We start from the raw sequence: 46,273 nt of genomic DNA on the forward strand, positions 1-46,273 counted from the left end.
TGCCGTCGGGGTTGACCCAGAACGGGTCGGTCTCCTTGGGCTGTTGCGTGATCCCGGCGCCCGCCCCCTTGCCGTCGTCGTCGCCGGACGAGGAGCAGCCCGCCAGCAGCAGGGCCGCCGCCGCGAGTGCCGCCGCCGGCACGGCCCGCCTCCTGGACATGGTTCCGGCCGGCCTGCTGCCGTACATCCAACCCCCCTGGGTGCACTGTTCCGAGGCTCAATCCTGACATACGCCGTCCGTGCCCCGGCGGTTCCCCGGCGGGCGGACGGGGAGTGTGCTACGGGCCGGTTCCGGTCAGGTACGCCGAGACGACGACGTTGGCCGTGTAGCGGTCGGTGGTGCGGTCGAAGGTGCCGCCGCAGGTGATGAGGCGGAGTTCGGCGCGGCCCGTGTCGCGGGGTCCGTAGGCCTGCTGGGCGTCGAAGCCGTCGCGGGTGAGGACCTGGATGTCGTCGACGGTGAACTCGGCGGTCCGGCCGTCGTCGCGGAGCACGCGGATCGTCTGGCCGGGTTCCAGGCTGCTGAGCCGGTAGAAGACGGCCGGCTGGGTCTCGGTGTCGACGTGGCCGACCATCAGGGCGGTCCCGGCGGCTCCGGGGGCGACACCGGACTCGTACCAGCCGACGGCGCCGGGCCGGTCGAAGGGCGGCGGTTCGATCGCGCCCTTGGTGTCGAGGCCGCGGGCGAGGACGGGGGCCGCGATGCCGAGTCCGGGGATCTCCAGCCGCTGCGGCCGGGCCTCGCCCAGGGGGGTGTGGGCCGCCGGCAGGGGGACGTCGGGGGGACGGCCGGCCGCCGCCATGTCGCCGGTGGCCGGCCGGGAGACGCCCTCGCGCACGTCGGTGGCCTCGCGTCCCCACAGCCACAGCCCGAGGAGCAGCACCATCCAGGCGATGCCGGTCACCAGGCGGCCGCCGGGGGCGGCGGTGCGGGCCTCGGTGTCCCGCGCGTCCGGTTCGGACATGGTCAGTCCGTCCCGCGGCTCCGGCTGCGGACGCTGCGCAGCGCGACGGCGACGGCGGCGATGCCCGCCAGCACCAGGCCGGTCAGGGTGTGTGCCGTGCCGGGGGCGTCGACGCGCGCCGCGGCCCCGGTGTCCGAGGCGGCCAGCCCGGAGGTGCCGCCGCCGCCCGCGTCGACGGGGGCGACGGGTGAGGCGTGGGCGGCCGGGCGGCCCTCGTCGCGGACGGTGATGGTGCCCCTGCGCGCCTGGTCGCCGCACGTGACCTGCACGACGTACGCGCCCGCGCGCACGCTGGTGCGGACCCGGCCTGCGCCGACGAGGACGCCGTCCCGCTCGGTCAGGGCGAGCCGTACGTCCGACTCGAAGGCCCCGGACACGGCGACGGCCGTCTTCTCGGTGCAGCCGGGCACGCGGAGCGTGACGTCGGTGCCGGGGGCCGGTGCGGACGGGGACACGGAGACGCCGCCGCCGTCCGCCGCGTAGGTGTAGGCCGCCGGTGCGCACAGCGCGGTGGCCAGCGCCGCCCCGGCGCAGAGTGTGACTTTCAGTGAGCCCATCGTGTACCTCCAGTTACCTGGAGGCTGCCTCGCGGACCCCCGCACCGCATCCGGTGCGGGGGTGTCGCTGCTCCGATCGGGTCATGCGGGCACCGCCCGGGTTTCAGACCCGTTCGACCAGGTCCGCGATGGAGTCGACCACCTGGGAGGGGCGGTACGGGAAGTCCTCGACCTGCTCGGGCCGGGTGAGGCCGGTGAGGACGAGGAAGGTCTGCATCCCGGCCTCCATGCCCGCCAGCACGTCGGTGTCCATGCGGTCGCCGATCATCGCGCTGGTCTCGGAGTGCGCGCCGATCGCGTTGAGCCCGGTGCGCATCATCAGGGGGTTGGGCTTGCCGGCGAAGTACGGCTGCTTGCCGGTCGCCTTGGTGATCAGCGCGGCCACGGCGCCGGTCGCCGGGAGCGGTCCCTCGGCGGAGGGGCCGGTCTCGTCGGGGTTGGTGCAGATGAAGCGGGCGCCGGCGTTGATGAGCCGCACCGCCTTCGTCATGGCCTCGAAGGAGTAGGTGCGGGTCTCGCCGAGGACCACGTAGTCGGGGTCGTGGTCGGTGAGGATGTAGCCGATGTCGTGCAGGGCCGTGGTCAGGCCGGCCTCGCCGATGACGTAGGCCGAGCCGCCGGGCCGCTGGTCGTCCAGGAACTTGGCGGTGGCCAGGGCCGAGGTCCAGATGGAGTCGATCGGCACGTCGAGGCCCATGCGGCGCAGCCGGGCGTGCAGGTCCCGCGGCGTGTAGATCGAGTTGTTGGTGAGGACCAGGAAGGGCTTGCCGGATTCGCGGAGCCTCTTGACGAAGGCGTCGGCGCCGGGGATCGGCACGCCTTCGTGGATGAGGACCCCGTCCATGTCGGTGAGCCACGACTCGATGGGCTTGCGGTCTGCCATGTGCTCGGTCTCCTGCCTGGGCGGTCCTGCGTCGCCCCAGCCTAAACAGTGCCGGATCCCCGGGGAACGGGCGTCTCGGTCCGCGGTCCCGCCGGCCCGCGCCGCGTCAGCCGCCGGTGGCCTCCTTCCAGGCGTCGATGTAGGAGGTGAGGTTCTCCTCGATGTCGTCCCAGTCGGGCTCGAAGACCTCCACGCCGTCCATCAGCTTGGCGAGGGCGACGGCGTTCGCGTCGGTGGCCTTGACGTCCTGGCGGGCCGCGAAGCCGCCGCCGATCTCGCTGACCTGCTGCTGTGCCGTGCGGCTCAGCAGGTGGTCGAGGAGCTTCCTGCCGTTGTCGGAGTGCGGGGCGCCGGTGACGAGGCCGGCCGCGTAGGGCAGGGCGAAGGTGGTGGGCCGGCCGCCCTCGCGGGCCGGGAACCAGATGCCGAGGTGGGGCATGGTCTTGGACTGGGCGTGGTTCATCTGGACGTCCCCGTTGGCGACGAGCAGTTCGCCCTTGTCGACCTTGGGGGCGAGCTTGCCGGTGGAGGCGGACGGGCCGACGTTGTTCTTCTGGAGCCGGCCGAGGTACTCCATGGCCTGCTTCTGGCCGCCGAAGTCGTGCATCGCCTTGATGAGGACGGCGGTGCCGTCGCCCGCGACGCCGGGGGTGGAGTACTGGAGCTTGTTCTCGTACTTCCCGTCGAGCAGGTCCTCCCAGGTGGCGGGGGCCTGCTTCAGCTCCTTGGTGTTGTGGACGAAGCCGAAGTAGTTGTTGACGACGGCGGTCCAGGTGCCGTTCGCGGCCTTGCCGGCTCCGCCGACGTGGTCGGCGCCCTGCGGGGCGTACTTCTGGAGCAGGCCCTTGGTGTCGGCCTGCTGGATGAAGGGGGGGAGGGTGACGAGGACGTCGGCCTGCGGGTTGCGCTTCTCGCGGGCGGTGCGCTGCACCATCTCGCCCGAGCCGCCCTCGACGTACTCGACCTTGATGCCGGTCTCCTTCTCGAAGTCGGCGAAGACCCGGTCGTACCAGCCGTCGCCGTTCTCGCCCTTGAGGCCGTCGGCGCTGTACACGGTGACGACGTTCTCGTCGGAGGCGGCGGAGGTGCCGGAGCAGGCGGTCAGGGGGACGGAGACGACGGTGAGGGCGGCGAGGGCGGCGAGCGGCTTGCGGGGGGTCCTGGGCATGGCGGGGCGAACTCCTTGCGGGGTCGGGGCGGTTCAGCGGTACGAGGCCCTGGTGCGGATCCGGGAGACGGCGAGCAGCACCAGCAGGGTGGCGGTCATGAGGACCACGGCGACGGCGGAGCCGGTGAACAGGGCGCCGCGGTCGGTGGCCGCGTAGATCAGGACGGGCAGCGGGGTCCAGTCGGGCGGGTAGAGCATCATCGTGGCGCTCAGCTCGCCCATGGACAGGGCGAAGCAGAGCCCGGCGGCGGCGGTCAGGGACGGCAGCAGCAGCGGGAGCCTCACCCGCCACAGGACGTACGCCGGTGAGGCGCCCAGTGACGCGGCGGCCTGGGCGTAGCCGGGGTCGAGGCGGGTGAGGGCGGCGGACACCGACTGGTGGGCGAAGGCGGTGACCAGCACGGTGTGGGCGACGATCACGATCCAGCGGGTGCCGTTGAGCAGCATCGGCGGCTGGGAGAAGGCGACCAGGGTCGCCAGGCCGACGACGACGGAGGGCACGGCGAGGGGCAGCACGAACAGGGCGTCGAGTGCCTTGCGGCGCCGCTTGCCCAGCTCCGCCGCGGCGAGCGCGGCCCAGGTGCCGGCGGTGAGGGCGAGCAGGCTGGCGGCGACGGCGGTGACCAGGCTGGTGGTGAGGGCCTGGAGGGCCTCGCCGCGGGTGGCGGCCGCGTAGTGGGCGGTGGTCGGTCCCGAGGGCAGGACGCCGGACCAGTTCGTGGCGAAGGAGGCGCCCAGGACGACCAGGAGGGGCAGGGCGAACAGGGGCAGGAAGAGCAGGAGGAAGAGGGCCCACACGGCCCACCTCGCCCCGCGGCTATGCACGAGCACGGCGGCTCACCACCCGGTAGAGGCCGTACAGGCCCACGGAGATCAGGACGTTGACGACGGCGACCACGCAGGCGCCCGGGTAGTCGGACTCCAGGATCGCCTTGCCGTAGACGAGGGTCGGCAGGGTCGTGACGCCTTTGGCGCCGGTGAACAGGACGATGCCGAACTCGTTCAGGCACAGGACGAGGACGAGGCTGCCGCCGGCCGCGAGGGCGGGCAGCGCCTCCGGCAGGACGATCCGCCGGACGATGCGCGGCGCGCGGGCGCCCAGCGAACCGGCGGCCTCGATCTGGGCGGTGTCCAGCTGGGAGAAGGCGGCGAGCAGCGGGCGCATCACGAACGGCGTGAAGTACGTGATCTCGGCGAGCAGGACGCCCCACGGCGTGGTCAGGAACCGGAACGGTCCCTCGGCCGCGCCCGTGACGCCGGTCCACGCGCCGTTGGCCATGCCGACGCTGCCGTAGACGAAGAGCAGGGCGAGGGTGACGAGGAAGGACGGGAAGGAGAGGAAGACGTCGACGAACCGTGCCACCGCCCGCGCCCCGGGGAACGGCACGAAGGCGATGACCAGCGCGAGCAGGAACCCGAGCACCAGGCACCCGGCGGTGGCGGCGAGGGCCAGCCACACGGTGGTCCACAGCGCCTCCCGGAAGGCGGTCGAGGCGAGGACGTCGGCGTACGGCCGGAGCGAGGTGCCGCCGGTGTCGGGCCGGAAGGACTGCTGGACGACGAGGGCGAGGGGGTGGAGGAAGAAGAGGGCGAGGAGGGCCACGGGCGGCAGCGCCCACAGGCAGGGGCGCCACGCCCCGCGCGCGCGGCCACCCGGCTGCCGGTCCTCGCTCCTGCGCGGGGCGACGGCCCCCGGCGCCGGTTCACCGGTCATCGGCGCTCACCTCCGCGGGCAGCAGCACCGCGTCGCCGGGCGCGAAGTGCAGGCTCACCGGCTCCCCGTGTCCCGGCGGCGCCTTCAGCTCCCGTACGTCGGCCATCACGCGGTGCCCGGCGACGTCGACGTACAGGCGGTGCGTGGCGCCGCGCCACTGGAGCTCCGCGAGCGTGCCGGTGAGCCGGTTCGGCCCGTCGCCGAGCCCGACGAGGTGCGGGCGCACGCACAGGGTCGCCGAGGCGCCGGGCACGGCGCTGCCGGTGTCCACCTTCAGCTCCGTCTCCCCGAGCAGCGCCCCGTCCCGTCCCACCGTCACCGGCAGGAGGTTCGCGTTGCCGACGAAGGACGCCGTGAACGCGTTGGCGGGCGCCCGGTACAGCTCGCGGGGGGTGCCGCAGGCCCGGAGGCGGGCCTTGTCCATCACGGCGATGCGGTCGGCGAGGGTGAGGGCCTCCACCTGGTCGTGGGTGACGTAGAGGATCGTCACGTCGGGCAACTCGCGGTGCAGCCGGGCCAGTTCGGCGAGCATCCCGGAGCGCAGCCGGGCGTCGAGCGCGGACAGCGGTTCGTCCAGGAGCAGGACGCCGGGCCGGATGGCCAGCGCGCGGGCGATGGCGACGCGCTGCTGCTGGCCGCCGGAGAGTTCGCGGGGGTGGCGGCGGGCGTAGGCGCCCATGCCGGTCATCTCCAGTGCCTCGGCGACCCTGGTGCGGACCTCGGCCCTGGGGACCCTGCGGGCGCGCAGCCCGAAGGCGACGTTCTCCTCGACCCGCATGTGCGGGAAGAGGGCGTACTGCTGGACGACCATGCCGATGCCGCGCCGGTGCGGGGGCAGGCCGGTGACGTCGCGGTCGCCGAGGAACACCCGCCCCGAGGCGGGCCGTACGAACCCGGCGACCGCCCGCAGGGCGGTGGTCTTGCCGGATCCGGACGGGCCGAGCAGCGCCATGACCTCGCCGGGTGCGACGGTGAGGTCCAGGGCGTCGAGGACGACGTTGCCGTCGTAGGCGACGGTGACGTGGTCGAAGCGGATGCCGCCGGTGGTGGGGTGTGCCATCAGCCGGCTCCGCGCAGCAGGGCGGGCAGTGCGGCGACGGAGTCGAGGACGTGGTGCGCGCCCGCCTCGCGGAGCGCGTCGTCGCCGTGGGCGCCGGTGCGCACGCCCGCGACCAGGCCCGCGCCGGCCCGTACGCCGCTGAGCACGTCGTACGAGGTGTCGCCGACGACGGCGACCTGGCGTACACCGTCGGCCGCGCCGGTGCGCAGGAAGGCCGTCAGCACCATGTCGGGGAAGGGGCGTCCGCGTCCGCCGGCGTCGGCGGGGCACAGGGTGAGCGGCACCAGGTCGCGCCAGCCGAGCGCGTCGAGCAGGGCGTCCTGGGTGACGCGGGCGAAGCCGGTGGTGAGGACGACGGTGCGGCCGTCGGCGGTCAGTTCCTCGACGGCCTCGCGGGCGCCGGGGACGGGGGCGACCAGGCCGTCGTCGACGAGGGCGCCGTACGCCTGCTCGAAGGCGGAGTTGGCCCGCCGGGCGCGCTCCTCGTCGCCGAACAGGTGCCGGAAGACGGAGATCTTGGACTCGCCCATGGTGGCGCGGACGTACGCGAGCTTCTCGGTGTGGTCCGGGGTGCCTGGCTCGACGCCGAGTTCGCGGGCGGCGGTGTCGAAGGCGCGCTCGACGAGGCCGCCGTCGGCGACGGTGGTGCCGGCCATGTCGAGGACGACGAGGCGGATGCCGGTCGGGGACGCGGTCGGGTTCGGGTTCTGGTTCGGGTTCTGGTTCGGGTTCGGGTTCGCGGTGGTCATGCGGGTGTCACCAGCCCAGTTCGTTCGCGGTGGTCTCGGCTATCGCGGGTGAGCAGGTCATGCCGCGCCCGCCGGGCCCGGTGACCAGCCACACGCCCTCGCGCACCCGCTGGCGGTGCACGACGCGGCTCGTGTCGGTGCACTGCGCGTACACCCCGGCCCAACGGCGGCGGACGCGGGGCAGCGGGCGGCCGAGGAGGGACTCGACGACGCCGGTGAGGTGCTCGTAGGGGTCCTCGAGGGTGTCGAAGGCGAAGGGGTGCTCGTACTCGTGCGTGTCGCCGATGGTCAGTCCGCCGTCGGCGCGCTGGACCATGAGCAGTTGCATCCGGTGCTCGGCGGCCGTGACGGGCTGCGGCTGCCGGGCGTTCAGCTCGTCCAGGGCGGGCGAGCCGTACGCCGGGTAGTAGCGGAAGCTGTCGGCGTCGGCGACCGAGGTGGTGAGCGGTTCGCCGAGGGGGTCGGTCTGCATCATCTGCAGGCGGACCCGGCGTACGGGCAGGCCGGGTCCGGCCAGTTCGCGGACGAGGCCGCCGAGCCAGGCTCCGGTGCACAGGAGAACGACGTCGCCGCTGTGGGTGTCGCCGTGGTCGTCGCGGACGGCGTGTTCGCCGACGACGTCGCGGACCTCGCGGCCGGGCAGGAAGGTGTACCGGGGGGACCTGAGCAGCTCGGCGCGCAGGGCGAGCTGGGCGGTGCGCGGTTCGACGGCGGCGTCGCGCTCGCAGTACAGGGCGGCGTCGAACGCGCCGCGCAGGGCCGGGTTCAGCGCGCGGGCCTCGCCGGGGGTGAGCAGCCTGTGGCCGCGGGCGACGGCGTCCGGGCGGGCGACGGCCGCCTCGGCGACGGCCCGCTCCAGGTCGCCGCGGAGCGGGGTCAGGGAGCCGTTCGCACGGAAGCCCAGCGCCGGGACCCGGGCGCCGATCTCCTCCCACAGCTCCCGGGCCCGCAGCGCGGTCTCCAGCTCCTCCCCGCCCGCTCGGCCACTGACCCAGATCTGGCCGAAATTGCGCAGCGAGGCACCGCGGGCCTCTCTCTCGCGCTCGATCTGTACGACCTCGTGGCCGCGGTTGACTGCGTGCCAGGCGTGCATGGTGCCCACCACGCCGGCTCCGACGACTATGACTCTCACGGCCGCCACGCTCCTCGGCATCGGGGAACCGGAGACATCCGGCCGACGACGGGAGCGTGAACTAGGCGTCACTTTTGGGCTAGACCCGTTATCTTTCCGTGACTTAGGCCCGGACCCGGGACGGGCGTTTTCCGGCCGCCGCACGGTCCGCCGTCGGCGGCCGACGGTGCGCGGTCCGCGGTGCGCTGTCGGCGGCCGGCGGTGCGCGGTCCGGACGGTGTCAGCCGTGCAGGCGGGTGGTGAAGGAGAAGCGGTCACCCCGGTAGAGCGTGCGCACCCGCTCCAGCGGGCCGCCCCCGGTGTCCCGGGAGACGCGGTGGATGAGCAGCATCGGGAGGGCCGGCGGGGTGCCGATCAGCAGGGCCTCGCGCGGGGTGGCGAGCACGGTCTCGATGCGTTCGTCGGCGTACCCGAAGGCGATGCCCTGTCCGGCGAGGTGGGAGTAGAAGGACGAGTCGGGGTCGAAGGCGGTGTCCAGGTCGGGGACGCGGGCCACGGCGACGTACGTGCTCTCCAGCCCGACCCGCTCGTCGTCCGCGAGCAGCACGCGCTCCAGGTGCCAGACGGGCTCTCCCCGGGTGAGGCCGGTCTCGGCGGCGAGCGGGGCGGGGCAGGGGAAGCGGTCGAGGGTGACGAGCGCACGGCCGGGGGTGCGTCCCTGGCGCCGGACGCCCTCGGTGTAGCTGGCCAGGGACAGGGGCTGCGCCAGCTTGGGACCGGCGACCACGGTGCCACGCCCCTGCCGGCGCAGCTTGCCCTCCAGCACGAGTTCGCGCAGGGCCTGCCGCACGGTCTCGCGGGCGACCTCGTAGCGCTCGGAGAGGTCCCGCTCGGTGGGGATGGCGCTGCCCTCCCCCAGTTCGCCGACGAGGCGGTCGATCCGCGCCTTGACGGCGTAGTACTTCGGCACGCGCCCGTGCTCGGGGATCCCGGAGCGCACCGGGGCGCCGGGGGCCTGGTCGTTGGGATAGTCCACGCAGGGATGGTCGCAGACGCGGGGGCTCCGGTTCCCCGGCCGGGCGTCCGGGCGGTCAGCCGCCGTCCCCGCGCCCGAACAGCGGCGCCAGCAGCAGTTGGGCCGCACCCTCCGCGACCGCCCGCGTCCCGCCGGGCGCGAGCCGCACCGGTACGGCGCCGTCGTGACCGCCCTCGCGCCGGGCGCGGGCGTCCAGGACCGCGCCGACGCCGTGGACGAACGCCTCGGGTGCGGCGGCGACGGTACGGCCGCCCAGCAGCACCAGGTCGATGTCCAGCAGCCCGGCGAGGTTCGCGGCGCCGGTGCCGAGCACCCGCGCCGCCTCGGCGAGGTCCCCGCGGGCGACGGCGGCGAGACACAGGGCCTCCGTGCAGCCCCGGGCGCCGCAGGTGCAGGGCGGCCCGTCGAGCTGGAGGACCTGGTGCCCGAACTCCCCGGCGCCGGTCCGGGCGCCCCGGTGCACGGTCCCGCCGAAGACGAGACCGGCGCCGAGGCCGGTACCGAGGTGCAGGTAGGCGAAGGAGCCGCCCCCGTCCCCGCGCAGGGCGAGGCCGAGCGCCGCCGCGTTGGTGTCCTTGTCGACGACCACCGGCACCCCCAGCCGCCGCTCCAGCGCGTCCCGCAACGGGAACCCGTCCCACTCCGGAAACCCGGTCACCCGGTGCAGCACGCCCCGGGCGTGGTCGAGCGGTCCGGGCAGCGCCACCCCGAGCCCGAGCAGCCCGGAAACACCCCCGAGCCCACCGCCCACGGACCACGGTCCCTCCCCGCCGGGAGCCTCCAGCCGGGCGGAGACACCCTCCCCGGGGGCCTGCTCCCCCGAGGCCGACGGGGCCTGCTCCCCTGGGTGCTGCTCTCCGGGGGGCTGCTCTCCGGGGGGCTGCTCTCCGGGGGGCTGCTCTCCGGCAGCCGGACCACCGGGGGCACGCCGCCCCGGACGCCGCCCACCGCAGGCGTGCTCCCCCGCGGCCGGCCCGCCCAAGGTCCACTCCCCCTCGGCCGGCCCGTCCGAGGGCCACTCCCCCTCGGCCGGCCCCCCGACCGCCCGACCACCCGGGGCGCGCTCCCCCGACGCCGGCGACCTCGGCATCTCCGTGGCAGAGGTCCCCGGACCGTCCGCGGCGGGCGTCGCGCCTCCCTCCGCCGCGGCGGCTCGCGTGCCGTCCCCGCCCTGCGCCGGCCCCTCCGCGGCACGCGCACGCGAGCCCCCCACGGCGGGCGTCGGGCCCGAGGCTGTGGGAGGGCCCGGGCGGTGCTCCGTGCCACGCGGCCCCAGTGCCTGCGCCGTAAGGTCCTCCGCCGCTCGCGCCACCGTCTCCACCACGGTCCCCGCACCCGCGCCCAGGTCCAGCGGAACGCGTCGTTCCGCGATCACCGTGCCGTCGAGGTCGGTCAGGACCGCGCGCAGCTCGTCCCGGTCCAGGTGGACGCCGAGGGCGTGGCCCGCGCCGGGGACCAGGCGCAGTACCGTGCGCGGCTTGCCGCCGGTGGACGCGCGGCGCCCGGCGTCGGCGGCCAGGCCCTCGGCCCGCAGCCGTGCGGTGATCTTGCTGACCGCCTGCGGGGTGAGCCCCGTGCGCTCGGCGAGCTCCAGCCGGCTGATGCCCCCGGCGCCGGCGGTGCGCAGCAGGTCCAGCACCAGGGCGGTGTTGTGGCTGCGCAGGGCGAGCAGATTGGCGCCGCCCGCCGCACCCCGCATGCCACGTGCCCCACCGCCCGCCGGGCCGCCGGCCCTCGCCCCGCCTGCGCCGTTCACCCTGTCCACGCCCCCATTGTCCCCGGCGCTTGCACTTTGGCAACACCGTTGCGAAAGTGGGACGCATGACTGGTACTCCACCCGGCACTCCCCCTCTGCGCGTCGGCCTCGTCGGCTACGGCCTCGCGGGTTCCGTCTTCCACGCCCCGCTGATCGCCGCCACCGAGGGCCTGGCCCTGGACACGGTCGTCACCTCGAACCCGGAGCGGCAGCGGCAGGCCCGCGCCGAGTTCCCGGACGTGCGCACCGTCGCCGCCCCCGACGAGCTCTTCGACCGGGCCGCCGACCTGGACCTGGTCGTCGTCGCCTCCCCCAACAAGACGCACGTGCCCCTCGCGACCCGGGCCCTGGAGGCCGGTCTGCCGGTCGTGGTGGACAAGCCGGTCGCGGGCACCGCCGCCGAGGCGCGCGCCCTGGCGACGCTGGCCGAGGAGCGCGGTCTGCTCCTCTCCGTCTTCCAGAACCGCCGCTGGGACAACGACTTCCTCACCCTGCGGCGCCTGCTCGCCGAGGACGCGCTGGGCGACGTGTGGCGCTTCGAGTCCCGCTTCGAACGCTGGCGGCCGAAGCCGAAGGGCGGCTGGCGCGAGTCCGGCGACCCGGCGGAGATCGGCGGCCTCCTGTACGACCTCGGCAGCCACGTCGTCGACCAGGCCCTCGTCCTCTTCGGCCCGGTCACGCAGGTGTACGCCGAGGCCGTGGTCCGGCGGGCGGGCGCGGAGGCGGACGACGACACGTTCCTCGCGCTCACGCACGCGAACGGCGTCCGCTCCCACCTCTACGTCTCCTCCACCGCCGCCCGGCTCGGCCCCCGCTTCCGGGTGCTCGGCTCGAAGGCCGGCTATGTCAAGCACGGCCTCGACCCCCAGGAGGCGGCGTTGCGCGAGGGCAAGCGGCCGGGCCCCGGCTGGGGCGAGGAGGACGAGTCGCTGTGGGGCCGCGTCGGGGCCGGGGACTCCCCGCCGACCGGCGGCGGACAGGTGACGGCGACCGTCCCGGGCGACTACCCCGCGTACTACGCGGCGGTGGCCGGTGCCCTGCGCGACGGCGGCCCGAACCCGGTGGACGCCCGGGCGGCGGCCGCCGCCCTGGACGTGCTGGAGGCGGCCCGCCGGTCCGCCCGCGACGGCGTGGTGGTGGCCCTGTGAGCACCGCACCGACGCCGTCCGACGCGGCCGTCCCCACCGTGGCGGAGCTGGAGGAGCAGGAACGCCGCCTGGTCTTCCGCCGGTTCACCCACGACGACGCCTGGGCGCTGGGCTCCCTCCTCGTCGAACTGGCCCGGGAGCGCGAGGCCCCGGTCGCCGTCGACATCCACCGCGCCGGACAGCAGCTCTTCCACGCCGCGCTGCCGGGTTCCACCCCGGACAACGACGCCTGGATCGCCCGCAAGCGCCGCGTGGTGGAGCGGTACGGCTCGGCGTCGTACCTCGTCGGCTCGCGGTTCCGGGCCAAGGGCACGACCTTCGAGGAGTCCTCGCGGCTCGATGCCGGCACGTACGCGGCGCACGGCGGCTCCTTCCCGATCACCGTGGCCGGTGTCGGCGTCGTCGGCGCGGTGACGGTCTCCGGACTGCCGCAGGTGGAGGACCACCGGCTGGTGGTGGAGGCACTGGAGCGCTTCCTCGGCGAGTGACCCGATCGGCCCCCGGGCCGTGCGGCCCGGTGTGGTCGGGGAATCGCGGGTGGGTACCCATGGTTGTCAGCAGACACGCAGCATGATCACGGCGCCCACCGGAGGGATCACCCGCGATGAACGAGGCGACAGCTTCCCCGAAGGACCTCAAGGACCCGAAGGACCTGAAGGAATCGGTCGGACGCCACGGCGTCTGGAGCATGCAACTGCGCTCCGAGGACCCGGACGGCGCAGCCGAACGCGCCGAGGCCGCCGCCGAGTTGGAGCAGCTCGGCTACGGCGCCCTGTGGCTCGGCGGCAACAGCGCCGCCCGGAACGCCGCCCCGCTGATCGCCGCGACCTCGCGGATCGTGGTCGGCACCAGCATCCAGAGCATCTGGGACCACAAGCCGTCCGAGGCCGCGGCGGGCTTCGCCGAGCTGGAGGTGTCCCACCCGGGCCGCTTCGTGCTCGGCCTCGGCGTGAGCCACGGCCCGCTCGCGCAGGGGTACCGCCGCCCGTACTCGACGATGGTCGGCTACCTCGACGAGCTGGACCGGGCCGGGATGCGCTCCGGCCACCGGGTGCTGGCCGCACTCGGTCCGAAGATGCTGGAGCTGTCCCGGGACCGGGCGGCGGGCGCCATCCCGTACCTGGTCACTCCCGAGCACACCGCGCAGGCCCGCGAGCGGCTCGGCACGGGCCCGCTGCTGGCCCCGGAGCTGAAGGTCGTCCTCGACTCCGACCCGGCCCGGGCCCGGGCGACGGCCCGCGCCTACCTCGGCATGTACCTGAAGCTGCCGAACTACACGAAGAACTTCCTGAACCTCGGCTTCACCGACGCCGACGTCACCGGCGGCGGCAGCGACCGCCTGATCGACGCGGTCTTCGCCTGGGGCGACGAGTCCGCGATCCGCGCCCGCATCGACGCCTTCCACACCGCGGGCGCCGACCACGTCGCCCTCCAGCTCGTGGAGGACGACATGACCCGCCTCCCGAGGGAGGGCTGGCGCACCCTCGCCGCACTGCTGGCGTGAGAGAAGCGCGCCCCTGACGGGGCGGGGCCGTGACAGGGGCGGCTCCGCCACGCGGGCGCGCCCCGCCACGGCCGACCCGCGCCCGAGAACGCACGCGGGCCCCCGCCCCCGGCGGGGAGCGCCTACGCCCCCTTCAGCTCCTGCCGCTGCCGCCCCAGCCCCTCGACCTCCAGCTCGACGACGTCGCCCGCCCGCAGGTACGGCTTCGGCTCGGGCTGCCCCATGGCCACCCCGGCCGGCGTCCCGGTGTTGATCACGTCACCGGGACGCAGCACCATGAACTGGCTGACGTACCGCACGACCTCCCCCACCGGGAAGATCTGCTCCGCCGTCGTCCCGTCCTGCCTCAGCTCGCCGTTGACCCACAGCCGCAGCGACAGCCGCTGCGGGTCGGGCACCTCGTCGGCGGTCACCAGCCAGGGGCCCAGCGGGTTGAACGTCTCGCAGTTCTTCCCCTTGTCCCAGGTCCCGCCCCGCTCGATCTGGAACTCCCGCTCGGACACGTCGTGCGCGACCGCGTACCCGGCGACGCACGCGAGCCCCTCCTCGGCGGACTCCAGGTAGCGGGCCGTGCGCCCGACGACGACCGCCAGCTCCACCTCCCAGTCGGTCTTGGCGGACCCGCGCGGCACGAGCACCGTGTCGTACGGCCCGACCACCGTGTCCGGCGCCTTGAAGAACACCACCGGCTCGGCGGGCGGTTCGGCTCCGGTCTCGCGGGCGTGGTCGTGGTAGTTCAGCCCGATGCACACGATCTTGCCGATGCGTGCCACCGGCGGTCCGACGCGCAGCCCCGTGGCGTCCAGGGCGGGCAGCGCACCGGCCTCGGCGGCGGACCGTATCCGGCCCAGCGCGCTCTCGTCGGCGAGCAGTTCGCCGTCGATGTCCGTCACGACGCCCGACAGGTCTCGCAGGGTCCCGTCGGCGTCGAGCAGCGCGGGCCGCTCCGACCCCGCCGTACCGACTCGCAACAGCTTCATGATCCCCAACTCCTCGCTCGCGGGCAGCCCGCCCGACGGTGCGCGACCTGGGTGCGGCAGCAACGCGACAGCATCGGAGGACTGGTCGATCCTCCAAGGCCGCGGTCCACTCCGCAATACCCCGTTCACGTACTGGACCGTAGTCGCGCGCCCCGTGCGTCCGGCCGGTCCGTGCTCAGCGCTGGAGCACCGCCCGTTCGACGGCGCTCCACGTCGTGCTGGTGACGACGTACAGCGCGGCGGCCAGCGGCACCACGGCGACGGTGACGAGCGTGAAGAAGGACATGAACGGCATGACCCTGGTGATCGCGCCGACGCCCGGGACCTGTTCCCCGTCACCGGCGGGCGCCACCGGATGGGCGGCCATCGACCGCCTGGTGAGCCGGTAGCTGAAGGTGGCGACCCCCGCCACGACCGCGAACAGCACCGCGTAGACGAGCCCCGCCCCGCCGAGGAGTCCGCCGTCGCCGAGCGCGTCGGCCCAGCGGCCGCCGAGCGGGGCGGCCAGGAGCTGGTGGGAGAGGAGCCCGTTGGCCCGGCCGCCGACCTCCGAGCTGGAGAAGACGTGGTAGAGCAGGAAGAACGCGGGCAACTGCAACAGGCTGGGCAGGCATCCGGACAGCGGGGACACCTTTTCCTCGGCGTGCAGTTCGAGCACGGCCCGCTTCAGCCGCTCGGGGTCCTTGGCGTGCTTGCGGCGCAGTTCGGCGACCCGCGGCTGCAGCTCGGCGCGCGCCTTCTGGCCACGTGCGGCGGCCCGGGACAGCGGGTGGAGGAGGAGTCGTACGAGCGCGGTGAACAGGACGATGGCGGCGGCCGCGGCCGAGGCGCCGAACAGGGGCTGGAGCAGGTCGGCGAGGCGCTCGACCAGGTGGGCGAAAACGGACATGGGTGGTGAGCCCTCCGGGGGTCTCGTCGTGCCGGGTGGAGAGATGGCGGCATGACGACACGACCGGCGTGGGGCCGGGTGTTCGGGAGAAGCCTGGCCCTACGCGGTGGTCGCCGGGAGGGCGTGTCCGGGCGCTCGGGGCCTGCGACGGCCGGGGGCGTCGGGATCGCGCTGGGGCAGGAAGGCCGTGCGCAGGTCACGGTCCCTGATGGCCGTGCGCACCCGGGTGGGCGGCACGGCGGGCACGCAGCGGGCGGCGATGACGGCGCACACGGCGAGCGCGGAACCGACCGCGGTGGTCGCGGCGAGCGCGACGGTGGCGGAGAGGGTGCCGGCGTCGACGAGCGCGACGGGCAGGAGGACCAGCAGCAGGACGAGAAGGGGGCGCGGGAGGCGCAGGGCTGCCGGTCGGTTCCCGGTCGGCGTCGGCCGCATCGACGACTCCCCCCTCGCAGACACGCGCTTGTCCGATGTTCGGATCTCCCAGTTATACAGGACGTCCAGGACATCCCGCGGGGGCCCGCCCGGCGACGACCGCGGGAGCGGCCCGAACGCGGCCCGGCACACCCCGCTCCCGGAGGGGCCGGGGCCGCCCGGGACCGCCCCCGGGCGGCTGACCCTCGTCACCTCGCGGCAGTACGGTGTCCCCCATGCGCCCCGACACGCCCGCCGAAAACGTCGACCACGCCGCCGAGGCGGCCCGCCTGGAACGGACCGCCGGCCTCTACCCCGAGGACGCCGAGGCCCTGCTGCTGCGCGCCGCCGCCCACCTGGAGCTGTCCGGCGACCGCCCGGCCGCGACCAGGCTCTACGACCGCCTGCTGTCGCCCGAGACCCCTTCCGCCCCGCTGGAGAAGCCGTCCCTGGTCCGCGCCCTGAAGGCGTCGAACCTCTGGGAGTACGACCACGAGGCGGAGGCCAGGGCCATCATCGACGGCGTGCGTGCGGCGGCGCCGCGCGACCCGGCCCCCTGGGTGATCGTGGCCGAGGCCCTGGCGGCCCACGACGAGCTGGAGGCGGCGCACGAGACGTTCACGGAGGGCGCCCGCCTGCTCCTCACCGACGTACCGGAGCCCCCGTACGCCACCCATCCCCTCCTCTACGGCCGCCACCGCGTCCGCCGCATGCTGGGCCTGGCCCACGACGAGTGGGACACGCTGGCCGACACCCTGCACTCGATGCCGGTCTCCCTGGACGAGCTGCACGACCCCAAGCGCGTCTGGTCCCTGGGCTCGGACGATCCGGCGGACCTGGAGGCCGAGATCTCCCGGCTGCGCGCCGAACTGGGCGCCTACCGCGAGGCCCTGTCCCGCCCCTTCCCGGTGGCCATGCTCCACTGGCCGGCCGGCGAACTGGCGGAACTGATCGAGGCGTACCCGCCCCTCGCCGCCGAGTACCCGTCGTACGAGGAGCACCTGGCGACGACGGAGGCGGCCCTGCGCGAACTGGCCTCGTCGGGCACCCCGAACCTGGGCGTGGTCCCGGGCACGGTCCCGTCCTACGAGGCCTTCGCGGCCTCGGAGGGCGCGTCCCCGGCCGACCCGGCCCTGCTCCCGCAGTACGCGACGACCTTGGCGGCCCGGGGCCTCGCGGTGGCGTGGCCGCCGCAGCGGGGGGCGGGTTGCTGGTGCGGCTCGAAGCGGCCGTACGGCGAGTGCCACGGACGCTGACACCCGGTCCTCCGAGGACCGATGAGATCGGGTGCCGCCGGTCGTCTACAGGTGCGAGAGCCTCACCGGCGACGGCGGGGCACCACCACTTGAGGAGGCATGACGACATGAGCACGGAGCATTCGCCCACCGCGGCCGACCAGGGGTTCTCCTACACGCTGACCCGCACCCTGGACGCCCCCGCGTCCCGGGTCTGGGCCGCCTGGACCACCCCCGACCAGTACGCCCGATGGGCCTACGCCGTCCCCGGCTCCGTGGAGATGGACGTCCGCCCCGGCGGCACCTGGAAGGCCACGATGCGCACCCCGGACGGCACGGAGTTCCCCCTGACGGGCTCCTACGCCGAGGTCGCCGAGCCGCGCCGCCTGACCATCGGCATGGACGTCCCGGGCCGCCCGGAGCCGGCGACGATGACCCTCGAACTGACGGAACAGGGACCGGGCACCACGGTGATCACCCTCCACCAGACCTGCGACACGGCGGAGGAACGGGACGGCGCGGAGCAGGGCAGCGGGATGCTGCTGGACGGCTTGACGGCGTTCCTGAGGGACGGCGCCGCAGGAGCCTGACGTCTCCCGGCCCCCGCTTCCCCTCCGCCCCCGACGGGGCACCGCCCTCCCCGGGCCGATCAGTTGATGATCTCGCCCCGGCCCTCCAGAGCCATCGTGGCCAGCCGGTCCCGCCACCTCTGGAGGGCCTCGGGCGTCTGCCGCGTCCAGTCGTCGACCTCACCGACGATCCGGAGCGGCTCCCTGCTGCGGTAGGAGCGGGTGGGATTCCCCGGGAACTTCTTGTCGGTCACGTTCGGATCGTTCTCGAACTCCCCGGTCGGCTCCACCTCGTACACCCGCGGAACCCCGTCACCGGCGGCGAGCTCGGCGGCCAGTCCGGCGCCGTCGCGCAGGGCGGTGAAGTAGATGTGGTTCATCACGACCTCGGGCCGGTAGTTCGAAGGAAAGCCGGCGGTGAGCCGATCACCGACCCGCAGATCGGCCTTCGTACCGTGGAAGAACGGTCCTTCGTCCAACACGTGGTCCATGGGGGGACGTTATCAATCGGGGGGTTGGGGGTGGGGGGCGTTCGGGCGCCCCTGTGCCGTGCCCACGACGGAAACCCCCGCCCCCGCCCTCGCCCCCCGTTCCGGCAAGCGGTCTTCTTGGTCGCTGCGCACCGCACGCCGGCACAATGACAGCGTGCCCGATCCCGTCCCGTCCTCCGCCGCCGTGTCCGCCCGCATGAGCCGCCAGGGCTCGCGCGACACGGCCCCGGAGATCGCGGTGCGCCGACTTCTCCACGCGTCGGGCCTGCGTTATCGCGTGAACGTTCCCGTACCCGGCATGGCCCGCCGGACGATCGACATCGTCTTCCCGAGGAGCAAGGTCGCCGTCTTCCTCGACGGCTGCTTCTGGCACGGTTGCCCACAGCACGCCACGCAGCCGAAGTCCAACGCCGAGTGGTGGCGCGCCAAGCTCGACAAGAACATGTCCCGCGACACCGAGACGTCCAGGCACCTGCGGGATCAGGGATGGGCGGTCCTTCGGTTCTGGGAGCACGAACGTCCGGAAGAGGTGGCCGTCCAGGTGCGGGCGGCTGTGGAACGGCGTCTGGCAGAACGAGCAGGAAGGTGAGGGGTGTGGGGGGACTGACGTTCGTGGACGTGTGCTCCGGGGCGGGTGGCCTGGCCCTCGGTCTGGAGCAAGCCGGATTCGAACCGCGCCTGCTCCTGGACGACGACGATGACGCGGTCGCCACCCTGCGGGCCAACAGGCCCCGCTGGAACGTCCTCCGTACCGACCTGCTCGACTTCGATCCGGCCGAACACCCCGAGAGTCATGACGTGGACCTCCTGTCGGCGGGCCTGCCGCGAGTGAAGTCGAGTGCGACCGCCCGGCGTGCCGAATCGGGGGTGGAGGAACGCTTGTTGGAGGCCACGATCCTCCTGGCCCACGCCATCAGACCACGAGCCGTGATCATCGAGAACGTTCCCGAACTCGCCCACTCGGACAGGTACCGACGCTTCCGTGACTTCGCCCGTGCCGAATTGGCCCACCTGGGCTACGAGTTCATCTGGTTCGTCGTGAACGCGGTCGACTTCGGAGTGCCGCAGAACCGGAAGCAGGGCGTCCTGGTGGCCGTCGAACGGCAATGGGCCGAGGCTTTCCGGCCGCCGACTCCCACGGTGCTGCGACCCCGGACCGTCGGCGCCGCCCTGGGGCCCTCCATGGCGGCACGCGGATGGCCGGACGCCGCCCGGTGGGCAGCCCAGGCCGATCAGCCGGCTCCGACGCTGGTCGGAGGGTCGAAGAACCGAGGTGGTGCCGACCTCGGTCCGACCGGGGCGAAACGGAAGTGGGCGACCATGGGCGTCAACGCCCACACCGTGGGCAACGAGGTCCCCGGTCCCGACTTCGTGTGGGACCCTCGGCTCGGCAGGGACGCCATGGTGAAAATCACAGTCGAGCAGGCAGCGCTGCTTCAGGGATTCCCCGAGTCGTGGGAGGTCAGGGGCCTGAAGACCGCCCGGTACCGCCAGATCGGTCACGCGACGCCGCCGCCCGTCGGCGAGGCACTGGGTCGTGCGGTCGCCGAAGCCTTGAGCGGGGAGCCGGTGGCCCCCGCTGCCGGCTAGAATTCCGCCACATGACCAGCACGCCGCCCCAGCAGTCCATCCTCGACAAGCCTTTTGTCCTGGACCTCTTCGCCGGGCCCGGTGGGCTGGACGTCGCCTGCGACAGGCTCGATGTCCCGAGTCTCGGGATCGAGTGGGACAGGAGCGCGTGTCTGACGCGGTACGCGGCCGGCCTGGACACGCTCCATGCCGACGTGAGCGCGGTCCGCAGGGATGCCTTCGAGTCGCTTCCGCCGGAGATCAACGTGCTCGCCGGCGGCCCCCCGTGCCAGACGTACTCAGTGGCCGGGAAGGGTGCGGGCCGCAAGGCTCTGGACGAGGTCAAGAAGTTCATCGACCGACTCATGGCCGGCGATTCCGACGAGGAGATCGACAAGGAGCTGAAGAAGCTCAGCGACCCGCGCACCGCACTGGTGCTCGAACCCCTCCGGTACGCGATCCAGGCGACCAGGAGCGTGAACCGGGGTTGCCGGCCGTACGACGTGGTCGTCCTGGAGCAGGTCCCCGCCGTGAGGGCGCTCTGGGACCGCTACGCCGAGGTGCTGGAGAACGTCGGCCTCCCCGACGGCACCAGGTACAGGACCGTCGTCGAAGTCCTGGACACCGAGACCTACGGAGTCCCCCAGACCCGGTCCCGTGCCGTGCTGATCGCTCGTCGTGAAGGACTCGGCGAGCCCTCGTTGCCCGTGGCGACCCACCGCGCCTACGAGGCGAAGGGATGGAATCGCAGGAAGGACGCCGTCCCCGCCCAGGCCACCCTCGACGAAGCCGCCGCGGAACCCCCGTCTCTGCCCGCGACGGGCAACGAACCGGCCCACTGGGTGTCGATGGGAGACGCTCTGGCCGACCCCGTCGGAATGCACCCGGGGCGCAAGACACCCTTCCTGGTCCGGTCGAACTACGGCAGTTCCGGGATCCCGGGACGGCGCGGGGTGCGGACCGACCGGCAGCCCGCCACCACCGTCACCGGCCGCATCTCGCGCTTCGTGGTCTTCGAGCCCGTCGGCGACCACCACCCCGACGTCGTCCGGGAGGGGCCGAGGTTCAGCATGAACGAGGCGGGGATGCTGCAGAGCTTCCCGCCGGGGTACCCGTGGTCGGGCACGGCACAGGCCCAGCAGGTGGGCAACGCCGTACCGCCCCTGTTCGGGGCGCATCTCCTGAGCGCGGCGCTCGGTCTTCCCGCACCGGCCGCGGAAGCCATGCGGGAACAGTGGGTGCCCGCAACGGAGGAGCAGCGAGCCAAGCTGCGAAGCCACGGCTGCGGGGCGGCGGACGACTGCACCGCCCGCTGCCCCCGCCCCGAGTAGCTCGACGCCTGTTTCAGTCCTCGGTCCTTCTGCCCCTGACCGGTGCGGTCTCGAACAGCTCGGTGAAGTAGTCGGTGAGCACCGACACGGACTCGTCCGGGACGGGCTCCTCGTCGGGTCCCTGCGGGAGAACGTGGCGCGCGACCGGTGGGGCTGTCTGCGCCTCCTCGATCCAGTCCCGCAGATCGGCGGCGTCCCTGGGCTCGTCGGGCGCGAGCGCGTCGTAGACCACGGTCGCGCCGGCCGCGTTGATGGCGACGCTCAGCCCGTTGAGTTCGCGTCCGGTGGTCACCTTCCCGTCCTTGAGGAGACGGACCAGCGCCTGGGCAGTGGGGCGGTGGTCGATCAGGTCCTTCCGGAGCACGGTGTGGATGAGGTCCTGATTGCCGCAGGCGACCTCGACCGGCCCGTAGTCCGGTCCGTTCCGGAAGAGTTCGGCCGCCCACCACAGGCGGGAGAAGCACTGCCGGTCGGTCGGACCGTGGAAGCGCTCCGGGGCCACGCGTCGGGACGCCTCCGACAGGTGGCGCCACACGACGTAGTCAGGAGCGACAGCCAGTGCCAAGTGGTTCCACAGTCGCCTGTCCGCCGCTTCCCGCCGCGTCAGTCGCAACGTGGCGTGGATCCGGGGCGCGAGCCAGGCGTCGGCCCCGGTGTGCTCCGTGTCGAAGGCGAACATGGCGTCGTCCACCAGGCTGCGAATCGGCTCGGTCGACCACCTGGCGTCGTCCTCGGGAAGGGGCTCGACGACCTTGGCCATGTCGATGCCGCTGTGGACCTCCTCCCCCCTGAGCAGGCCCTCCGTGAGAAAAGTGTCCGCCGCCGAGCCGGAGAGCAGCGCCAGACGCTCCGGCACGTGGTGAGGCTGGGTGATCACGTCTCGCTCTCCCTGTTCGTCCGTTCCAGGCTGCGGATCATGAAGCCCACCGCCTTGGCGGCATCGGCACGCCGTACCGCCGCGTAATGGATGCGCGTCTGCAGCTCGCCCCAACCCGCCTCACCGGTACGCCGGCGGTGGACCCGACGCAGGGCCTCCTCGACGTGCACACCGGGGACGACGTCGGGGAGCATCTCCCGCAACACCTCGCCCTGCCAGTCGGTCGGGAAGACCGGCCCGCCGTCGGGCTCCACCTCCAGGTCGCCGATGGCACCGTGGAAGACCGCCGTCCACACGTCCGTGGCCATCTGGGCGACCAGGAGATCACGTGCCTTGCTCTCCACACCGGACCCGTTGCTGTCCAACAGCCCGACGATGCCGTCGATGTCGGTGTTGACGAACACGGTGGGGACCCGTGCCGTGGTGTCCACGAGCCAGGGCGCGTCGCCGTAGGCGCGGAGCCATTCCCTGGAGCTCTTGTTGAACGACGCCTTCCGGACGTCCAGTCGCAGCCCTCTGACCGGTTCGTCGGAGACGGTGTCGACGATCCAGCTCCGGTCGGTCTCTGTGATCGAGCGCCCCCGCACCCCGTCGACCGTCCCGACGGCGTAGGCACTGAGGGAAGCACGTCCCAGGTGGTCGTCGCGCAGCACTTCCAGGTGGCCCGACCAGTCGCGGCTGCCCTCCGCGTCGCGTGTGAGGGGCGTCGACGTGCGGACGTTGGTCTCGCCGTCGGTCAAGACCGCGAGAACACGCAGATCGGACCATGCGGCGTCCGGAGCATCCGCGCCGGGCGGCAAGGTGGCCGAGAGACCGATGGTTGCGCTCACCCAGTCCGAGTGACCGGCGACTCCGAGGGCGACGGCCTGCTCCTGAGTCGAGTAGGCGCTGGTGTCCAGTGGATCACGGGTGCCGTCGGAGAGCTTGAGAGACACCGACGTCACCCTGAGCGTGATCGGACGGCCGAGTCGCTTGTACGGATAGATCTTCACGGGTCAAGCCCCCTTGCCGGCGCGCAGGTCGACGACGAGGCGGGTGAGTGTGGTTCTCACCGGGTGGCTGGATGCGTCGGTGGCTCCACGGAACTTCGCACGGCGGGTGCCGGGCGGGAAGCGCAGGGTCCCGTTCTCCACCTCGCAGCCCTCCACCGCGACGAGTTCCGCCCAGTCGAGGCGTGGGCGTCCTCCGGAGCGGACGTCCAACTGGGCGACCGGCACCATCGGGACGATCTCGTCACCGCGCGGGATCTTCACCTCCGCCGTGATCAGCCACTCCCCCTGATCGCCGATGGTCGCATCCAGCCCGTCCAGTACCGGGACCACCGGACCGGTGGGCACCTTCGCCCTGGGCCGGCTCTTGACGGTCAGCGCCTTGCGCAGAGCCTCGCCGCCTTCCCCTCTGCCTCGCTTCGGGCGGGCGACGAGTTCCCTCACCGCGCTGTTGACCTCGGTGGTCAGATTCTGGATCCGCCGATAGGCGGAGGGCGACCAGCGCAGCGTCAGCTCTTCCGTCTGGCCCCACCGGTCGTGCTCGGGCGGTTCCGCCGCGCGCAGGAACTCCTCGGCCTCCTTCGCGAAGGGAGCGGCCCCGCCCGCGGCCTCGCCGACCAGGAGAACGGCCTGGAAGGGGTTGGTCCCGATCGGCAGGTTCGGAACCGTGGCCTTCCTGACCGTCATGCGGTTGCCGCGCAGCGAGTGCACCCGGTTCACGGGGGTGTCCCGGTCGCCCTCGGCCTCGGTCACCAGCAGGACCGCCTGGTGGGTGCCCAGCGTCGCCCCTCTGGCGCCGCCCGTCAGCGGTAGCTTCAACGGAACGTTTCTGGAGGCCACCTGTCCCGACTCGGTGAGCCGGTCCACCGTGGCGCCCTCGTAGTGGGCCCGCAGGGCACGGGTGCGGGACGGTTGCTCGACGGACGGGTCCACCTTCGTCTCGGGCACGACCTCCTCGCCGTTGCGCAGAGCGCGAACCGATGCCTCCAGCAAGGGGAGTCGGCCCCCTCCACCGACCATGGCCGCCCAGAAGTCACGGCCGAGCGCCTCGACCAGGCGACCGTGCATCCTTTCGATGCCCCGTGTGTCCTCGGGGCCTTCTTCGTCGCGCTGTCCGCCGTCCTGGTCCGACGATTCCCCCTCGAGGCTGGCCACGTCGTGCGCCCCCACGATGAGGAAGGACGTACCGGGTTCGTCGTTCTCCCGACTCAGGAGGAGGCGGTCAACGGTGTCCTCGTCCGCCCACCACGAACGGGCGACCTCGGCGCCGGGCTTGTCGGGATCGGGGCGCCCGAACCACGCGGGGCCCGCGTAGACATGCCCGTCGACCTCGCGCCAGGGCAGTTCGAGGCGGCCGATCATGCGTCGTTCGGTCCGACCTTCGTGCGGCTCGGACAGGGTCGAGTTGATGAGTACGAGCCCGAGAGCGCTGGTGGCCCACAACGTGGCCTTGCCCAGACCGTACGAACCACCGGCGGCGGGGCCGGACTTCAGGCTCTCGAGCTGACGCCGGACGACGGCTGCGAACTTGCCGTCCGCGTAGTCGTCGCCGGTGAGCCCGGAGGCGTTGTAGTCGTCGACCCGCAGCAGGACCAGACGGCCCTTCTCGTACATGTCGCGCACACCCGCGTCGACGACCCGTCCGACCTTCTGGTTGCCGGCGGTCTCCGAGACTGCGGAGTAGTGGGGGAAGAGGTCGTTCCAGAGAATCGCCTCACGGAAGGCGTCCAGGTGTTCACCGGTCAGCTCGTGCAGGGTGTAACGGACCCGGACCGGGCGGCCGTTCTCCGTCAGACGCTCGTCGAGACTGTTCTGACACGTCTCGCGTGCGAGGACCTGCACGTCGGCGTCGAAGGCGAAGGCGGCGGCGTTGCCCAGGTCACGGCCGCCGTCGGGGTAGCCGGGGCGGTGGTACCAGGTGACCGGCAGGCCGGCTTGGGTGTCGGTGGTGCGGGTGTGCACCGTGCCGACGTCCGTACCGAGCGCGTTGGCGATGTCCGTCATGACGGTCGGGCGCGGGGTCGACCGCCCGGCGATCCACGCGGAGACGGCTGCTCGGGTGAGCCCCAGCTCCTTGGCCAGTTCGGCCTGTGTCTTCCCCGCGAGCCTGAGCTGCCGGGCCAGCCACGGCCCGAACTCCTCACCTGTCTCCACGCGCCACCTGCTTCCTCGGGTCGTAGGAGGAGGCTAATTTGACGATCACGATCATGTCAACCAATAGTTGACCGGAGGAGAGGGCGAGGCGACCGCAATCGGACTTACCGACTCGTCCGTTTTCGACCACTTCACCCCCGTATTGCCGTTGATCACAAGCGGAGGCCCCAACTCTCTTTATCCGCTCGTGCGTTGGGGCTTGCCTACTCGACAAGACCCCGATACATTCACCACGTTGGAAAAGCCGACTCGCTCGCAAACCGGTTTGTTCGGGGATCGTGCGACTGTCCGGAGGTCTGTCTTCATGCCCTCCTGACACGATCAGGGAGCGCACGAGGAAACGTTTTTGGAAATGCCGTGCGGCCGGGGGGAACCAGCCGCTACCGTGATCGGCGGGAGCGATTCCCGCAGCAGGAACCATTCGCTTCATGGGGGGCGTCGTCACGATTACACCCCTGCGCGAATTACGTGACTCATCAAACGACAGGGGTGGGGAATCTTGGACGAGGACGACTTCTTTCCGTTACTGCTCTCCCAGCGGGAGCGCAGTACATTCGAATTGGGCATTCAAGGGCCGACGAACGAGGTCGAGGGCCGGGGCTCCCCGATTCGCGACGAGCCGCCCGAGGACGAAGGTCCGCCTGCGGACTGACCTCGGGTCGCACCCGTACGACCTGCGCACTCGTCCACCGGAGAGCACTCCGACGTCAGTGCGCGACCAACCGTGGGCCGGCTCGCACACAGCCGGCGGGCCGGCCCGTCCTCTCGACTTCCACCCATCCCGACATCAGGAGTGCTGCCACCGTGTCGTCCTCGTCCTCAGCGGTGATCGAAACCGTTCTCGAACAATCCTCCCGTGTTCTCCAGACATACGCCGTGGACCCCGGCCTCGTGGCCGAGCACGCCAATGGTGAACGCCGCATCACACAAGGCGGATACGGCGACCGCCAGCTCTTCGAACTCGTGCAGAACGCGGCCGACGAAATCGCGAACGAACCCGGCGGACGCGTCCACGTGGTTCTCACGGAGACCCATCTGTACTGCGCCAACGAGGGAAGTCCGGTCACCCCGGAAGGGGCGGAAACCATCCTTCGCATGAGTATGTCGAAAAAGCGCGGCGGGCAGATCGGACGCTTCGGCGTCGGTGTGAAATCCGTCCTGGTCGTGACCGACGCTCCTGAATTCTTCAGCCGCACCGGGAGTTTCGGATTCCACCGCGCGTGGTCCTACGAGCAGATCAAGGCCGTGCCCGGTGTGACGGACCGCTACGGCCAGGAGTTCGACGCCCCCGTACTGCGCATGGCCCGGCCGCTCGACATGTCGTCCGAACGGGCCTCCGACCCCGTGCTGGACAAGCTGTTGACCTGGGCGACCACGGTCGTCCGGCTCCCGCTGCTCCCGAAGGCCGACGACCGGCTGGGCAAGGACATGCACGGTGCTCGTGGCAAGGACCACGGCGAGCCCCGCGAGGAGTTCCCGGTCGGGTTCCAGCTCTTCTCCCCCCACGTCGCCAAGGTCGTTCTGGAGGACCACCGCCCCAGGCCCATGGCACGCCGGATCCTGACCGCCCGACAGTCCGGCGACCTGCACACCGTGACCGAGGAGCGCACGGGGAAGGCTCTCTCCACCGAGCGGTGGCGCGTGTTCGGCACCACGCACGAGCCGGGCCCCGCCGCCCGCGCGGACGCCGGGGAACTGCACGACCGGGTCGCGCTCACTCTTTCCTGGGCCGTGCCCGCGCTGGAACGGGACGCCGACAGCGGCCTGTACGTGAGTCCCCGGTCTCGCGGTCGCGGCACGTTCTGGTCCTTCTTCCCCACCAAGTACGAGATGTCCCTGAGCGGCATCCTCAACGGGGCGTGGAAGACCAACGAGGACCGGCAGAACCTGCTCGACTCCTCCCCGTTCAACCAGGAAATGATCAGGGTGTCGGCGAAGTTGGTCGTCGACTCCCTGCCCGGGCTCGCCCCGGCAGAGGACCCGGCCGCCTACCTGCCCCTCCTGCCCGGCCGTGTCAAGGAGTCGATCAGCTGGGCCGACGAGTTCCTCACCCGGGAGATCTGGGCCCGTACCGCCACCAGCCCCTCGCTGCCCGACCAGGACGGTGTCCTGCGCCCCCCCGGGCAACTGCGCGTCCACCCGCGCCTGGACAAGGACCTGAAGCAACTGACGCGGTGGCTGACCATGTGGCACGAGTGCCCCGGACGGCCCGCGAACTGGCTCCACCCGAGCGTCGAGGCCGACAACCTGCGCTCCGGCAAGGTCGAGCACATCCTCACCGCCGCCGGACACGAGCGCGCCGGGGTCCGGGAGTGGCTGGAGGCCCTCGTCGCGAGCGGAACCCCCGAGGCGTCGGCGGTGGCCGTCCGGATCCTGGCCGACATGATCGAGAGGGGATCCTCCTACGCCGACGACGCCCGCAAGGCCCACATCGTGCTGACCGAGGAACACGGGCTCGTCCCGCCCGTCCCCGGCAAGGTGTTCCGTCGGGCCGAGCACCAGGACGGACTGCGCGAGTCCACGGTGTACGTCGTCGACGAGCTCGCCCAGGACCCGTCGTTGGCGCACGCGCTCAACGTCCTGGGCATCCGGGAGGCCGATGTCGAGGGACGGTTCGTCAGCGTCCTGGACCAGGGCTTCGACCACTACGGCGAGTCGGACTGGGAGCGCTTCTGGGAACTGTTCCGCCAGGCCGGCGTCCGTCGACTGGCCCACAAGGTCCTGGAGCGCATGCCCGACCCGCGCGCGACGCTCCGGGTTCGCACCGCTGACAAGCACTTCCGGCCGGTCGCGGACTGCATGCTGCCCGGAGTCGTGGTCGACGCCGAGCGCGACCCGAGCGTCGCCGTCGACATGACGTTCCACTCCGACGACACCTCCTTCTTCTCCCTGGTCGGCCTGCGGGAGCGGCCTTCCGGAGGCGTGCAACCGCGCGCCGACGAACCCTGGTTCGAGGAGTACCGGGCAGCTGTCCACGCCTCCCACCTGCGCACACTGGACAGCCGGGCCCCCCGTCCCGCGCTGAACAGGATGAAGGTCGAGGGCGCCGCGATCGGTGGGCCTCTCCACCTCTTCCGCGACCTGTCGGAGGAGTCCCGCGCGGCCTTCCTGAAGGCGCTGCCCGACGATGCCGTCGTGGACAACTGGACGCGTCAGTTCGGTGCCCAGACCGGCACACGGCAGGCGGTGATGTCCCCGATCCGCTGGATGCTGCGCAAACACGGCAGGGTCGCCACCTCCCAGGGGATCAAGCCGCTGGCCGAGGCTGTCGGCCCTCAGCTCGCCGCCTACCGCGATGTGCTGCCGGTCGCCGACGTCTCGCCCGAGAAGGCCCGCAAGCTGCGGATGCCCATCACCGTCGAAGAGGTTCCCGCCGACCGCTGGGACGCGCTCCTCGACGAGGTGTCCCGCAGTGAGGACGACGCCTTCGTCGGCACCACGTACGTGATGCTGACCCGGTTCGGGGCGGACTTCCCCGAGGACTCCCTCACCCGCTGCCGGATCGGGGAGGCCTGGGGTGCCCGCCCCGACGACGAGATCACGCTCGCCGTCGGCCCCGCCGAGTACCGGGCGCTGCGTGCCGAGCAGCTCCCCGCCCTGCTCGTGCCGTCCGCCGAGGACGCAGAGCTCATGGTCGAGAAGTGGGGCATGCTCCGCTATACCGACGTGATCAGCAGGGAGACCCGGGAGGTGCCCGAGGGCGATCCCGTGCCCCTCGTGGAGCTGTTCCCCGCACTGCGACAGCGCCTGAACAGCGGCAACCGCAACAGCAAGGTGCAGCGCTGCACGGAGCTGGAGGAGGTCACGCGTACGCCCAACGGCACGCACGCCTCTCCCCTGGACTCCGTGCGCCAGGACAACACGGTCAAGATCCGCGTGCCGCGGGAGCCCGAGCCGATGCTGCGGCTGATCGACCGGGAACTCGGCCTCGGCCTGGGTGCGGCCGGCTGCCGCGCGGTGCTGGAGCACCAGGACCGCATGGCCAAGGACAGCGCTCTGAAGGCCGCGCAGAAGGCCGTGCGCGACTCCGACGACGTCGTGGCCAAGCTCGAGCTGCTGATCGGCGCGGACGCGCTCCGGGCCGGCCTGCCCGAAGGGCTGATGGACGCCGAGTTGCAGGCGACCGGCGGCGCGGAGCCGTCGGGGCGCCGCATCGCACAGATGGCGTTCAACGCGCACGGCGACGGCGTGCTCCAGCAGCACGCCCGGGACATCCAGGCCCGCTTCCCCAACGCCCCGGTGGGATACGGGGGCTCGTCGGCCGCCATCGCGTTCGTCTCCGACCTGCGCCTGCCCATGGCGTTCGCCGGGTCGAGGACCCCCTCACCGCCTCCCTTCGAGACGATCGACGGCCCCCGGGACTTCCCCCGGCTCCACGACTACCAGGAGGACCTGGTCCGGAACATCTCCACCCTGCTCGACCGACTCGCCCCGCAGCGCGGCATGCTGTCCCTGCCCACCGGCGCGGGCAAGACGCGGGTCACCGCCGAGGCCGTGATCCGCTGGGTGAAGCGGGTCGGCGATCTCAAGGGTCCTCTGCTCTGGATCGCGCAGACGGAGGAACTGTGCGAACAGGCGGTGCAGAGCTGGAAGTTCGTCTGGAGCAAGGTCGGCGCCGAGCGACCGCTGACCATCAGCCGGTTGTGGAGCAGCAATGAGGTCGGCAACGTCGTCGATCACCCCCACCTGGTGGTCGCCACGGACGCGAAACTGGAGCGGTGCCTCGGCATCGACCAGTACGCGTGGTTGCGCGAACCGGCACTCGTGATCGTCGACGAGGCGCACACCGCGATCTCCAAGCGGTACACGGACATCCTCGGCCAGTTGGGTCTGACCCAGTACGAGACGCATCGGCACCTGCTCGGCCTGACCGCCACCCCCTTCCGCAACACCAACGAGGACGAGACCCGCCGACTGATCACCCGCTTCGGCAATCGACGGCTCGACGAAGGAGTGTTCCCGTCCGGCGACCCGTACCGCGACCTGCAGGAGTGGGGCATGCTCGCCGAGGTCGAGCACCGCACGCTCACGGGCGGTCGGATCGAACTGAGCCAGGACGAGAAGACGCACGCAGAGCGCATGGCGATGCTGTCCCGTGCCGCCGAGCAGCGGCTCGCCGACGACCACGAGCGGAGTCTGCGCATCGTCGAATCGGTGGCCGCCCTGCCGCCGGACTGGCCGACGCTGCTCTTCGCCACCTCGGTCGACCACGCGAAGTACCTGGCGGCCATGCTCAACGACCGGGGCGTCCGGTCCGCCGCCGTGGACTCGACGACCAGTGCGCAGGACCGTCGGACGCGGATCGAGAACTTCAGGAACGGCCGCATCCGCGTGCTCACCAACTACGGTGTGCTGACCCAGGGGTTCGACGCGCCCGCGACGCGGGTCGTGGTCGTGGCCCGACCGGTCTACAGCACCAACGTCTACCAGCAGATGATCGGTCGCGGCCTGCGCGGCCCCAAGAACGGCGGCAAGGACACCTGCCTGATCCTCAACGTCGACGACAACATCACCAACTTCAAGACCGACCTGGCCTTCACCCAGTTCGAGCACCTCTGGAGCCGTAAGTGACCGACGCCTACCTCGACAGTCCGCCGCTCACAGCCGAGCAGCGCGCCGTCGTCGAGCAGCCCTGGGACGCGCGGGTCCTGGTCACCGCCGGGGCCGGCGCGGGGAAGACGCACACGCTGGTGCGTCGACTCGACGCGCTGTGCGGACACGACGACCCGGACGAATCGCTGGACGCGGCCGACATTCTCGTCCTCACCTTCTCCCGGGCGGCCGCCCGGGAGTTGCGCGAGCGCATCACCCGGCACGGGGACCGGGCCCGCCGGGTGCGCGCGCAGACCTTCGACGCCTGGGCGTACGGGGTGCTCGTCCGGGCGTACCCGGATCGTGACTGGGCCTCGACGTCGTTCGACGAGCGGATCGGGGCCGCGGCGGAAGCTGTCGACGAGGGTGCGTTGGAGTCCGGCGACTCGGTCCCACCCTCCCACGTGGTGATCGACGAGGTTCAGGACCTGCTGGGCGACCGCAGGGAACTGGTGGAGGCCCTGCTCGACCGTTACCAGGAGAGCTGCGGTTTCACCGTGGTCGGTGACGCCGCCCAGTCGGTGTACGGCTTCCAGATCGAGGACCCGGCCGAACGCAACGACGAGACCGGCCGGTTCTTCGAGTGGCTGCGCAGCTCCTACCCCGACGACCTGGTGGAGCTGCGCCTCACGCAGAACTTCCGGGCCGTCACCCCCGAGGCTCGCGTCGCGCTGTCGCACGGCCCTCGGCTCCAAGAGGTGCGGGACGCGGACGAGGCCGCCACGGTCTACGAGGAACTGCGCGACCTCCTCCTGGATCCGGTGAACTCGCTGACCGACCTCACCGACGAGTACACCCTGCAGGGCCTGCGGGAGCTCGACGACACCTGTGCGGTCCTCACCCGCGACAACCGACAGGCCCTGGTGGTCTCCCGGCTGCTTCACGAGAACGGCATCGCACATCGACTTCGCCGTCCTCTCGAGGAACGGCCGGTGCCCTCCTGGGTGGCCGAGCTGCTGCGTCGCACCGAGGCGACCGGTGTGACCGAGGACCGGTTCCGTGCGCTGCTGGAGCAGATCCCGCTGCCCCACGAACCGAACACGGGCGCACTGTGGACGGTGCTGCGACGCGCGACCCGCTCCCCCGGTCGCACCTCACTCGACCTCGACCGGCTGCGTCGCACGGTCGCCGACGGCCGTTTCCCCGACGAGGCCGCCGATCCGGAGACCGCGCGGATCGTCGTTTCCACCGTGCACCGGGCCAAGGGCCTGGAGTTCGACCGCGTGATCGTCCTGACCCCTCCGCCCCTGGCCGAAATCCACAAGCAGTACGGCCCCGAGGCGGACCTTCCGGCGGAGGCCCGCGCCCTGTACGTGGCGATGACGCGTGCCCGGCAGGACCTGTACCACGTCCGCTCCCCCGAGTTGCCGGTCATCAGGAGAGCGGGCAACCGAAGGACCGGCCGGCAATTCGTCGGCGGGTGGCGGTCGTACGACAGGTTCGGCATGGTGGCGGAGGCCGTCGACGTGTGCCGCGACCAGCCGCCCGGTCACGCGACCGACGCGGTGGCGACCCAGACCTACCTCCTGCACGAGGTCGGTCCGGGCCAGGAGGTGCTGCTGCGCAAGCGCCACGATCTACCCGCGGGCGAGACCCAGAGCCCGCCGTACGCCCTGGTGCACCGGGGCCGCGAGATAGGCGAGGCCTCGGAGCACTTCCGGCACGACCTCTTCCGCGTGCAGAAGGTGAACCGGGGCTGGGAGCCGTGGTGGCCCGACGAGATCCGCGGTCTGCGGATCGACACCGTGGAGACGGTGACGGGCAGCGTCGCGGCCGGAGCCAACGCCGGCCTGGGCGACCGGGGTGTGTGGACGGTGCCGCGGATCACCGGCATCGGCATGTTTCGACGGGCTGAGGAAGAAGAGGAGCAGAGCGCATGACGCACGTGGCAGGTCGGCACTCCGAGCACTACCGGGTGCGGGACGAGGAACTCCTCGTCGGACTGCGCAGGGAACTCTTCGGCCCCTCCGAGGACGCGGCACCGGAGGACCGGGACGAGGTCCTCGCCCAGGACGCGCCGATCGACCGCTACCTGACCGGTGTGCTGTATCCGCGCGCCTCGCGGGAGCGGAGCATCGAGAACGCCGCCGAGCAGGACGGTCTGGACACGGCACCCGTCATGAGCCGGGAGGACGCCGAGGAGTCCGGTGCGCCTCAGGAAGCCGGTGTCGCGGGCGACAAGCGCCCGTCCTCCATGGGTCTGACCTTCGCGGTCGACCCGGACACGAGCGCCACGATCGTGGTCTCGACGCGCGCCGCGGTCTACGAACCCACCGACGCCGACGGCAACCCGGTTCCCGCACGCCGGGCCGAGGCCCGCACCGTCTCGGAGCAGCGGGAGCGGTGGCGACGCAAGGAGCTCGAACTCCCCGAGAAGATCGTCGACGTGACGGCTCCGACCCCGGGCGAGCTGATCGACCTGGTGCCGAAGAAGGTCGCGCTGCACGTCATCGTCCGCCGAGCCGATCCGGTCAGCGGCACGGTCACCGTCACGGTCACGCTGATCAACAGGCAGAAGGTCGGCGAGCGGGATCTCCAGGACGCCTTCGCCCTGTTCCAGTGCGGCCTGGTGGTCTGGGCCGCCGACGGCTCCAGTGCCTTCGTCGAGCGCCCCGCTCCGGAGACCGCCCACGACCCGGAGATCGCCGGCAGTCGGCTGCTGCACCGTCATGCCCCGACCTTCGCCGTCGGCCACGGCTGTGCCGCCGCCTGGGACTGGGTTCCGTCGCCGATCGGCGTGACCGACAGCATCCCGGCCGCCGTCCCCGAGGTGCGCAGCGAGTTCGTGCCCAGCGTGGAGGTGCTGCTGACCGACTCCAACCCCGAGATCGACAGTTCGTCGTTGTCGATGCTGGGGCTCGCCGAGAAGCCCGACAGCGAGGTTCTGGCCGCCCTGGAGGGACTGGCGACGGGGTACGAGGACTGGATCGCCCGCAAGTCGGCGGAGGCCGACGCTCTGGCGGGCGGCCCTCACGGTGAGTCCGCGCGGGACCATGTGGCCACTTGTCGCGAGGCACTGGGCCGGATGCGCGAGGGCATCGGGCTGCTGAGGGCCAAACCCGACCTGATGCGGGCGTTCCGGCTGGCCAACCGCGCCATGGCCGACCAGCGGGCACGCAGCGCGTGGGTGAAGGATGGACGTGTCGGCAGCCCGGACCCGTCCGCGGGCCGCTGGCGTCCCTTCCAGATCGCCTTCCTCCTGCTCTGCACGGCCGGCATCGACGACCCTGCGCACGACGACCGGAAGATCTCCGACCTGCTCTGGTTCCCGACCGGTGGTGGCAAGACCGAGGCCTACCTCGGGCTGATCGCCCTGACGTCCTTCCTGCGCCGCATCCGCAGGGGTGCCGACGGCGGCGGTGTCACCGTCATCATGCGCTACACGCTTCGACTGCTGACTCTGCAGCAGTTCGAGCGTGCGGCGATCCTGCTCTGCGCCATGGAACAGATGAGGCGCCACACCCCCGAGCTGGGCGACGAACCGTTCTCCGTCGGTATGTGGGTGGGACGTTCGGCCACTCCCAACACGCTGGCCGAGGCCGCCGCCAGGCTCGACGAGCTGCGGGCCGACCTCGACAAGCGTCTCGCCACCGAGAACCCGGTCCAGTTGCACGCCTGCCCGTGGTGCGGGACCCGGCTCGACGCCCGGGACTACGCGGTCGACGAGGAGGCCAAACGGATGGACATCCGCTGCCCGGGAGCGGACTGCGACTTCTCCGGCGGCCTTCCCGTCCACCTCATCGACGAGGCGGTGTACGACGCACGCCCGACGCTGGTGATCGCCACCGTCGACAAGTTCGCCTCGATGCCGTGGCGCCCCGCGACCTCCGCGCTCTTCAACCTCGACGACCCGGCGGACGGCACTCCTCCCCCGGAGCTCATCGTCCAGGACGAGCTCCATCTGATCTCCGGCCCCCTGGGCACGCTCACCGGCCTCTACGAGACCGCGGTCGACGCGCTGGCCGAGCGACCAAAGGTGATCGCCTCCACGGCGACCATCCGCCGCGCCGCCGACCAGGGGCGTCACCTCTTCGCCCGCGACGTGCGCCAGTTCCCGCCCGCCGGCCTCGACTCCCGCGACTCGTGGTTCGCCGTGGAAACGCCGCGCGAGGAGAAGGCGAGTCGCCGCTACGTCGGCCTCCTGGCTCCCGGCACCAGTCAGTCCACGCTGCTGATCCGCACGTACGCCACACTGCTGCACCGGGCCATGCACGCGGAGACCGACGACAAGGTGCGCGACGCCTACTGGAGTCTCATCGGCTACTTCAACAGCCTGCGGCTGCTCTCCGCGGCCGAACTCCAGGTCCACGACGACGTGGTGGCCTACCTCGAACTGCTCGCCGACCGCGAGGGCGTGGCCGTGCGCCCGGTGGCCAACTACTCGGAGCTGACCAGCCGTATCGACGCCAGCGAGATCCCCACACGTCTCAAGGGCATCGAGAAGCGGCTCCCCGACGAGGACACCGTGGACGTCCTGCTCGCCACGAACATGATCGCGGTGGGCGTGGACGTGGACCGACTCGGCCTGATGGCCGTGATGGGCCAACCGCAGACGACCGCCGAGTACATCCAGGCCACGAGCCGCGTCGGACGTGCACACCCCGGCCTCGTCGCCGTCATGCTCAACTCGGCGCGCGCCCGGGACCGGTCGCACTACGAGAACTTCCAGCATTACCACTCGGCCCTCTACCGCGAGGTCGAGTCCACCTCCGTGACACCGTTCTCCGCCCGCGCACGGGAACGCGGCCTCCACGCGGTGGTCGTCGCCCTCACCCGCATCCTGATCCCCGCGGCCCGCCCGAACGACGGCGCCGGTCGGGTCGAGACCTACGAGCACATCCTCCGGGGCCGCATCAGGTCCCTGCTCCTGGACCGTGTCCTCGCCGTCACTCCCTCGGAGGCCGAGGCCGTCGAGCAGGGATTCGACGAGTTCGTCGACTGGTGGTGCAAGGAAGCCGGCATTCACTCGGGGCTGCTGTTCGAACCGAAGCGGGGCAGCCGCGCCCCCTCGATCCTGAAGGCGTACGACGACGAGTCGGAGGACCGCGAGGCCTGGCCCACCTTGTGGAGCCTGCGCGACGTCGATGCCGAGTCCGCCCTGTTCATGGAGGGAACCCGATGACTCCGCCCCCCAACCGCCGCCGTCGGACCGCGGTCAACGGCACCGCCCCGGCCCACAACCTGCCCCGCCGCGGCTCGGTCCGTCGGGCCCAGGCGATCAGCACGTACGGCGTCGGATCGCTCATCGCCGTCGACCACGAGTCCTTCGTCGTGTCCGGTCTGGACGAGGCCGACCGGAGTTGGCGCGGTGACGAGTCGCCCGTCGTCCACGAGCGACGGCTGGCCAGACTGCTCGACGTCGACTTCTTCCGGTTGCCGCCGGCGTCCGACGACACCAGCAAGGACGGCCTTCGGGTCCGCCGCTTCCCCCTGATGCACTCGTGTCCCGAGTGCAACGACCTGCAACCCCACCGCGACTTCTCCCCACCTGCCGGACGAAGCGTCTGCGGCACCTGCGAGGTGGACCTCGTCCCCTCCCGCTTCGTCGTCGCCTGCGAAGCCGGACACCTCGACGAGTTCCCCTACTGGCAGTGGGTGCACCGCTCGCCCGACCGTGACTCCGCGAGGATCGGGAAGTGCGGCGGCAGGCTCAGGATGCGCACGACCGGGCGCACCTCTTCGCTCCGCTCCATCGTCGTCTCCTGCACGTGCGGACAGGTGCCCGAGGTGTCGATGGAGGGTTCCTTCCGCAGGAACGCGCTGAAGGACCTCCGTCTCACCTGCCGGGGCGCCCGTCCGTGGCTCGGCACCTCCGCCGCGGACCCCGCGGGGTGCGGTCTTCCCCTGCGCACCCTCCAGCGCGGTTCCTCGTCGGTGTGGCAACCGGTGTTGAAGTCGGCGCTCTCCATCCCCCCGTGGAGCAGCGGCCGTGCGGATCCGCTCGCGGAACACTGGGCGAAGCTGAGGACGTACGACGACGTGGCGCGCATCGAGGGCTACCTCGATGCCGTCTTCGGCGACAGGGAGTGGCCCCTCCCTCTGGAAGAGATCATGGCGTTGCTCGACGCCGAGCGCGAGGAGGACCCGCAGGACGACAGGACGCCCGGCTTCGACCACCGCTACCGCGCCCTCCGCAACAAGGAGTACGAGCGCCTGCGTTCGGGCAACGACGAGAGCGAGCAGTCCCGTGACGAGCAGTTCGTCTGCGAGACACCGCTCGGTGATCAGGCCGTGCTCCAACCGCTCGGGATCACGGGCCCGATGCTGGTGAAGAAGCTGCGCGAAGTCCGGGCCCTGAAGGCGTTCACCCGCCTCGTCGACGCGGAATCGACGACCGACCCGAAGGAGATGCCGCTCTCCGAGAGGCCCCTGCGCTGGCTGCCGGCCATGGAGGTCCAGGGCGAAGGGGTCTTCCTGCGCCTGGACGAGAGCCGCCTGGACGCGTGGGAGAAGGCACCGGCCGTGGCTGCCCGGGTCGAGCGCATGCGAGCCGCTCACCAGCGCATGCTCGACCAGCGGGCCGACGACCCGAGTCAGGCGGTGACTTCCCCGGCTTCGCCCCGCATGGTGCTGCTGCACACCTTGGCCCACGTCCTCGTCAACGAGTGGAGCCTGGAGGCGGGGTACCCTTCCGCCTCCCTGCGGGAGCGCCTGTACGCGGCGGACGACATGGCCGGGGTGCTGGTCTACACGGCGACGAGCGACTCGGCGGGCAGTCTCGGCGGACTCGTCGCCCAAGGCGAACCGGACGTTCTCGACCGCACTGTGCGTTCGGCGATCCGACGCGCCGAGTGGTGCTCCTCCGACCCGCTGTGCATGGAGGCCGAGGTGGGCGGTTCGACGGGGACGAACCTCGCTGCCTGCCACGCCTGCGTGATGCTCCCCGAGACGAGCTGCGAGCACAACAACGTCCTGCTGGACCGTGCGCTGCTGGTGGGAACACCGGAGGCGCCCGCCCTGGGATTCTTCGCGCACCTCACCGCGGGCTGACACCCTCGAAAGCCTCGGCCTCGAACCGAATCTGCGCACGGTCCAGCACGTCGTCCGCGTCTCGGCCGTGCGCACTGAGCCAGTGGAGGAGGTCGGTGACCACGCAGATCGCCGCCTCCTCCCCCTCGGTGACGCCCAACCTGGCGGACCCGGGTCCACGCTTGGGCTGCCCGGCACCGTAAAGTCCGATCACCGTCTCGACCCGGGTCATCCTCAGGCACCCTTCGTGGCCGCTCACCGGCGGCAGGCCGGTGGCCAGCTCGCACCAGGTGACCTTGCGGTCGGCGCACAGATGAACGCCCCACCGATCCGCGATCGCCCCGACGAGCGCCATTCCCCGACCGCCTTCCGACTCGAGATCCGCGGCGACGAGCGCAGGAAGGACGCTGGTGTCGGGGTCGTGCACCTCGATGCGCAGGGTGGTGCCGTTCAGCTCCACCGCCAGGGTCGTCGGCGTACCGGCACCGACGTGAGTGATGACATTGGCCACGAATTCGCTCACACAGAGCTGTGCCTCGTCGACCAGGTCCCGCAGTCCCCACGCTCCGAGGCAGGCGCGTACGTTCCGTCGCAGCACCGCCACTTCTGCCTCATGAGCCTCGAATTCCACAACCCACGACGGCTGTGTCATGCATGCGGTTGGGATCACTTCCGACCTCCGACATCCGTGCATCCGGGCAGACGACGGGTGTTCCGCACCGGTCCCGTCCCGTCGTCGTGCTCGCCAGCATGGCCGGCACACATCTCGCCGTGCAATGTGCACGGCGAGATTCGCACCATCGGGTGATTGTCCTCCGGAGCCCTTGGCACAGAGACTGGACGCTGTTCGGACGAAGGGGGCCGACATGGCCGGATCGCCGACGGCACGTCGCCGTCGCCTCTCCATCGAATTGAAGAAGCTTCGGGAGAAGAATGCGCTGACCTGCGCGCAAGTGGGAGCGGCCCTGGACTGGAGCGGGTCCAAGGTCAACCGGATGGAGACCGGCAGTGGGAGGGTCCAGCCGTCCGACGTGGACGTCCTGTGCCGCTTCTACGAGACCAGCGAGGAACTGCGCGAGTTCCTCAAGTCGTTGGCCCGACAGGCAAAGACCCGCAGTTGGTGGCAGGCGCACGGCTCGGGCGTGCCCGAATGGTTCTCCATCTACATCGGCCTCGAACAGGACGCCTCCACGCTGCGCCAGTACCAGTGCGAGGTGCTGCCCGGCCTCCTGCAGACGGAGCCGTACGCACGTGAACTCCACACGTGTGGCTCCTACATGCCGCCGGAGGACATCGACCGCGCGGTGCGGGTTCGCCTGGAACGGCAGTCGATGCTCAGCGCGCCCGATGCCCCCGACTGCTGGTTCGTCGTGAGCGAAGGAGCGGTGCGCAGGGTCATAGGGGACCGCGAAGTCATGCGCGCCCAACTGGAACACGTGTTGGACGCGGTCCAGCGCCCGAGCGTGACGCTCCAGGTACTCCCGTTCGACGCCGGCACCTGCCCGACCACGGGCCCGTTCACCGTGCTCGGTTTCCCGGACCCGGAGGACCCGGACATCGTCTACCGGGACGGAATCACCGATGCCATGTACCTGGAGGGGGAACCTCACATCCGGGAGTACAACAGGGCCTTCGACGAACTGCGAGCGGCGGCCCTGAGCCCGCGGCGCACCATGGAGTTGCTCACCACCGTGATGAAGGAGTCGACACGATGAACACCGACCTCGACGGCCTCGGCGGGAGCGGACCGTCCCTCACGTGGGTCAGGTCGTCCTACAGCAACGGCGCGGGGGGCGAATGCGTCGAGTGCGCCGCCGCGGGTGATCGGATACTCGTGCGCGACACGAAGACGGGCGGCGCCCTCGTGACATCCGTGGGCGTCGTCGCCTGGCGTGCCTTTACGGGCACCGTCGGTCGGGACTGACCGTGATCCATTGCCCTCGGGCCGCAGGGCCGGTTCCCGTGGTGGTGTCACCGCGGCGGGAGAAGCCTGCGCCCGACTCAGACCTGTAGGCGTCCGCGCCCCCACGGCCCGTCCGCCCCGTACCGGTGGCCATAGGCCCTGTCGCGGGGTCACGCCTGGAGGCGGACGCACATGAGGACGGTGCGCCGCTCCCGTGCGGCCCTGATGCCGACCGGGGGAGCGTACGGCGAGGACGGTGAAGGCCGTCCCGAGCTGCTCCGTACAGCGCTGGCCCGGGCGGGTGTTCAGGGCTCCGCAGCGGTGTTCTTCGGTGATACTCCGGCCGATGCCGTGGGCGGGCGGGAAGCCGGGGTTCGGGTCGTCGCGGTGGCCGCGGGCCGGGCTTCGGCCAAGGAACTGCGAGCCGCGGGTGCCGCGGATGTCCTCGAGTCCCTGTCGGATGTTCCCGCTGTGCCGGCCGCTGTCGGAGTATGACCGACATCCGCAGCACGGGGGCGGGGGGACGGACCACACGGCCCGTCCCCCCGCCCAGCCGTACGGAGTCGTCAGGCCAGGGCCAGCCGTGCCTCGGCCTTGTTCGTGCCGGCGAAGGAGTGGGAGAACTGCTTGCGCACGCCGGAGTTGCAGGCCTCGGCGCGCTTGGTCTGGCCGTTGCCGCCCACGATGCGGACCACGGCGCACTTGCCGTCCGTGCGGGTGTCCTCGACCCAGCCGGACACCGTGACCTTGCCGCCCGAGCACCGCAGCGTCCAACTCGCCTCCGCGCCGTCGATCTTGGGGGCGGCGGACGACGGGCAGGCGGCGGCGTTCGCCGGTGCGGCGACACCGAGGGCGAGCCCGCCGGCGAGCAGGACGGCGGAGAGGGCGGACGTGACGGTCTTGCGGACTGCGGACATGGAGGTACCCCTTCGAGGAGAGAGAGTCGCCGGGAACCCGGCCGGGACGGAACGGCGCGTTTCTCCCGTTCCGGGCCGTCCCGCCGGTGCGGCTGGACGGCGGGTCCGGGAGCGCCGGTCGCCCCCTCAGCATGTCCGGCGGAACCGGACGGCGAGCACGATGCGCGAGGCTCTTCCATGTGCATCCGTGCATGCCCATGCAGCACGCGGGATGTGGGCTCCGGCCTGCGGGTATGCGGTGCCGGGCCGGGCCCGGTGCGTCACGTGGGCGGCACGGGCGAACGGTTCTCGGGGCGCTGGTAGTCGGGTGAGCCGACGGGTGGGCGCTGGTTGACGAGCAGGGCGAGCCAGGTCGCCCGGTCCGTCCTTCCCGTCACCGGCAGGCCATGGGTGCGCTGGAACAGCTTCAGGTCCTCGGCAGTCGCCGCCGTGAAGTGTCCCGAGACCGCCGTGGCTCCCAGGCCGACGTTGTTCAGGAGGTCCTGTACGGCGCGTACGGCCGGGCCCGTGTCACCGGGCGCGACCTGTTCCAGCAGTTCCGGCCAGGTGTGGTTGCCCACCTTGCCGTCGGCCTGGAGCTGGTGCTTCTCCTGGAAGTCCATGACCGCTTCGTGGGTCGTCTCCTCGAACCGGCCGTCGGCCCGCACGTCGTAGCCGTGCTCTTTCAGCAGGTACTGCAGCGCGCGGCCCCACGCGTACCTGTCCACCGCGTTCTTGTCCATGTACAGCAGCGGCCATTCCTCCGATGCCCGGTCCGTCCGGTCCGCCCGGTCCGCCTGGTCCGTCCGGGCCGACGCACCCGCGCCCTCCGCGCCGCGTTGCCCGCTCCCGGTGCCCGCCTGACCGGCCGGGACGAGCCCCCCGTCGGCGTACAGGCCCGCGGCGAAGGACACGGCGGCCGTGACCGCGAGGGCAAGGAAGGGACGGGCACGGCGGAACCGGGGGCCGCGGCCGGCGGGGCGGGTGGAGACGCCCGCGGCGGAGGCGCCGTCGGGGCCCGTGCTGCCGGAGGTGGTCCTGTCGGCGGGGCCGGGGCAGACCGCGCGCTGCCTGCTGTTCCACTCCAGGGCGGCCCTGCTCAGCGACCTGGCCCGGTCCAGTTCCGATGCCGGTGCCCGCAGATGGGCGTGGAGGGCCTCCACGATCCCCGGGGGCGCCGTCGAGGTGTGTTTCGGGTTCAGGTAGCGCGACAGTGTCGTCTGGTCGATGCCGAGGCGTGCGGCCAGGGCCTGCTGTGTGGGACGCCTGCCGTCGAAGGCACCGCCCGTCCCCTCCCACCAACGCCGGAGCAGCGCCGCCAGCTCCGCCCCCGGCTGTTCCGGGTGCGGGCTCTCCCGCTCGTGCGTCATGGCTCGCCTGTCTCCCTGTCGTCGTACGGACAGGCGGGGCGTCCACGTCACTGCGCGACGCTGCATCGACGCTGCTGCGTCAACGCCGCTGCATCAACGGCATGACAGCAGGTCATGAGCCTGCATCGCGGCAGACACGGGTGCCTCGGCCTGCGGAGGCGCAGATCGTAGCGACGGGGCGGGCGCGCCGGATCTCCCGTTTCCGGCGGCGCTCACGTCACCCGGCGACCGGGGAAACGTTCACGCCGCGCAGGATGGCGGCGGTCCCTTCGTCGGCGGGGCATGTCGCGGCGAGCAAGGGAGGAGCCGCGTTCATACGAAGGAGTGGCCGGGGAGGGAGCCGTCGGGCCCAGGTGCGGGGTCGCTCTCGGGGTGTTCGCGCCGGGGCCGTTCGTCCCGGGCTGTCCAACCGCCGCGGTCGCCCCCGACCCGCGTCGGCGCCGTGAACGTCATCGGGTGCGGGTCCGAGAGGATGGCCGGCAGGGTCAGTTCCCACCAGTCGGAGATGCGGCCCCGGAGTGCCTCACGGCCGTCCAGCGCCTCGGTGAGCGTGCAGAAGCCGAAGAACGCGCGGACCAGCGTCCGGGCCGTGGCGGCGGGGCGGACGTGGGCGGCGAGGTGACCGCTGTGCCGGGCCTGGGCCAGCAGGCGGGTCACGGCCGTCGTCCAGAGCACGAAGGGGTCCGGGAGGCGGGCGTTGATGGTGTCGCGCTCCGCCCAGAGACGGGCGCCCGCGCGGGTCACGGAGTCCTCGGCGAGGGCGCGGGCGATCTCGTGGCTCAGGACGACCAGGCGCTCCAGTGGCGGCACGGTGCGGTCGACGTAGCAGGTGGCGAGGCCGGGCCAGGTGGCGAAGCCGTCCTGGACGACGGCGAGGGCGATGCCCTCTTTGCTGGTGTAGTGGAAGTACACGGACCCGCTGGTTCGTCCGGAGCGGTTGCTTATGTCGTTGACGCTGGTCCCCGCGTAACCGTTCTCGGCGAAGAGGCAGGCGGCCGCCTCCAGAAGTGATCTGCGGGTTGCTCTGGCCCGTTCCTGCAAGATTCCATACTTTCCGCTCGTCGTGAAATGAGTGAGGGAAAATCTAATGCGCCCGCGTACGCCCGGAGCAATCAGGCGTCAACCGTACGCGGTTCCTACGCATTTCTTTCGATGGTGCACGCTTTCGAGTGACGCGTGCCCCTGCAAGGGAACTCTCCCGGTCGTCCGCTCCCCGCGGCCCTCGCCGGCCGGCCGGTGACATGCGCCTTCATTTCTCCCCCAAGTCGCTTGCCACGCACCCTATCTGACGGGCAACCAGGCGAAAGGGACAGCCTTGCGCTCCAGCAGCACATACCTCACGCACATCAGCCGGTCCAGGCACTCGAAATGATGATTGCCCTGCATTTGGAGACAGAAATAACGTAGCCGTCGCAATGTTTTCCTTTTGCGGCTGATGCCCCAAAATGCGGAGGAGGACACCGTGACGCCGATCTCACGCACGCTGTCGGACTGGTCGCCCGAGGCCATCGTCTTCGACTGCGACGGCACCCTGATGGACACCGAACGCCACTGGCAGGACGCTCGCACGCGGGCCTTCCGTGACTTCGGACTCCTGCCCCCGCCGGGCTTCGCCGAGCGGGCCAAAGGAGTGCACTACGTCGACTGCGGCCGCCTGATGGCGCAGGAGACGAACAAGCCCGACCTGGCCTCCGAGCTCGCCGAGGCCCTGCTCGGGCACTTCCTGTCGCTCGTCGCGGAGGACCCGCTGACCATGCCGGGCGCCTCCGACTTCGTCCGCCTGTGCTCGCGCCGGCTTCCCCTGGCCGTCGCCAGCAACTGCCCGAGGGAGGTCGTGGACGAGAGCCTTCTGCGCGCCGGACTCCGACGGTACTTCCGCCACGTCGTCGTGCCCACCGTGGAGCCCGGGGACTCCGGTGGACCACGGCCGGTGCCGGAAGCCGACGGGCCGGAGCGCACCGTACGGCCCAAACCGTGGCCCGACGTCTACAGCACGGCCGCCGAGCTGTGCGGCGTCGCGCCCGCGGCCGCTCTCGCCGTCGAGGACTCCCTCACCGGCATCGAGTCGGCGTCGCGCGCGGGCCTGCGGGTGCTGGGGGTGGGGCCCCTGCCGAAGGGCAGCGACGGCGGGCAGGCCGACGCCTGGACCCCGAGGCTGGATTCCGAGGAGCTGCTGTCGTGGACCCGGGAGCGGGTACCGGCGTCGTGACCGCGCCTCAGCCCGCCAGGAACGTCAGCAGGTCCGCGTTGAACCGCCGCGCGTGGCTGACGTAGATCCCGTGCCCGGCGGCCGGGTACTCGAGGTAGGTGACCTCCCGCAGCAGCTCGGCGGTGCGCCAGCCGGTGCGTTCCACCGGGGCGGAGAAGTCCGCGTCGCCGTGCACGACCAGGGTCGGGACGCCGATGCCCCGCAGGTCCGCGCGGTTGTCGGCGTGGAAGCAGGCTTCCTGCGCCTTCAGCAACGCCCACGGCGCCGTCGACAGGCACTGGCGGTAGGTGACGTCCATCTGCTCGGGTGAGACGTCGCTGCCGAGGTGGGTGGTGAAGTAGAGCTGGGTCTGGCGGGCCAGCCACTTCGGCCGGTCGGCGCGGACCGCCGCGCGCAGTCGGTCGAAGGCCGCCTGCGGCATGCCCTGCGGATTGTCCTCGGTCTGCTTCAGGAACGGCAGGGTCGAGGAGAGGAACGCGGCCCGGGCGACCCGGCCTTCGCCGTGCCGGGCGAGGCAGCGGGCGATCTCCGCGCCGCCCATCGAGTGGCCGACGAGCGTGACACCGGTCAGGTCCAGGTGCGCGAGGAGCGCCGCCAGGTCGTCGGCGGTGGAGTCGATGCCGTACCCGTCGCACGGGCGGTCGGAACGGCCGTGACCGCGGCGGTCGAGGGCGACGCAGCGGTAGCCGCGGTCGGTGAAGTGCGGGATCTGGTACTCCCACATGTCGGCGGGGAGCACCGCACCGGCGACGAAGACGATCGGCTCGCCCCGGCCGTAGTCCTCGTAGGCGATGCGGGTGCCGTCGTGGCTCTCGAAGTACATCCGGATTCCCTCCCGTTGGGCCCTGCGTGACCCGGATACTGCCCGGTGCGGGAAAGAGCGGCGATTACCCCGGAGGTAGCCCCGCCCTGGAAATTCGGTGTCGTGCCCGCCCGTCCGGACGCAGGATGTGGCCCATGACGCTGGCCACTCCTGTACTGCGGACCGACCGGCTGCGGCTGCGGCCCTTCACCGACGCCGACGCGGGTCCTCTCTTCGCCCTGCACGGAAACACCTCCGTGATGCGCTACTGGGACTCCCCTCCGTGGACCGAACGGGCCCGCGCCGAGCGGTTCCTCGCGACGTGCCGGAGGCTGGAGGACGAGGGCAGCGGCGCCCGGGTGGCCATCGACCGGGTGTCCGACGGGGCCTTCGTCGGCTGGTGCGGCCTGTCCGAGTGGAACCCGGTCTGCCGCAGCGCGTCGCTGGGTTACTGCCTCGACGAGCCGATGTGGGGGCACGGCTACGGCACGGAGGCCGCGCGCGCCCTGCTGGGGTGGGCGTTCGACACGCTGGACCTGAACCGGGTGCAGGCAGAGGCCGACACGCGCAACGCGGCCTCCGCGCGGATCCTGGAGAAGGTCGGGTTCGTACGGGAGGGGACGCTGCGGGAGGACTGCGTCGTGAACGGCGAGGTGTCCGACTCGTGGGTGTACGGGCTGCTCAGGCGGGAGTGGCCGCCGTCGCACGCGGCGCGCTGAGTCCGCGCCGCGGCGGGGCGGTGCCGACGGGCGGTACGGCACTCGCGCCTTCCGCGCCCGGGAGGCAGGACGTGGCGCGTTCCGCACGCGTGCGGGGAGTGTTTCCCCGGCGCACCCCTGCTGTTCGCCGTGCCTGGCTACCTTCGCCTCGCCCGGTCCGGCAGCAGGAGAGGTATGTCCATGAGCGCCCCTGTCCACGGCTCCTCCGAACGGCCTTCCGCGGCCACCCTGGCGGCGGCCAGGCAGCGTCGCGAGGAAGGGCGGGGCGGGAGTTCGTCCGGATCCGGGACCTCGGCGGAGCGGGCCCTGCTCGGGCTCCAGGCCAGCGCCGGCAACCAGGCGGCGACCGCCACCGTCCAGCGCGCCCGGGGCCGGACCCTGGAGCGGCCCCCCGGCACCGACACCGGCCGGCCCGGCTCGGTCCCCGCGGCCCGACGCGCTCCCGCCGGCCTCACGCGACGCGGGTCGGCTCCCGGCACACTGGCCGGGCTCGGCGCCCTCGGCACGGGTTCCGGCACCCGGTCCGCCTCGGGCGCCGAAGTCCGTCCCCCCGGCGGCACCGTGGAACCCGACGCGGGCGCCGAGACGCGCGGCGGCACTCCGGAGCCCGTCACCGCCACCGGGACCACCGCGGCGAACCGTTTCCCCCCGTCGGGCCGTACCCGGCGCGGATCCGACACCGACACCCGGCCCGAGCCCGCCG

The 46,273-nt window shown here is 72.0% G+C and carries 41 protein-coding genes and 1 pseudogene (1 of these 42 running past the window's edge); 18 read left to right on the forward strand and 24 right to left on the reverse strand.

The window, feature by feature from the left end; genetic code table 11:
* The 12 genes from Sdi02f_RS24830 to Sdi02f_RS24885 form a co-directional block, all read right to left on the reverse strand.
* Positions 1-187, reverse strand: partial view of a glycoside hydrolase family 6 protein gene (locus Sdi02f_RS24830; RefSeq protein WP_030400122.1) — the 5' end (the start) only. 839 nt of this gene lie to the left of the window's left edge; only the first 187 of its 1,026 coding nucleotides appear in the window; it begins with the start codon at positions 185-187; its stop codon lies off the left edge, out of view.
* A gap of 91 nt (positions 188-278) precedes the next feature.
* A complete protein-coding gene (locus tag Sdi02f_RS24835; RefSeq protein WP_031084211.1) occupies positions 279-965 on the reverse strand; it encodes a class F sortase in 687 nt (228 codons plus the stop codon).
* Positions 966-967: 2 nt separating this feature from the next.
* Positions 968-1,522: a hypothetical protein gene (locus Sdi02f_RS24840; protein WP_030400124.1), complete on the reverse strand. Its 555-nt coding sequence runs from the start codon at positions 1,520-1,522 to the stop codon at positions 968-970.
* A gap of 103 nt (positions 1,523-1,625) precedes the next feature.
* Complete coding sequence (locus Sdi02f_RS24845) at positions 1,626-2,405, reverse strand: HAD-IIA family hydrolase (RefSeq protein ID WP_030400125.1); 780 nt, start codon at positions 2,403-2,405, stop codon at positions 1,626-1,628.
* A 106-nt stretch (positions 2,406-2,511) separates the two neighbouring features.
* Positions 2,512-3,573, reverse strand: coding sequence for a 2-aminoethylphosphonate ABC transporter substrate-binding protein (locus Sdi02f_RS24850; protein ID WP_055467624.1), 1,062 nt, complete (start codon positions 3,571-3,573; stop codon positions 2,512-2,514).
* A 33-nt stretch (positions 3,574-3,606) separates the two neighbouring features.
* Entirely contained in the window at positions 3,607-4,404 is a 798-nt protein-coding gene (locus Sdi02f_RS24855; protein ID WP_030400127.1) for an ABC transporter permease, read from the reverse strand.
* Positions 4,391-5,287 (reverse strand): 2-aminoethylphosphonate ABC transporter permease subunit, encoded by an 897-nt coding sequence (locus tag Sdi02f_RS24860; RefSeq protein ID WP_108934036.1) that lies wholly within the window; start codon positions 5,285-5,287, stop codon positions 4,391-4,393. Before Sdi02f_RS24860 ends, Sdi02f_RS24855 begins: the two co-directional genes overlap by 14 nt.
* A complete protein-coding gene (locus Sdi02f_RS24865) occupies positions 5,277-6,347 on the reverse strand; it encodes an ABC transporter ATP-binding protein (RefSeq protein ID WP_030400129.1) in 1,071 nt (356 codons plus the stop codon). Before Sdi02f_RS24865 ends, Sdi02f_RS24860 begins: the two co-directional genes overlap by 11 nt.
* Positions 6,347-7,096 (reverse strand): phosphonatase-like hydrolase, encoded by a 750-nt coding sequence (locus Sdi02f_RS24870; RefSeq protein WP_037824429.1) that lies wholly within the window; start codon positions 7,094-7,096, stop codon positions 6,347-6,349. Before Sdi02f_RS24870 ends, Sdi02f_RS24865 begins: the two co-directional genes overlap by 1 nt.
* Positions 7,097-7,103: 7 nt before the next feature.
* Positions 7,104-8,228: a TIGR03364 family FAD-dependent oxidoreductase gene (locus tag Sdi02f_RS24875; RefSeq protein ID WP_030400131.1), complete on the reverse strand. Its 1,125-nt coding sequence runs from the start codon at positions 8,226-8,228 to the stop codon at positions 7,104-7,106.
* Between the two features lie 220 nt (positions 8,229-8,448).
* On the reverse strand, positions 8,449-9,204 hold the full coding sequence (locus Sdi02f_RS24880; RefSeq protein ID WP_030400132.1) for a GntR family transcriptional regulator: 756 nt from the start codon (positions 9,202-9,204) through the stop codon (positions 8,449-8,451).
* 55 nt (positions 9,205-9,259) lie between these two features.
* Entirely contained in the window at positions 9,260-10,903 is a 1,644-nt protein-coding gene (locus Sdi02f_RS24885; RefSeq protein WP_108934037.1) for an ROK family protein, read from the reverse strand.
* A 122-nt stretch (positions 10,904-11,025) separates the two neighbouring features.
* On the opposite strand from Sdi02f_RS24885, the gene Sdi02f_RS24890 reads away from it, so the two are divergent.
* The 3 genes from Sdi02f_RS24890 to Sdi02f_RS24900 all read left to right on the forward strand — a co-directional run bounded on the left by Sdi02f_RS24890 (position 11,026) and on the right by Sdi02f_RS24900 (position 13,612).
* Entirely contained in the window at positions 11,026-12,108 is a 1,083-nt protein-coding gene (locus Sdi02f_RS24890) for a Gfo/Idh/MocA family oxidoreductase (protein ID WP_108934038.1), read from the forward strand.
* On the forward strand, positions 12,105-12,596 hold the full coding sequence (locus Sdi02f_RS24895; RefSeq protein ID WP_031084219.1) for a heme-degrading domain-containing protein: 492 nt from the start codon (positions 12,105-12,107) through the stop codon (positions 12,594-12,596). The genes Sdi02f_RS24890 and Sdi02f_RS24895 overlap by 4 nt, the downstream gene beginning before the upstream one ends.
* A gap of 116 nt (positions 12,597-12,712) precedes the next feature.
* Complete coding sequence (locus Sdi02f_RS24900; protein WP_030400135.1) at positions 12,713-13,612, forward strand: LLM class F420-dependent oxidoreductase; 900 nt, start codon at positions 12,713-12,715, stop codon at positions 13,610-13,612.
* Positions 13,613-13,734: 122 nt separating this feature from the next.
* Here the strand turns inward: Sdi02f_RS24900 and Sdi02f_RS24905 are convergent, their stop codons facing one another.
* From Sdi02f_RS24905 to Sdi02f_RS24915, 3 genes are all read right to left on the reverse strand, one after another.
* A complete protein-coding gene (locus tag Sdi02f_RS24905; protein WP_030400136.1) occupies positions 13,735-14,592 on the reverse strand; it encodes a fumarylacetoacetate hydrolase family protein in 858 nt (285 codons plus the stop codon).
* 175 nt (positions 14,593-14,767) lie between these two features.
* Complete coding sequence (locus Sdi02f_RS24910) at positions 14,768-15,481, reverse strand: YidC/Oxa1 family membrane protein insertase (RefSeq protein WP_030400137.1); 714 nt, start codon at positions 15,479-15,481, stop codon at positions 14,768-14,770.
* Between the two features lie 99 nt (positions 15,482-15,580).
* Positions 15,581-15,916 (reverse strand): DUF6412 domain-containing protein, encoded by a 336-nt coding sequence (locus Sdi02f_RS24915; protein ID WP_051783223.1) that lies wholly within the window; start codon positions 15,914-15,916, stop codon positions 15,581-15,583.
* 215 nt (positions 15,917-16,131) lie between these two features.
* Here Sdi02f_RS24915 and Sdi02f_RS24920 point away from each other — a divergent pair, with 215 nt between their 5' ends.
* Positions 16,132-17,151 (forward strand): SEC-C domain-containing protein, encoded by a 1,020-nt coding sequence (locus Sdi02f_RS24920; RefSeq protein WP_030400139.1) that lies wholly within the window; start codon positions 16,132-16,134, stop codon positions 17,149-17,151.
* 107 nt (positions 17,152-17,258) lie between these two features.
* A complete protein-coding gene (locus Sdi02f_RS24925) occupies positions 17,259-17,720 on the forward strand; it encodes an SRPBCC family protein (protein WP_030400140.1) in 462 nt (153 codons plus the stop codon).
* A 59-nt stretch (positions 17,721-17,779) separates the two neighbouring features.
* On the opposite strand, the gene arr is transcribed toward Sdi02f_RS24925, so the two are convergent.
* Entirely contained in the window at positions 17,780-18,190 is a 411-nt protein-coding gene (gene arr, locus Sdi02f_RS24930) for an NAD(+)--rifampin ADP-ribosyltransferase (protein ID WP_031184500.1), read from the reverse strand.
* Between the two features lie 196 nt (positions 18,191-18,386).
* Here arr and Sdi02f_RS24935 point away from each other — a divergent pair, with 196 nt between their 5' ends.
* From Sdi02f_RS24935 to Sdi02f_RS24945, 3 genes are read left to right on the forward strand one after another with little or no spacing between them, the layout of a single operon-like run.
* Entirely contained in the window at positions 18,387-18,779 is a 393-nt protein-coding gene (locus Sdi02f_RS24935) for a very short patch repair endonuclease (protein ID WP_037798381.1), read from the forward strand.
* A 5-nt stretch (positions 18,780-18,784) separates the two neighbouring features.
* Positions 18,785-19,780 carry a DNA cytosine methyltransferase gene (locus Sdi02f_RS24940; protein WP_055467618.1) on the forward strand — a complete coding sequence of 332 codons (996 nt, stop codon included), beginning with the start codon at positions 18,785-18,787 and terminating at the stop codon, positions 19,778-19,780.
* A gap of 11 nt (positions 19,781-19,791) precedes the next feature.
* Positions 19,792-21,090 carry a DNA cytosine methyltransferase gene (locus tag Sdi02f_RS24945; RefSeq protein WP_055467617.1) on the forward strand — a complete coding sequence of 433 codons (1,299 nt, stop codon included), beginning with the start codon at positions 19,792-19,794 and terminating at the stop codon, positions 21,088-21,090.
* Positions 21,091-21,103: 13 nt separating this feature from the next.
* Here the strand turns inward: Sdi02f_RS24945 and Sdi02f_RS24950 are convergent, their stop codons facing one another.
* From Sdi02f_RS24950 to Sdi02f_RS24960, 3 genes are read right to left on the reverse strand one after another with little or no spacing between them, the layout of a single operon-like run.
* Entirely contained in the window at positions 21,104-21,967 is an 864-nt protein-coding gene (locus Sdi02f_RS24950; RefSeq protein WP_031084229.1) for a DUF6339 family protein, read from the reverse strand.
* The gene (locus Sdi02f_RS24955) at positions 21,964-22,959 is read right to left on the reverse strand and encodes a hypothetical protein (protein WP_031084231.1); all 996 of its coding nucleotides are present in this window, start codon (positions 22,957-22,959) and stop codon (positions 21,964-21,966) included. Before Sdi02f_RS24955 ends, Sdi02f_RS24950 begins: the two co-directional genes overlap by 4 nt.
* 3 nt (positions 22,960-22,962) lie before the next feature.
* Complete coding sequence (locus Sdi02f_RS24960) at positions 22,963-25,110, reverse strand: helix-turn-helix transcriptional regulator (protein ID WP_031084233.1); 2,148 nt, start codon at positions 25,108-25,110, stop codon at positions 22,963-22,965.
* A gap of 804 nt (positions 25,111-25,914) precedes the next feature.
* On the opposite strand from Sdi02f_RS24960, the gene Sdi02f_RS24965 reads away from it, so the two are divergent.
* Genes Sdi02f_RS24965 through drmB form a run of 4 tightly spaced genes read left to right on the forward strand, consistent with a single transcriptional unit; the run spans position 25,915 to position 37,692 of the window.
* The gene (locus tag Sdi02f_RS24965) at positions 25,915-30,681 is read left to right on the forward strand and encodes a DEAD/DEAH box helicase (protein WP_108934039.1); all 4,767 of its coding nucleotides are present in this window, start codon (positions 25,915-25,917) and stop codon (positions 30,679-30,681) included.
* Complete coding sequence (locus Sdi02f_RS24970; protein WP_108934040.1) at positions 30,678-32,582, forward strand: UvrD-helicase domain-containing protein; 1,905 nt, start codon at positions 30,678-30,680, stop codon at positions 32,580-32,582. Before Sdi02f_RS24965 ends, Sdi02f_RS24970 begins: the two co-directional genes overlap by 4 nt.
* The gene (locus Sdi02f_RS24975; protein WP_108934041.1) at positions 32,579-35,824 is read left to right on the forward strand and encodes a helicase-related protein; all 3,246 of its coding nucleotides are present in this window, start codon (positions 32,579-32,581) and stop codon (positions 35,822-35,824) included. The genes Sdi02f_RS24970 and Sdi02f_RS24975 overlap by 4 nt, the downstream gene beginning before the upstream one ends.
* Complete coding sequence (gene drmB, locus Sdi02f_RS24980) at positions 35,821-37,692, forward strand: DUF1998 domain-containing protein (RefSeq protein WP_031084241.1); 1,872 nt, start codon at positions 35,821-35,823, stop codon at positions 37,690-37,692. The genes Sdi02f_RS24975 and drmB overlap by 4 nt, the downstream gene beginning before the upstream one ends.
* Here drmB and Sdi02f_RS24985 read toward each other — a convergent pair.
* Positions 37,679-38,365, reverse strand: coding sequence for an ATP-binding protein (locus Sdi02f_RS24985; RefSeq protein ID WP_368668292.1), 687 nt, complete (start codon positions 38,363-38,365; stop codon positions 37,679-37,681). The genes drmB and Sdi02f_RS24985 overlap by 14 nt on opposite strands.
* 172 nt (positions 38,366-38,537) lie before the next feature.
* Here Sdi02f_RS24985 and Sdi02f_RS24990 point away from each other — a divergent pair, with 172 nt between their 5' ends.
* From Sdi02f_RS24990 to Sdi02f_RS25000, 3 genes are all read left to right on the forward strand, one after another.
* A complete protein-coding gene (locus tag Sdi02f_RS24990) occupies positions 38,538-39,386 on the forward strand; it encodes a helix-turn-helix domain-containing protein (RefSeq protein ID WP_108934043.1) in 849 nt (282 codons plus the stop codon).
* Positions 39,383-39,595, forward strand: coding sequence for a DUF397 domain-containing protein (locus Sdi02f_RS24995; RefSeq protein WP_031084247.1), 213 nt, complete (start codon positions 39,383-39,385; stop codon positions 39,593-39,595). The genes Sdi02f_RS24990 and Sdi02f_RS24995 overlap by 4 nt, the downstream gene beginning before the upstream one ends.
* A gap of 204 nt (positions 39,596-39,799) precedes the next feature.
* On the forward strand, positions 39,800-40,069 hold the full coding sequence (locus tag Sdi02f_RS25000; RefSeq protein WP_234334104.1) for an HAD hydrolase-like protein: 270 nt from the start codon (positions 39,800-39,802) through the stop codon (positions 40,067-40,069).
* A gap of 71 nt (positions 40,070-40,140) precedes the next feature.
* Here the strand turns inward: Sdi02f_RS25000 and Sdi02f_RS25005 are convergent, their stop codons facing one another.
* From Sdi02f_RS25005 to Sdi02f_RS25015, 3 genes are all read right to left on the reverse strand, one after another.
* Positions 40,141-40,491: a hypothetical protein gene (locus Sdi02f_RS25005; protein ID WP_030400144.1), complete on the reverse strand. Its 351-nt coding sequence runs from the start codon at positions 40,489-40,491 to the stop codon at positions 40,141-40,143.
* Positions 40,492-40,751: 260 nt separating this feature from the next.
* Positions 40,752-41,840 carry a peptidoglycan-binding protein gene (locus Sdi02f_RS25010; protein WP_108934044.1) on the reverse strand — a complete coding sequence of 363 codons (1,089 nt, stop codon included), beginning with the start codon at positions 41,838-41,840 and terminating at the stop codon, positions 40,752-40,754.
* A 312-nt stretch (positions 41,841-42,152) separates the two neighbouring features.
* Positions 42,153-42,881 carry a ScbR family autoregulator-binding transcription factor gene (locus Sdi02f_RS25015; RefSeq protein ID WP_108934045.1) on the reverse strand — a complete coding sequence of 243 codons (729 nt, stop codon included), beginning with the start codon at positions 42,879-42,881 and terminating at the stop codon, positions 42,153-42,155.
* 421 nt (positions 42,882-43,302) lie between these two features.
* Between Sdi02f_RS25015 and Sdi02f_RS25020 the strand changes: the two genes are divergently transcribed.
* The gene (locus tag Sdi02f_RS25020) at positions 43,303-44,049 is read left to right on the forward strand and encodes an HAD family hydrolase (protein ID WP_031084253.1); all 747 of its coding nucleotides are present in this window, start codon (positions 43,303-43,305) and stop codon (positions 44,047-44,049) included.
* Between the two features lie 7 nt (positions 44,050-44,056).
* Here Sdi02f_RS25020 and Sdi02f_RS25025 read toward each other — a convergent pair whose 3' ends face one another.
* A complete protein-coding gene (locus Sdi02f_RS25025; RefSeq protein WP_108934046.1) occupies positions 44,057-44,872 on the reverse strand; it encodes an alpha/beta fold hydrolase in 816 nt (271 codons plus the stop codon).
* A gap of 134 nt (positions 44,873-45,006) precedes the next feature.
* On the opposite strand from Sdi02f_RS25025, the gene Sdi02f_RS25030 reads away from it, so the two are divergent.
* On the forward strand, positions 45,007-45,570 hold the full coding sequence (locus Sdi02f_RS25030) for a GNAT family N-acetyltransferase (RefSeq protein ID WP_030400149.1): 564 nt from the start codon (positions 45,007-45,009) through the stop codon (positions 45,568-45,570).
* Positions 45,571-45,750: 180 nt separating this feature from the next.
* Positions 45,751-46,273: pseudogene (locus tag Sdi02f_RS36575) on the forward strand (hypothetical protein); the annotation flags it as partial.

It is taken from the genome of Streptomyces ardesiacus (genome assembly GCF_003112575.1).
Classification (GTDB): Bacteria; Actinomycetota; Actinomycetes; order Streptomycetales; family Streptomycetaceae; genus Streptomyces; species Streptomyces ardesiacus.

What these genes read in the sequence shown, in the direction of transcription:
- Sdi02f_RS24885 (WP_108934037.1), bottom strand. Translation starts at nt 10,903, where the DNA reads ATGCGGGGTGCGGCGGGCGGCGCCAATCTGCTCGCCCTGCGCAGCCAC.
- Sdi02f_RS24995 (WP_031084247.1), top strand. Translation starts at nt 39,383, where the DNA reads ATGAACACCGACCTCGACGGCCTCGGCGGGAGCGGACCGTCCCTCACG.
- drmB (WP_031084241.1), top strand. Translation starts at nt 35,821, where the DNA reads ATGACTCCGCCCCCCAACCGCCGCCGTCGGACCGCGGTCAACGGCACC.
- Sdi02f_RS25025 (WP_108934046.1), bottom strand. Translation starts at nt 44,872, where the DNA reads ATGTACTTCGAGAGCCACGACGGCACCCGCATCGCCTACGAGGACTAC.
- Sdi02f_RS24845 (WP_030400125.1), bottom strand. Translation starts at nt 2,405, where the DNA reads ATGGCAGACCGCAAGCCCATCGAGTCGTGGCTCACCGACATGGACGGG.
- Sdi02f_RS24865 (WP_030400129.1), bottom strand. Translation starts at nt 6,347, where the DNA reads ATGGCACACCCCACCACCGGCGGCATCCGCTTCGACCACGTCACCGTC.
- Sdi02f_RS24910 (WP_030400137.1), bottom strand. Translation starts at nt 15,481, where the DNA reads ATGTCCGTTTTCGCCCACCTGGTCGAGCGCCTCGCCGACCTGCTCCAG.
- Sdi02f_RS24860 (WP_108934036.1), bottom strand. Translation starts at nt 5,287, where the DNA reads ATGACCGGTGAACCGGCGCCGGGGGCCGTCGCCCCGCGCAGGAGCGAG.
- Sdi02f_RS24985 (WP_368668292.1), bottom strand. Translation starts at nt 38,365, where the DNA reads ATGCACGGATGTCGGAGGTCGGAAGTGATCCCAACCGCATGCATGACA.
- Sdi02f_RS24840 (WP_030400124.1), bottom strand. Translation starts at nt 1,522, where the DNA reads ATGGGCTCACTGAAAGTCACACTCTGCGCCGGGGCGGCGCTGGCCACC.
- Sdi02f_RS25010 (WP_108934044.1), bottom strand. Translation starts at nt 41,840, where the DNA reads ATGACGCACGAGCGGGAGAGCCCGCACCCGGAACAGCCGGGGGCGGAG.
- Sdi02f_RS25000 (WP_234334104.1), top strand. Translation starts at nt 39,800, where the DNA reads ATGCCGACCGGGGGAGCGTACGGCGAGGACGGTGAAGGCCGTCCCGAG.
- Sdi02f_RS24920 (WP_030400139.1), top strand. Translation starts at nt 16,132, where the DNA reads ATGCGCCCCGACACGCCCGCCGAAAACGTCGACCACGCCGCCGAGGCG.
- Sdi02f_RS24945 (WP_055467617.1), top strand. Translation starts at nt 19,792, where the DNA reads ATGACCAGCACGCCGCCCCAGCAGTCCATCCTCGACAAGCCTTTTGTC.
- Sdi02f_RS24925 (WP_030400140.1), top strand. Translation starts at nt 17,259, where the DNA reads ATGAGCACGGAGCATTCGCCCACCGCGGCCGACCAGGGGTTCTCCTAC.
- Sdi02f_RS24835 (WP_031084211.1), bottom strand. Translation starts at nt 965, where the DNA reads ATGTCCGAACCGGACGCGCGGGACACCGAGGCCCGCACCGCCGCCCCC.
- arr (WP_031184500.1), bottom strand. Translation starts at nt 18,190, where the DNA reads ATGGACCACGTGTTGGACGAAGGACCGTTCTTCCACGGTACGAAGGCC.
- Sdi02f_RS24890 (WP_108934038.1), top strand. Translation starts at nt 11,026, where the DNA reads ATGACTGGTACTCCACCCGGCACTCCCCCTCTGCGCGTCGGCCTCGTC.
- Sdi02f_RS24905 (WP_030400136.1), bottom strand. Translation starts at nt 14,592, where the DNA reads ATGAAGCTGTTGCGAGTCGGTACGGCGGGGTCGGAGCGGCCCGCGCTG.
- Sdi02f_RS24975 (WP_108934041.1), top strand. Translation starts at nt 32,579, where the DNA reads ATGACGCACGTGGCAGGTCGGCACTCCGAGCACTACCGGGTGCGGGAC.
- Sdi02f_RS25030 (WP_030400149.1), top strand. Translation starts at nt 45,007, where the DNA reads ATGACGCTGGCCACTCCTGTACTGCGGACCGACCGGCTGCGGCTGCGG.
- Sdi02f_RS24990 (WP_108934043.1), top strand. Translation starts at nt 38,538, where the DNA reads ATGGCCGGATCGCCGACGGCACGTCGCCGTCGCCTCTCCATCGAATTG.
- Sdi02f_RS24900 (WP_030400135.1), top strand. Translation starts at nt 12,713, where the DNA reads ATGAACGAGGCGACAGCTTCCCCGAAGGACCTCAAGGACCCGAAGGAC.
- Sdi02f_RS24915 (WP_051783223.1), bottom strand. Translation starts at nt 15,916, where the DNA reads ATGCGGCCGACGCCGACCGGGAACCGACCGGCAGCCCTGCGCCTCCCG.
- Sdi02f_RS24850 (WP_055467624.1), bottom strand. Translation starts at nt 3,573, where the DNA reads ATGCCCAGGACCCCCCGCAAGCCGCTCGCCGCCCTCGCCGCCCTCACC.
- Sdi02f_RS24935 (WP_037798381.1), top strand. Translation starts at nt 18,387, where the DNA reads ATGAGCCGCCAGGGCTCGCGCGACACGGCCCCGGAGATCGCGGTGCGC.
- Sdi02f_RS25005 (WP_030400144.1), bottom strand. Translation starts at nt 40,491, where the DNA reads ATGTCCGCAGTCCGCAAGACCGTCACGTCCGCCCTCTCCGCCGTCCTG.
- Sdi02f_RS24870 (WP_037824429.1), bottom strand. Translation starts at nt 7,096, where the DNA reads ATGACCACCGCGAACCCGAACCCGAACCAGAACCCGAACCAGAACCCG.